At 54.6% G+C, this 57,671-nt stretch carries 20 protein-coding genes (1 of these 20 running past the window's edge); all 20 read left to right on the forward strand.

The window, feature by feature from the left end; genetic code table 11:
* The first annotated feature begins 196 nt into the window (after window positions 1-196).
* Window positions 197-955 (forward strand): LytR/AlgR family response regulator transcription factor, encoded by a 759-nt coding sequence (locus ALO_RS00835; RefSeq protein ID WP_004091826.1) that lies wholly within the window; start codon window positions 197-199, stop codon window positions 953-955.
* A gap of 375 nt (window positions 956-1,330) precedes the next feature.
* A complete protein-coding gene (locus ALO_RS00840; RefSeq protein ID WP_040292453.1) occupies window positions 1,331-1,834 on the forward strand; it encodes a transcription termination/antitermination NusG family protein in 504 nt (167 codons plus the stop codon).
* A 55-nt stretch (window positions 1,835-1,889) separates the two neighbouring features.
* Complete coding sequence (locus ALO_RS00845) at window positions 1,890-2,645, forward strand: thioesterase II family protein (RefSeq protein WP_004091832.1); 756 nt, start codon at window positions 1,890-1,892, stop codon at window positions 2,643-2,645.
* A gap of 88 nt (window positions 2,646-2,733) precedes the next feature.
* Window positions 2,734-4,434 (forward strand): methyl-accepting chemotaxis protein, encoded by a 1,701-nt coding sequence (locus tag ALO_RS00850; RefSeq protein WP_004091835.1) that lies wholly within the window; start codon window positions 2,734-2,736, stop codon window positions 4,432-4,434.
* A gap of 87 nt (window positions 4,435-4,521) precedes the next feature.
* Entirely contained in the window at window positions 4,522-6,297 is a 1,776-nt protein-coding gene (locus ALO_RS00855) for a fatty acyl-AMP ligase (RefSeq protein WP_004091838.1), read from the forward strand.
* The gene (locus ALO_RS00860) at window positions 6,290-8,005 is read left to right on the forward strand and encodes a type I polyketide synthase (protein ID WP_004091840.1); all 1,716 of its coding nucleotides are present in this window, start codon (window positions 6,290-6,292) and stop codon (window positions 8,003-8,005) included. The genes ALO_RS00855 and ALO_RS00860 overlap by 8 nt, the downstream gene beginning before the upstream one ends.
* The gene (locus ALO_RS21965) at window positions 7,969-8,289 is read left to right on the forward strand and encodes a CurL C-terminal domain-containing protein (protein WP_004091842.1); all 321 of its coding nucleotides are present in this window, start codon (window positions 7,969-7,971) and stop codon (window positions 8,287-8,289) included. The genes ALO_RS00860 and ALO_RS21965 overlap by 37 nt, the downstream gene beginning before the upstream one ends.
* Complete coding sequence (locus ALO_RS00870) at window positions 8,241-18,809, forward strand: non-ribosomal peptide synthetase (protein ID WP_072031794.1); 10,569 nt, start codon at window positions 8,241-8,243, stop codon at window positions 18,807-18,809. The genes ALO_RS21965 and ALO_RS00870 overlap by 49 nt, the downstream gene beginning before the upstream one ends.
* A gap of 32 nt (window positions 18,810-18,841) precedes the next feature.
* Window positions 18,842-23,359 carry a non-ribosomal peptide synthetase gene (locus tag ALO_RS00875; protein ID WP_004091848.1) on the forward strand — a complete coding sequence of 1,506 codons (4,518 nt, stop codon included), beginning with the start codon at window positions 18,842-18,844 and terminating at the stop codon, window positions 23,357-23,359.
* Window positions 23,360-23,406: 47 nt separating this feature from the next.
* Complete coding sequence (locus ALO_RS00880; RefSeq protein ID WP_004091850.1) at window positions 23,407-27,405, forward strand: non-ribosomal peptide synthetase; 3,999 nt, start codon at window positions 23,407-23,409, stop codon at window positions 27,403-27,405.
* A gap of 37 nt (window positions 27,406-27,442) precedes the next feature.
* Entirely contained in the window at window positions 27,443-40,660 is a 13,218-nt protein-coding gene (locus tag ALO_RS00885; RefSeq protein ID WP_004091854.1) for a non-ribosomal peptide synthetase, read from the forward strand.
* A gap of 20 nt (window positions 40,661-40,680) precedes the next feature.
* Window positions 40,681-41,370, forward strand: coding sequence for a 4'-phosphopantetheinyl transferase family protein (locus ALO_RS00890; RefSeq protein WP_413788489.1), 690 nt, complete (start codon window positions 40,681-40,683; stop codon window positions 41,368-41,370).
* Window positions 41,371-41,421: 51 nt separating this feature from the next.
* Complete coding sequence (locus tag ALO_RS00895; RefSeq protein ID WP_004091858.1) at window positions 41,422-42,174, forward strand: ABC transporter ATP-binding protein; 753 nt, start codon at window positions 41,422-41,424, stop codon at window positions 42,172-42,174.
* Complete coding sequence (locus ALO_RS00900; RefSeq protein ID WP_004091864.1) at window positions 42,171-44,603, forward strand: FtsX-like permease family protein; 2,433 nt, start codon at window positions 42,171-42,173, stop codon at window positions 44,601-44,603. Before ALO_RS00895 ends, ALO_RS00900 begins: the two co-directional genes overlap by 4 nt.
* Before the next feature lie 30 nt (window positions 44,604-44,633).
* On the forward strand, window positions 44,634-45,560 hold the full coding sequence (locus ALO_RS00905) for an efflux RND transporter periplasmic adaptor subunit (protein ID WP_004091866.1): 927 nt from the start codon (window positions 44,634-44,636) through the stop codon (window positions 45,558-45,560).
* A gap of 16 nt (window positions 45,561-45,576) precedes the next feature.
* On the forward strand, window positions 45,577-46,917 hold the full coding sequence (locus tag ALO_RS00910) for a TolC family protein (protein ID WP_004091868.1): 1,341 nt from the start codon (window positions 45,577-45,579) through the stop codon (window positions 46,915-46,917).
* 42 nt (window positions 46,918-46,959) lie between these two features.
* Window positions 46,960-47,958, forward strand: a complete 999-nt coding sequence (locus tag ALO_RS00915) for an ABC transporter ATP-binding protein (RefSeq protein ID WP_004091870.1) — start codon at window positions 46,960-46,962, stop codon at window positions 47,956-47,958.
* Window positions 47,934-48,719: an ABC transporter permease gene (locus ALO_RS00920; protein WP_139025285.1), complete on the forward strand. Its 786-nt coding sequence runs from the start codon at window positions 47,934-47,936 to the stop codon at window positions 48,717-48,719. Before ALO_RS00915 ends, ALO_RS00920 begins: the two co-directional genes overlap by 25 nt.
* Before the next feature lie 87 nt (window positions 48,720-48,806).
* Window positions 48,807-50,120 (forward strand): hypothetical protein, encoded by a 1,314-nt coding sequence (locus ALO_RS00925; protein WP_004091874.1) that lies wholly within the window; start codon window positions 48,807-48,809, stop codon window positions 50,118-50,120.
* A gap of 1 nt (window position 50,121) precedes the next feature.
* On the forward strand, window positions 50,122-57,671 hold the 5' portion of the coding sequence (locus tag ALO_RS00930; protein WP_004091880.1) for a non-ribosomal peptide synthetase. It continues 1,327 nt past the right edge of the window; the window shows 7,550 of its 8,877 coding nt (coding positions 1-7,550); its start codon is at window positions 50,122-50,124; its stop codon lies beyond the right edge, outside the window.

The following is a 57,671-nucleotide window of genomic DNA, read 5'->3' on the forward strand; positions in this document are numbered from 1 at the left end:
ATTTTGACAAATAGGAGGTAGAAGTATGTTACGGAATTTTAAACACAACATTTTGCTCTATGTGGTCAAAGGTTTGTCTTCTGTGACGCGACCTGCCCTTCCGCCAGCTTATTGGAATGCTGCTTATCAGTTCGCAAATGCTTGAGCATTTGCAGGACCGGAAATAACTGCATGAGGCAATGGAAGGGTAGTATAGATGCTAAAGGTCATTGTTGCTGATGATGACACCATGATGCGAACGATTGTAAAACGTACTTTGGCGGAAATTCCCGGCATAAAGGTCATTGGGGAGGCAGTCAACGGGCGGCAGCTTGTTTCGATGGTTGAGGAACTGGAGCCGGAAATTGTATTTTTGGATATTGATATGCCTGAAATGAATGGTATTGAAGCCTCGAAGGAAATTTTTGATATCAACCCCAAAATTTTTCTCATCTTTGCAACCGGCTATAGCTGCTACACGCATGAGGCTTTTGAAGTGTATGCCTTTGATTATCTGCTTAAGCCATTTAATTTGACACGGGTCCGGCAAACGGTAGAGCGGATCAAAGCATCGCAGAAAGAAAGAGAACAAGTCGGTTTATCCAGAAGCGGAGGAATGCTGCATTGCAGGAAACCTCTCAAACTTAGAGTGTCTTCCAATGAAAAAACGACCTTTATTGATATTCAGGACATCATTTTAATTACGCGCTATGAGCGCAAAACGATCATTCATCTTACGGGAGACAATGTTGTTCAAACCTATGAACCCTTGCAGCAGCTGGAAGAACGGTTGCGGGAATTTCATTTTTTTCGCTGCCACAAAGGCTTTATCGTCAATTCGGATATGGTGATGGAGATTTTACCCTGGGGGAATAAAACCTATTTGGTGAAGCTGGCCAATACGAAAGAAACTGCACTGATGACTTTGGAACACTCCAAAGAGTTTCAAAGGCGGTACTGCTTAGAGAATAATTAAATATATATTGTGCAGCCCTGCCGGCAGACATATCATTTTCCTATGTCTGCCGGCAGGGCTTTCATTATTTTTACTTCCATATCCATCGATGTATGTTGTTCAATTCAATAGGCTTTATAAGCAATGTATTTGCATTTTTCGACAATATCTCTATTAAAATGATAAAGTTTTTGCTAAAAATAAATAGTACTATAATAATTTAACCGGGTGATCGTCGAAGAAAATATCCGTTGAAAAACCAAAAATTCCTTTAAAATTTTATGCGGAGGCGCATGAAGAATAGAAGGAACGTTATAATCCGTATTTATTTGGAGTGCTTTTCAAGTCTCCGGTGCTTTAGCATGCTGTTTTTTATATCAACGGGGGTGATCAGTCATCGAATGGTATGTATTACGCACAATTTCCGGCAAAGAAGAGACGGCGCTGACAATCCTGCACAAACTGTTTTCCGATGTCAAGCTTATTTGCCCTAAAAGGAGAATTAGCTGGCGGAAACAAGGAAGCATTATCAGCATAGTAAGGCCATTATTTGAAGGATATTTGTTTGTTGCCTCCCCGGCGGAAAGACTTGAAGAATTTTATAACTTGCTGCGCATGTATAAATTGAATATCGCCTGGCCGGTATACAGCGCCGGAGCTTTGGTGCCCATATATACCGAGGAGCAGCTGCTGATTCAGAAATTGATCGGGAACGGCGGTATTGTCGAAGTGAGTACGTTGAAGAAACAGAATGAACAATTGCAGGTAGTAAATGGACCTTTATTAGGTTTAGACCATATTATCAAAAAGGTTTCTCCGAAAAATCGGCGCATCATGGTAGAAGTTACGGTTTTAGATGAGAAAAAGAAGATCGAACTGGAGGGTGTTTTCGTCACTTGATCCTGAAAAGGAAGAATCGATAGTTGGTACAATCTTTTCAGTGAAGGAGAATATTATGAAACAAACAAATCCATGGATTCCCTACCGCAGAACAAGCGCCCATACCCGTTTGCGCTTGTTTTGTTTTCCCTATGCAGGGGGAAGCGCCGCGGTGTTTCGCAACTGGCTGAATTGTTTCTCGCCGGAGATCGATGTTTGTCCGGTTCAATATCCCGGAAGAGAGAAACGGATCGTTGAACCGCCATTCAGCTCGATGTCTCCCTTGATCGATGCGTTAGCCGGGGCGCTGCTGCCGGAATTGGATGTGCCGTTTGCTTTTTTCGGTCATAGCTTAGGCGCTTTGATCAGTTTTGAATTGTCCCGCCGGTTGCAGGAGAAGGATCTGCATCCGGTTCATTTGTTTGTATCCGGTTACCGCGCTCCCACCCTCGCGAGAATAAAACCGCCGATGCATTTGTTGCCGGATGCCGAGTTTATCGAGCGTTTGCGCACCTATAACGGTACACCGGAGGAAGTATTGCAAAACAGCGATTTGATGAATGTGCTGTTGCCGATACTAAGAGCGGATTTTGCGCTGCATGAGACCTACACCTATGCGGCGCATATGCCGCTTGCCTGTCCCATTTCCGCTTTGGGCGGCACGGAAGATCCGGACGTGAAATATCAGGATTTAGCAGCATGGCAAGAACAGACCAGCGGCAATTTCAAAATACTGCTGTTTCCCGGCGACCATTTTTATATCCACAACAATGCCGCGGGATTAATGGAAGTGATATCCAGGGCCGTGAAGGGTTATCCGATAGCCATATAGGTTTTATATCGGGACTGTTTGCCGGTTGCTCAACCTGCAGGCTGGGCAATCGCGGTTATACAACGATGATTGAGGTGAGTGTGCTACAATGGTTCAAAGAAAAAGATTTTCGTTGCTGTTGCAAGTTCTGGGGATGTACCTACTGATTATTGTATTGTTTGTCTCATCAGCCATTTTTTCCATTTATAATTTTAAAGTCATATCCGCTGAGATAAAAGACGTATCCACCCATACGGTCCCGAGGATGATCATGGTGAAAGAGACGCACCGGCTGTTTAGTAATGCCTTGCTGAATATGAGAGGGCTTTTGCTGTATGGCGGAGGAAGCACCTATGAAGCCGGCTATCGCAAGGATATCGGCAGCGCCTTGAATGAAATAGAAAAACTGGTTGAAACCTCGACGCAAGAAAGCACGAGAAACCAAAGCGAAAAGCTGCTGCGCGAGATACGGGAGTATCAGGCATTCGGGGATAGGATCATACGCGCCCAAAAAGCAAACGCCGCTAATTTGGCTGAATTAACCGCGCAGGGACGATTTTTAGTGGATACTATTAATGCAGATTTTGATAAGATGTCTGAAATACAGGTACGGTTCTTTGACACGAAGACGGAAGGCATGAATCAGCATATAGCTGCAGCTGAAGGAATCGTTACCGTGGTTTCATTTGTTATTTCTGTTTTGAGCATGATACTGGCATTTATTTATAGCAAAAATTTAATAAAGCGTATTTCCGAGTTAAATAAGGTGATTGAACAGACTGGGCAGCTGGATTTGACGCCCAGCTCGTATAAGAGCTCAATGAACGATGAGATTAACGATATGCTGGTCTGCCTGGAAACCATGCGGATGCAGGTCCGTGAAACGGTCGCTCATGTTCAGTCCTCCTCTTCCACTTTAGCGGCTGCCTGTGAAGAATTAACCGTTATGACGGAGGAGTTTTCGCGGTCGATTGATTCGGTTGCGGGAAATGTAACCGATATGGCCGGCAGCGCCACTGCGTCGGCAGCCAGTATTACCGATATTTCCGCGACGATCCAGGAGGTTTCGGCCAGCGCGGAAGAAATGAGCGCGGGAGCGGCCCAAATAGACAAGACGGCGCAAACTGCGGTGACGGAATCGCAAACAGGCATGAATCTGTTGGAAGAAGTCGTCAATCAGAACGAAGTGATTGCCAATTCCATGGGAAAAATGCAAGATGCCACACTGGCTTTGAATACGTCGTCAGAACAAATTAAAAGGATTATCAGTGTTATTTCCAATATAGCAGGCCAGACAAATTTGCTGGCGCTGAATGCCGCTATCGAAGCTGCACGCGCCGGTGAAGCCGGCAGGGGGTTTGCCGTAGTTGCCGAGGAGGTTAGAAGGCTTGCCGAGCAATCGGAAGGTTCAACGAAAGAAATAGCCTCTATTATCCATAGTATCAGTACGGAAATCAATAATATAACAGCCATATCCAGCGCAACTTCGGTTGAAACAGGCAAGGGAAAAGAGGTTGCTTTTCATACGCAGAAAGGCTTTCAAAAGATTATTGATCAGTTGGAAAGAATAGGCCTCAGCATTAAGGAAATGTCCCGATCCGCCGAAGAAATTACCCAAGGCACGCAAGGCGTTGCCGGCAGCGTCCAGGCTGTCAGCGAAACCGCTTCAGCCACTTCCGGCAAAACGCAGAACGTTGCCGCCGTCACAGAAGAACAGGCAGCCACTATGACGGAAATTGCGCGGAATGTTGACCGGCTGGCCGAATTGGCCATTCAAATGAATGAAAAGGCCAGTCAATTTAGAGTGTAGGAAAATAACTAACGGATTGTAAGGTTTTATATAGCGCCGGAAGGCGTTTTTCTTTTGCGTTCAAAATGAAATCTGGAGGTGTATTTTATGAAACAAATGACTACGGACTCATTGCAAAATGTTTCTTCTTTGGTGGAAATTCTCCAATACCGGGCACAGCAGCACCCTGACAAGCGAATCTATACGTTTCTGGAAAATGGGGAAACAGAATACAATCATTTGACCTTTGCGGAATTCGACAAACGGGCCAAGGCCGTGGGGGCTTTTCTGCAAAGCGCTGAGCTGCAGGGGGAACGTGCTTTGCTCCTGTATCACTCGGGACTGGATTATATCATTGCTTTTATGGGCTGCCTGTATGCGGGAGTTGTCGCGGTGCCTGCCTATCCGCCGAAACTAAACCGCAATTTGCTAAGACTCCAAAATATCGTAAAAGATGCCCAGGCGCGGGTAGTGTTAACAACCTCGACTATTATCAGCAAGTTTGAGCCCGTCATCGCTCAAACTCCGGATTTGTCAGAACTGCACTGGTTAACGACTGATGTTATTAATACAGCGCTGGCCAAACGATGGCAAGATCCGGGGATAACGAAAGATACACTGGCTTTTCTCCAATATACTTCCGGTTCCGTGGGAATACCCAAGGGCGTGATGGTGAGTCATGGCAATCTTCTTCACAATGAAAAGCTGATGCAAACAGCTTTTGGTTTGAATGGAGATACCGTTGCGGTTGGCTGGTTACCTATTTATCATGATATGGGGTTAATGAGCAAGGTGCTGCAAGCCCTTTATATGGGAAGTACGTATGTTTTTATGTCTCCAGTGGATTTTTTGCAAAAACCCTATCGCTGGCTAAAAGCGATTTCCGATTACAAAGGGACTTTGGGCGGCGCTCCCAACTTTGCCTATGAGTTATGTGTAAATAAGGTAACTGAAGAACAAAAAGCAACCTTGGATTTGACCTCCTGGCGGACGGCTTTCAACGGGGCTGAACCTGTCCGCTATGAAACCATGGAAAGATTTGTCGCAGCTTTTGAAACGGCCGGCTTCCGGCGGGAGGCTTTTTATCCGTGCTACGGCATGGCGGAAGCGACGTTGATGCTGACCGGCGGAGCGGTAAGCGCGGCGCCGGTTTATAAGCAATTCAGCGCGCAAGCCCTGGAAAAGGATACTGTCGCTGCCGGTGATGCACATGGAAAGAGCCATGTTTTGGTAGGCTGCGGCCATTCATGGCCGGAGCATCAAATTGTCATCGCCGATCCGGAGACGCTCATGCGCTGCCCGGCCAACAAAGTAGGAGAAATCTGGGCTTTTGGCCCCAGTATTGCGCAAGGATATTGGAACAATCCGGAAGCTACACAAAAGACTTTCCGAGCCTACCTTGCGGACAGCGGAGAAGGGCCTTTTCTCAGAACCGGGGATCTTGGCTTTACCCATGACGGCGAGCTTTATGTCACCGGACGCCTGAAAGATCTCATCATCATCCGGGGGGCGAATCATTATCCGCAGGATATTGAGCAAACGGTTGAACAGTGCCATCAGGCAATTCGTCCCGGATGCTGCGCCGCTTTTGCCCTGGACATCGACGGGAACGAGTGTCTGGGTATTGTGGCCGAAGTCGAGCGGCAATACCGGCCGCGGGGGGCGCAAAATCAATCCAGTCAGGAAGACGGCGCCCTGGAAGAAATCTATACCGCCATCAGGGAAGCGGTTTTCCGCGATCATGAACTGCAGGTTCATGAAATCTTATTGCTCAAGCCCGCCAGTATTCCTAAAACCTCCAGCGGCAAAATTCAGCGTCATGCCTGCCGGAACGGCCTGTTGGACGGAACGCTGGCAGCCGAAAGGGGAATAGCAAATGGCTAAGAAAACGCCGGGTGCAGCAGGAGAGCCCCGGTCAGAGAAAACCAGCCGGGACATACAAAATTGGCTGATCGGTAAACTGGCCGAGCGGCTAAAGGTAGAGCAACAAAAAATTGATGTGCGTGAACCTTTATATAATTATGGCTTGGATTCAGTCGAATCAGTCACTATTACCGGGGAGTTGGGAGAGTGGCTGGGCCGGGATGTCTCGCCGACCCTGGTTTGGGATTATCCCACCATTGAAGGGATAACCCGCTTTTTAACCGGCAAACCGGATCAGCCTGTTGTGGGCGATACGGCAAGGAACAAGCCTTCCGTGGAGCCGATTGCCATCATCGGCATCGGCTGCCGGTTTCCCGGCGCGCAGGGACATAAGGCCTTCTGGCAACTGCTGCAAAATGGCGTGGACGCTATCCGCGAGGCTCCGCCGGGGTATCAGAGGGCAGGAAGAAGCACCGGCAACCGCAATGCTGACCGCGAACAAAACGGCTGGGGCGGATTTCTGGAGGCTATTGATGAATTTGACGCACCGTTTTTTGGCATTTCACCGCGGGAAGCCGTCAGTATGGACCCGCAGCAACGGTTGTTGCTGGAAGTTGCCTGGGAAGCCCTGGAGGATGCCGGGCAGGTGCCGGAGCGCCTGGCCGGGCAGCCGGTCGGCGTATTTGTCGGCGTCTCGGGTTACGAATACGGTACGCTGCTAAACCAGTTTACCACGCAGGACATTTACACAGCCACGGGCAACGCTTTAAGCATCGTGTCCAACCGTATTTCCTACTTATTTAATTTTCAGGGGCCGAGCCTGTCGGTTGATACGGCCTGCTCATCCTCGCTGGTAGCTGTGCATCTGGCATGCCAAAGCTTGCGGAACGGCGAATCGGCGATGGCTTTGGCAGGAGGCGTCAATCTGTTGCTGTCTCCCGAGCTTACAACCGCTTTTGCCAAAGCCGGCATGCTGGCATCTGACGGCCGGTGCAAAACCTTTGCTGCCGAAGCCAACGGCTATGTCAGGGGTGAAGGCGCGGGAGTGGTCGTATTAAAGCCGCTTTCCCGGGCGCTGGCGGACGGCGATATGATTTACGCGTTAATTGCCGGCAGCGCCGTGAATCAGGACGGACGCAGCAACGGATTAACGGCGCCAAACGGCCGGGCCCAGGAACAGGTGCTGCTGGACGCGTACCGCCAGGCCGGCGTTTCTCCCGGTCAAATCCAATATATAGAAGCCCATGGAACAGGAACATCCTTGGGGGACCCGATTGAGGCAAAAGCATTGGGAAAAGTGCTGGCGCTGGACCGTTCCCCGCAGCATCCCTGCCTGATTGGCTCCGCAAAGACGAACATCGGGCATTTGGAGGCGGCGGCCGGCATAGCGGGAATTATTAAAGTCGCTTTGGCGATAAAGCACCGGCAAATTCCGGCCAGTCTGCATTTTACCAATCCGAACCCTTATATTCCTTTTGCGGACTTACCCTTGCGCGTGCAAACCGAGCTGGGGTCGTGGCCGGATACGTCTGTTCCCGCGCTGGCCGGCGTAAGTTCCTTTGGTTTTGGCGGAACCAATGCCCATATAGTGTTAAAAGGCTTTCAGCCTGTTACGATAAAAAATACAGCATGGCGGCCCGTTTACCGAAAACGGACCATTTGCTGCCTATCTCCGCTGCCGGACAGCAAGCCTTGCAGGAGCTGGCCCGGTCTTACCGGAACTATCTGAGCGGTTCCGACGCCAATGTTGCCTTAAACGACATCTGCCGCACCGCTGGCGTGCGGCGCAGCCATCACGACTGCCGCCTGGCACTGACTGGCCGGTCCAAAAAAGAAATGGTCGAACGGATCGACAAGTTTCTGGCGGGAGAACTATCGCCCGGCCTGCATGTCGGCCAGAAAAAGCCGGCTTTTCGCCCAGGCTGGTTTTTGTTTTTTCCGGACAGGGACCGCAATGGTGGGCCATGGGACGGGAACTGTTCCGTGAGGAGCCTGTGTTCCGGAAAGCCATAGAAGAATGCGATATGCTGTTCCGCGGGCATGCCTACTGGTCACTGATAAGAGAATTAAACGCGGGAGAATCACAGAGCCGGTTGGACCAGACGCAGTTTGTCCAGCCGGCGCTTTTTGCTGTCCAGGTGGCATTGGCCAGGCTTTGGGAATCTTGGGGCATCCGGCCTGCGGCAGTAGTCGGCCATAGTATGGGCGAAGCGGCAGCGGCCCACATTGCCGGCGTTCTCACCCTTGCTGACGCCGTGCGCGTGATTTTTCACCGCAGCCGGCTGATGCAGCAGACTACCGGCCAGGGTAAAACAGTGGCTGTCGAGCTTTCCCGGGAGGAAGCGGCATCGCTGCTGCGGGGATATGAAAATAAAGTATCGGTCGCCTGCTATAACGGGCCAGCGTCATTGGTTTTATCCGGCGACCCGGCCAATATAAACGAAGTTATGGCAATCTTAGAGAAAAAGAAAGTATTTTGCAAGGCGCTGCCCGTAAGCTATGCGTTTCACAGCCATCAGATGGAGCCGCTTATGGCGGATCTGGCAAAATCCCTGCAAGGGCTGGAGCCGCAGGCAGCCGGCATGCCAATCTATTCTACGGTTACCGGCCAATGCATCGACGGACAGGAACTCGACGCTGACTATTGGGTGAAAAACCTCAGGAACCCGGTGCTGTTCGCCGATGCTGTGGAACGGCTGATCGAAGACGATTACAGCGTATTCCTGGAAATCAGCCCCCATCCTGTGCTTGCCGGCGCCATCCGGCAGAATTTCGGCAAGCGGGGACAGGACGTTAGCGTGCTGCCGTCTTTGCGCAGGCAGGAGCCTGAGCAGGCGACTCTGCTTAACTCGCTGGGGGCGCTTTATACCCTTGGTTATCCCGTCGAATGGGAGCAGCTCTATCCGGAGGGCCGGTGCGTTTCCCTGCCGGGGTATCCCTGGCAGCGGGAATCCTATTGGTTTGAGGCGGAACGCGGTCTGAATTATGAAGCTTTACAGCGCGCACAGCAGACTGCCGCCGGCAGCTGGGACCAGTGGCTGTATGAGCCGGTCTGGCGTCCTCAGGAAAACGGCCGGGAAAAATCTGCGGTGAACGGCCAGGGGATCTGGCTGATCTTCGCCCACCGGTCGGGTATCGGGGAAAGGGCTGCCAAACGCCTGGCGGAGCGGGGAGAACGGGCGGTCGTTGTATATCCCGGCGAATCCTTTGCCTGCCTGGAAAAAGACATATTTTGCAGCAGCCCGTCCCGGCAGGATATGAACAGGCTTTTCCAGGAAACGCTTCATTCCGGCCGGGATTGTTGCCGCGGCATCCTGCATACCTGGAGCGCCGGCGCGGGCCGTAAAGGCGAAATAAGCGCGGCTGACCTGGAGCAGGCGCAAGAACTGGGATGCCTGCATGTGCTGCAGCTTGTACAGGCCGTCCGGGAATGCAGCGGCATGTTTAACCGGGCCTGGCCGCGCCTTTGGCTTGTTACCAAAGGCAGCCAGCCGGTACTGCAGGAAGGGGAAGCCGTAGATGTTGCCCAGGCGCCGCTGTGGGGGCTGGGCAGGACCCTTGCCCTTGAGCAGCAGGAATTATGGGGCGGATTGGTGGATCTGGACGCCGCGGCGCCGGACGAACAAGCCGCAGACAGGCTAATTGCGGATCTATTGGTCCATGACGGCGAAGACCAGGTTGCTTACCGTCAAGGCAGACGCTATATAGCCCGATTGCAGCGCCATATCCCCTCCGGAAAACGGGATATTTCATTCCGTTGCGCTGCCAACGGCTCGTACCTGATTACCGGCGGGCTTGGCGACCTGGGTATGCAGGTTGCCCGCTGGCTGGTGCAGCAAGGAGCCAAATGGCTGATTTTAATGGCGAGGACTGAACTGCCGCCGCGATCGGCGTGGGGGCAGGCGCTGGCCAAAGGGGACCGTATAGCCGGCTATATTACCAACATTAAAGAATTGGAAGCGATGGGAGCCAGCGTATATCTGGCGGCCGTTGATGTAGGCGATGAACGGCAGTTTAAGGCATTCCTTACACGGTATCGGGAGGAATACTGGCCGCCTGTCAGAGGGGTAGTTCATGCGGCAGGCACAGTGGCCGACGCGCTGCTGACCGCGTGCGAACCCGCCGCCTTTCGTGCGGTTTTACGGCCCAAAGTCCAGGGAGCCTGGCATCTGCATCATCTGCTGCAGGATGATCCGCTGGACTTTTTCATTTTGTTCTCATCGATTTCCACCCTGGTGAGTTCGCCGCGGTTGGGAAGCTACGCGGCGGCAAACGCCTTTTTGGATGCCCTGGCGCATCAGCGGCGGCAGCTGGGCTTGCCGGCGCTAAGCATAAACTGGGGCCCCTGGGCGGACATCGGCATGGCGGCCCGTTCACAAAAGACAGCTTTGACTGCCGCCGGCACCGGCATGAACCCGATACCGCCCGCAGCGGGGCTGCAAATACTGGAAGCGCTGGCCGGCCGGGATTTGGAACAGGTTGCGGTCATGGATATGGACTGGGAACAATGGGGCGCGATTTTTCAACAGGCTGGGAAAGCTGGGCTGTTTGAAGACTTGCTGCAGCATACCGGCGAAATTGCCGCAACCGTCAGCTCCGCCGCTTCCGGAGAAGGCTCCGTCCGCGCCGGACTGCTGGGAGCCGGGCCGGAGGAACGCCGGCAATTGCTGGAACAGTATTTGTGCGGGCAGACGGCTCAGGTTTTGAAACTGCCCCAGGCCAGGCTTGATGTTAACGCCGCCTTAAACGGCATGGGACTTGATTCGATCATGGCCGTGGAGTTGAAGAACAAGCTGGAAAGGACGCTGGGCGTCGTTGTTCCCATGGTGAATTTTCTGCAGGGGCCCAGCATCGCGGAACTGGCCGCGCAGGTTCAGGAACTTTTAACGCTGGAACCGGCTGCCGCCGTTATCCCCAGTGTGCCGGAACAGGAGTATTATCCGGTATCATCGGCGCAAAAGCGCATGTTTATTCTGAATCAGTTTGAAGCAAACGATACTGCCTACAACAATTTTCTGGCCTTTCAAATAGAAGGGAAGCTGGACAAGCAACGGTTTGCGGCCGTATTGCGGCAACTGGCGGAGCGGCATGAAACCCTGCGGACTTCTTTCGAGGTGATTGATGGGGAGCCTGTGCAAAGAGTGCATGCGTCCATTGATTTTCAGATGGATGAACGCACGGCGGACGAGGCGGACCTGCCGGACCTGATCCAGGGGTTCATCCGTCCTTTTGACCTGAGCCAGGCGCCGCTGTTCCGGGTGAGCGTGATCGAACTGGCCTCGTCCAGCCATATGGTGTTATTTGATTTTCATCATATTATCTCCGATGGGGTCACAGCGGCGATTTTTACGCGGGAATTGGCCGGCTTGTATGAAGGAAAAGAACTGCCGGAACTGCGCATCCAATACAAGGATTTTGCCGTCTGGCAAAATAAGCTGTTCCAAACCGCGGAGTTCAAAAAGCAGGAAGCATACTGGCTGCAGGCATTTGCCGGGGAACCTCCCGTGCTCAATATGCCGACCGATTATCCGCGTCCGCCGGTCCGCAGCTTTAAGGGGGATCTGCTGCGCTTTACCCTGGATGAAACCCTGACCGCCGCCTTAAACAAACTGGCCGTGGATAGCGGGACGACCCTCTACATGGTGCTGCTGGCGGCCTACAATGTTTTATTATCCAAATACAGCGGCCAGGAAGATATTGTCATTGGCTCGCCGATTGAAGGAAGGCCCTATGCGGACCTGCATAATATTATCGGCGTATTTGTCAATACGCTGGCCATGCGCAATTATCCCGAAGGCGGGAAACGTTTCCGGGAATTTTTACAAGAGGTTAAAGACCACGCGCTGCAGGCTTATCAACATCAGGACTACCAGTTTGAGGAACTGGTGGAAAAACTGGACATCCCGCGCAATTTAAGCAGGAATCCGCTGTTTGACACCATGTTTGCCCTGCAGAACGTGAATCTGGCCGCGCTGGCCATCGGAGATTTGCGATTGACACGTTATGGCTTCGATAATAAGATCGCTAAATTTGATCTGATTCTGGAAGCCATCGAAAGAAACAGCCGGTTAGACTTTACCCTGGAATTTGACACGGCATTGTTTAAAAGTGAAACGGCCCGAAGACTGTGCGGGCATTTTATCAACCTGCTGGCAAGCATTGTGGAGGACCCTCAAGTCAAGCTGGGAGACATCGACATGATGTCCGGGGAAGAAAAAAGGCAAATCGTCGCAGACTTCAACAATACAACAACCGCCTATCCCAAGGACAAGACGATTCAGGAGCTCTTCGAAGAACAAGCGGCAGCGCACCCTGAACAGACGGCCGTCGTATTCAACGGGCAGCAGCTCAGCTACCGGGAACTGAACCGCAAAGCCAACCAGCTGGCCGGCGCACTGCGGGTCAAAGGAGTAACCGCCAACCGCATCGTCGGCATCATGGTGGAACGCTCCCCCGAAATGATCATCGGCATCCTGGGCATCTTAAAGGCCGGCGGCGCCTACCTGCCGATCGACCCGGAATACCCGGAGGAGCGCATCGGCTACATGCTCCAGGACAGCGGCGCCGGTATCCTGATCACCCAGCCGCGTTTGGCTGCGGCCAACCTCTTTAAGGGAGAAACGCTGGACATCGAAGACCCCGGCCTCTACCGAGGCGACTGCGCCAACCTGCCCCGTGTCAACACCGCGCAGGATTTAGCCTATGTCATCTATACCTCCGGCTCAACCGGCAAGCCCAAAGGCAACCTCACCATGCACCACAATGTCGTCCGGGTCGTCAAAAACACCAACTATATCGAAATTACCGGCCGGGACGTATTGCTGCAGTTATCCAACTACGCCTTTGACGGTTCCGTCTTCGACATCTACGGCGCTTTGCTCAACGGAGCCAAACTCGTCCTGGTAGACCGGAGCGGAGTATTGGACATTGCCCGGTTGCCTAAGATCATCGAACAGGAAAAAGTAACCGTCTTCTTCATCACCACCGCCCTGTTCAATACACTGGTAGACATCAATATTGACTGCTTCCGGCACATCCGGAAAGTACTCTTCGGCGGCGAAATGGTTTCGGTCAATCATGTGCGCAGAGCCTTCAACTACTTAGGCGGCGGCAAAATCATCCACGTCTACGGCCCTACCGAAACCACCGTATTCGCCACCGCTTACGCTGTCAACCAGCTGGCGGAAAATGAAGCCAGCATTCCCATCGGAGCCCCCATAGCCAACACTGCAATTTATATACTGGGGAAAGACGGTCAGACGCAGCCCGTCGGCGTGGCGGGAGAGCTGTGCATTGGCGGCGCCGGTCTGGCGCAAGGCTACCTGAACCGGCCGGAACTGACCGCGGAAAAATTTGTCTCTAACCCCTTCCAACCGGGAGAAAAGATGTACCGCACCGGCGACCTGGCCCGGTGGCTGCCCGACGGGAACATAGAATTCCTGGGACGCATCGACCACCAGGTGAAAATCCGGGGCTTCCGGATTGAACTGGGAGAAATCGAAACCGAACTCCTAAAACACCCGGCCATAAAAGAAGCCATTGTAATCGCCAAAGGCGACACCACCGCCGGAAAATACCTGTGCGCCTATTTTACCGCCGGACAGGAACTGGGCGCAGCCGAGCTGCGCGGGCACTTATCCCATGCGCTGCCCGACTACATGATTCCGGCCTTTTTAGTTCAGCTGGAGAAAATGCCACTGACGCCCAACGGCAAAATAGACCGGCGTGCGCTGCCCGAGCCCGACGGAGGCAGCGGCAGAGCCGAATATGCGGCTCCCCGGAATGAAGCGGAAGAAAAGATGGCGGCTCTGTGGCAGGATATTCTGGGCGTGGAAAAAGTCGGGATCGAAGACAACTTTTTCGAACTGGGCGGCCATTCGCTCAAGGCCATCACTCTCGTGGCCAGGATTCATAAGGAATTCGGGACAGCGGTGCCGCTGCAGGAAATCTTTAAAGCGCAGACCATCAGGAACCTGATGGAGATCGCCGAAGGTACGGCGCCCAACAGCTATGCGGCCATTGAACCGGTGCCGGAGCAAGAGTATTACCCGGTGTCGTCGGCGCAGAAGCGCATGTTTATTTTAAATCAATTCGAAGGCAGCGATACCGCTTATAACATGCCTGCGGCGCTGCGGATCGAAGGACGCCTGGACAAGAAGAAATTTGCGGCGGCGCTGCAACAGCTCGTTGCGCGGCACGAAACCTTACGGACTTCGTTTAGCGTGATAGCCGGGGAGCCTGTGCAAAGAGTCCGGCCGGCCATTGACTTTGCCATGGACTGCCGCCAGGCTTCCGAAGCAGCTCTGCCGGGCATCATTGAAGCCTTTGTCCGTCCCTTTGACCTGAGCCAGGCGCCGCTGCTCCGGGCCAGTCTGGTTGAACTAAATGAAACCAGCCATGTCTTACTGTTTGATATGCATCATATTATATCCGACGGCGCATCCATCGGTATTTTAATGCAGGAATGGGCCGCTTTATATCAAGGCCAGGGGCTGCCGGAGCTGCGCATCCAGTATAAGGATTTCTCCGCCTGGCAAAAGGCGATGCGGGAAACGGACGGCATGAAGCGGCATGAGGCGTACTGGCTCAAGGCGCTGGCGGGAGATCTGCCGGTGCTGAATGTGCCTGCGGATGATCCGAGGCCGGCTGTAAGAAGCTTTGAGGGAGACCGTTTGCAGTTCGAACTGGAGGAAGAGCTGACGGCAGCCTTAAACACGCTGGCCGGACAAGCCGGCGCTACGCCCTATATGGTGCTGCTGGCGGCCTATAACGTGCTTCTGGCAAAATATACCGGCCAGGAAGACATCATCGTGGGGTCGCCGATTACGGGAAGACCCCACGCGGATCTGGAGAATATCGTCGGCATGTTTGTCAACACGCTGGCGATGCGCAATTATCCGGCCGGGGACAAGAGCTTCCTGGAATTTTTAGCGGAAGTTAAGGAAAATGCGCTGGGAGCCTATGAACATCAGGAGTATCAGTTTGAAGCACTGGTGGATAAGCTGAACCTGCCGCGGGATCTAAGCCGCAATCCCCTGTTTGACACGGTATTCGCCCTGCAGGATTTGGACGTGGCAGCCTTGTCCATGGGCGAACTGAAGCTTTCTCCCGTTGCCTTCGCCAACAAAATTGCTAAATTCGATGTAACGCTGGAAGCTGTTGAAAGAAATAACCGTTTCGTGTTCACGCTGGAATACTATACCAGACTGTTCACGGAAGAAACGGCCTCCAGGCTGGCGGGGCATTTTGTCAACGTGCTGAGAAATGTCGCCGCCGCACCGCATAGCAAACTGGCGGACATCGCGATTTTGTCCGGGGATGAAAAGCGCCGGATTCTCTCGGAATTTAACAATACGGAACATGTGTATCCACGGCATAAGACGGCGGTGGAACGGTTTGAAGAGCAGGCGGCGAGGGTGCCCGCCAACACGGCGGTAGCATTTGAGGAACGGCGGCTGACCTACCGGGATCTCAATGAAAAAGCCAATCAACTGGCCCGGGTGTTGAAAGCGAAGGGGGTACAGGCCAACCGCATTGTCGGCATCCTGACGGAACGCTCGCCGGAGATGCTGATCGGCATTCTGGGAATCATGAAGGCCGGCGGGGCCTATCTGCCGATTGACCCGGAATATCCGGCGGACAGAATCGCCTATATGCTCGAAGACAGCGGAGCGGCTGTTTGCCTGACGCAGCGGCATCTCGCCGCTCTCCTGTCCTTTGGCGGGGAGAGCATCGATTTAAGCGACCGCAGCTTGTATGGCGGCGACAATTCGAATCCGCCCCGGGAAACTGCCGCCCAGGATCTGGCCTATGTCATTTATACATCGGGTTCAACCGGCAGGCCCAAAGGCGTGGAGATACAGCATGCCAGCCTGGCGAATCTGATCGGCTGGCACCAGCGGGTCTATGAAATCACTGAGGCCGACAGAGCGACGCAGCTGGCCGGGCAGGCCTTCGACGCCTCGGTATGGGAAATCTGGCCCTACCTGACCGCCGGCGCGGGCCTCTATATTCTCGATAATGAAACCCGGACCTCTCCGGCGGCGCTGATCCAATGGCTGAAAAGAAACCGGATTACCATCAGCTTTATGCCGACACCGCTGGCCGAGGTGCTGCTGAGTGAGCCGTGGCCGGCTGACACGCCGCTGCGGGCGCTGCTGACCGGCGGGGATAAGCTGCGGCGCCGACCTGCGGCCGATTTGCCTTTTACACTGCTGAACCATTACGGCCCCACGGAAAACACGGTCGTGGCAACCTGGACGCCTGTCGCCGCCGGCGCGGCGCAGGATGTTCTGCCGTCCATCGGCCAGCCTGTCGACAATTCACAAGTCTATATCGTGAACCGCTACAACCAGCTGCAGCCCGTCGGCATTCCCGGTGAATTGTGCATCGCCGGCGACAGCCTGGCCAGAGGCTATTTAAACAAGCCGGAGCTGACAGCGGAAAAATTTGCGCCCAATCCTTTCATGCCGGGAACGAGAATGTACCGGACGGGGGATTTGGCAAGATGGATGCCGGACGGTAATATTGAGTTCTTAGGCCGCATTGACTATCAGGTAAAGATCCGGGGTTTCCGGATCGAACTGGGAGAGATCGAAGCCGAGCTGCTGAAGCATCCGTCCGTCAAAGAAGCAGTGGTGATGACCCGGCCTGACGCCAACGGCAACCCCTATCTTTGCGCCTATTTCGCGGCGGAGCGGGAGCTTGACGGCGCGGCGTTGCGGCAGCATCTCGCCAGGGAACTGCCTGAATACATGATTCCGTCCTACTTTATCCAACTGGATACACTGCCGCTGACGCCTAACGGCAAAATTGACCGGAAAGCCCTGCCGGAACCGGACGCCGCCGTTAATGCCGGGGCTGACTATGCGGCCCCGGAAAATGAAACGGAAGAAATGCTGGTCCGGATATGGCAAGAGGTATTAAAGATCGAACGGATCGGCATAAAGGATAATTTCTTCAGTCTGGGCGGCGATTCGATCAAAGGCATACAGGTGCTTTCCCGCTTGAGCCACTGCGGCTATCATCTGGAAATGCGGGATTTGTTCAAGTACCCTGTGATTGAAGAATTGAGCCGCCGTGTAACAGCGGTCAGCCGGCAGATTGATCAGGGAGTGGTGGAAGGCGCCGTGGGACTTACGCCGATCCAGAGCTGGCTGTTTGCCCAGCCTTTTGCCGCTAAGCATCATTTCAACCAGGCGGTTATGCTGTATGCGGCGGCGGGCTTGGAAGAAGGCGCGCTGCGCCGCGTATTCGCCAAACTGGCGGAGCATCATGACGCTTTACGGATGGTAGTAAACGATGACAACGGGCAGCCCGTACAGTTTAACCGCGGTCTTGCGGGAGAATTGTACGCCCTGGAGCTTGTGGATCTGACCGGCCGCGATGATTACCGGGAAATGATCGTCCGGGAGGCTGAGCGGATACAAAGCGGCATCGACCTCCGCCGCGGCCCGCTGCTGAAGGCCGGGCTGTTCAAGACCCAGGCAGGGGATCACCTGCTGCTTGTCATCCATCATCTGGCGGTAGACGGAGTATCCTGGAGGGTCATCCTGCAGGATCTGGCCGCCGGGTATCAGCAGGCGCTGCAGGACGGGGACGTTTCGTTCCCGGACAAAACCCATTCGTTTCAGGCGTGGTCGGAGCAATTGGCCGCTTACGCCAACAGCCGGGAGCTGTTAGACGAAGCGGCATACTGGGCCGGCCTGGAAGCGGCGGATATACAGGCGCTGCCTAAGGATAAAGCGGTTGCGGCAAGGCTGTATCGCGACAATGAAAGCACCCGGCTGGAATTAACGGCGGAAGATACGGAAAAATTGCTGAAACAGGTGAATACCGCTTATAACACCGAGATCAACGATATTTTGCTCACGGTGCTGGGCATGGCCGTCAGGGAGTGGGCCGGCGTGGAAAAGGTGTTAATCAACCTGGAAGGCCACGGCCGGGAAGCCATTATCAAAGACCTGGATATCTCACGGACGGTTGGCTGGTTTACCGCCCAATACCCGGTAACGCTAGATATGGGAGACGACAGGGACCTGGCCTACCGCATAAAATCCGTCAAAGAAACGCTGCGGCAGATACCCGGCAAAGGGGTTGGCTACGGCCTGTTAAAATATCTGACGCGGCCGGAAAACAAGCCGGCTTTGCATTTTAACCTGCAGCCGGAAATCAGCTTTAACTATCTGGGGCAGTTTGACGGAGAAATGAATACGGAACGCTTCACTATGTCGGATATCCCGGCTGGGAACGCCATATCGCCGCAGATGGAAAATCCCTATGCCGTAGACATCAGCGGCATGGTTGTCAAGGGACGCCTGGCACTAAGTTTCACGTATAACCGGGCGGAATATGAACAAGCCACCATGGCCAAGCTGACGGATTGTTTCCGCAGAAACCTGCTGGCTGTGATCGCCCATTGCACCGCCGCAGGCTATACCGAGCTGACGCCCAGCGATATCAGCCGGGAGGAACTGAGCCTGGAGGATGTGGACAATATCTACGAGCTGCTGGGAAAAAATTTACCGGAATAAAACGAATGAGTCGCAAAGGGAGGTAATGTAAGATGGACCATCCGTCCAAGCCTGATAAACAGGGAGACATAAAGGCGAATATCAAAAAAATATTTGCCCTGTCCCCCATGCAGAAAGGCATGCTTTTCCACGCGCTGCTGGATAGCCAGTCCCCTGCGTATTTTGAACAGGTCGTCTTCTTTATTAACGGAAAGCTGGACCGGGAGCTGGTGCAGGCCAGCTTCCGGAAACTCATCGAACGGCATGATGTTTTCCGGACTGTTTTTGTCTACGAAAAAGTCAGCAGTCCGGTGCAGGTTGTTTTGAAAACACGGGATGGCAGCATTGCCTACCATGATGTAAGCGGCCTGAGTGAACCGGAGAAAGCAGCCTTTGTGGACACATACAAGTCCGGGGATAAGGCGAAGGGGTTTGATTTAACCAAAGACATCCCGCTACGGGTTGCCCTGATAAAAATCAATGAAGACGCCTATCAGTTAATATGGAGCTTCCACCATATTATTATGGACGGCTGGTGCATGGGAATTATCCTCAGAGAATTTTTTGCCATCTATGGGGCGTTAAAAGACGGCCGTTCGCCCGGTTTAAGCGAGGCCTACCCGTACAGCGGCTATATTAAATGGCTTGAGGACCAGGACCAGGGAGCGGCGGCGTCCTATTGGAAAGAATACACCGGCGGGTGCGAGGCCCATGCCCTGCCGGCGAAAAATGGCGGGCTGCGCAGGCAGGGAGAGTATCAGCCGGCGGAAGCCGTATTTCAGATCGGTGCTGGGACGCATAAGAACTTAGAGGATATCGCGGCAAAGAATCATGTAACATTAAATACCGTTCTCCAGACATTATGGGGGATTGTATTGCAGCGGTATGCCAATACGGACGACGTGGTGTTCGGCGCGGTCGTATCGGGAAGGCCGCATGAAATCGCCGGCGTGGAAAGCATCGTCGGCCTGTTTATCAACACGCTGCCGGTGAGGATAAAAGGCGGCGGGACCAAACTGTTTGCGGCATTGCTGGCCGAGGTGCAGCAGGCGGCGGTGGAATCGGAGCAATACAGCTATTACCCGCTGGCGGATATCCAGGCCGGGAGCGGTGTCAAAGGCGCCCTGTTTGACCATATCATGGCCTTTGAAAACTATCCCATGGAAGAAGTGCTGCATGCCGGGCCTGACGCGGCATTGGGCTTTGCCATCGATGGCGTGGAAGCCTTCGAGCAGACCAACTATGACTTGAATGTGGTCATTGCTCCCGGTAATGAATTAGGCGTTAAATTCAGCTACAATGCTCTCGCATTTCGGCGAGACTTCATTGAGCAGCTGGCGGGGCATTTTAAGGCGGCGCTGGCGGGAGTAACCGGAAATCCTGATCTCATGATCAAAGATATCGATATACTGACGGCGGAAGAACGCCGGCAGCTTTTAGATGATTTCAATCATACCCAGCGGGAATATCCGAAAAACAAGACCGTCCAGGAGCTGTTTGAAGAGCAGGCGGCGCGGACGCCTGACAACGCGGCGGCGGTGTATCAGGAGCGGCGGCTGACCTGCCGGGAACTGAACGAACGGGCCAATCAGCTGGCGCGGCTGCTGTGGAACAGGGGCGTTCAGGCCAACAGCATTGTGGGGATACTGGCGGAACGATCGCCCGAACTGCTCATCGGCATTCTGGCGATCGTAAAGGCCGGCGGGGCGTATCTGCCGATTGACCCGGAATATCCGCCGGAAAGAATCAGCTATATGCTGGCGGACAGCGGGGCAGGCATCTGCCTGACGCAGCGGCATCTCGCCGCTGCAATCGATTTCAGCGGCGAGGTCATCGCTTTAGATGACCCGGATTTGTACCAGGGTGATCCTTCCAATCTGCCCCGGCAAAATACCCCGCAGGATTTGGCTTATGTGATCTATACCTCAGGCTCAACCGGCAAACCCAAGGGCGTGGAAATACGGCACGCCAGCCTGGTGAATCTCATCTGCTGGCACCGGCGCGTATATGAGATCACGCCGGCGGACAGGGGCACATTGCTGGCCGGTCAGGCCTTTGACGCTTCGGTCTGGGAGATTTGGCCCTATCTGACCGCCGGCGCCGGCATTTATATTCCCGACAGCGAAACCCGGGCATCGGTGACCGGACTCATTCAGTGGCTGAAGGACAACCGGATCAGCGTAAGCTTTATGCCGACGCCGATGGCCGAAGTGCTGCTTGCCGAGGAGTGGCCTGAGGATATGTCCTTGCGGGCGCTGCTGACCGGCGGAGATAAGCTGCGCTGCCGGCCTGACAAAAAAATGCCGTTTACTCTGCTGAATCATTACGGCCCCACCGAAAACACCGTGGTTACGACCTGGGCCGCGGTTGATCCCGCTGCGCCGCAGGATGTTCTGCCGACCATCGGCCGCCCTGTGGACAACACAAAAATCTATATCCTGGATTCCTGCGACCGGCTGCAGCCTGTGGGCGCTCCGGGGGAACTGTGCATTTCCGGCGACGGCCTGGCCAGGGGCTACTTGAACCGGCCGGAGCTGACGGCGGAAAAGTTTGTGCCCAACCCTTTCCTGCCGGGGGAGAAAATGTACCGGACAGGCGATTTGGCAAGCTGGCTTCCTGACGGAGATATCGAGTTTTTAGGCCGCATCGACCATCAGGTAAAGATCCGCGGCTTCCGGATTGAACTGGGCGAGATAGAAGCCGAGCTGTTAAAGCATCCGTCCGTCAGGGAATCCGTTGTGAGCGCCAAGGGCGATCCGGCCGGCAATCAGTATCTATGCGCCTATCTTGTCCCGGCGGAACAGCTGCCGGTGGCGGACCTGCGCGCCTATTTAGCCAAAGCGCTGCCGGAATATATGATCCCGGCGGTCTTTATCCAGCTGGACAACATGCCGCTGACCCCCAATGGAAAGATAGACAGAAGAGCGCTGCCGGAGCCGGAAGGGGACTTTCATACGGGAACCGCGTATGTTGCTCCCCGGACTGAAACGGAACAAAGGATGGCCCGGATTTGGCAGGATGTGCTGGGCACAGCCAAAGCGGGCATAGGCATAGAAGACAACTTTTTTGAACTGGGCGGGCATTCGTTAAAGGCAGTGACCCTGGCCTCCAGGCTGCATAAGGAATTCGGCGTGGAGGTGCCGCTCCGGAAAGTGTTTGAAAGACCGACGATCAAAGAACTGGCCCGCTACTGCGAGGGTGCGGGACAAAGCGGCTACACGGCCATCAGCCCCGCGGCGGAGCAGGCATACTATCCGGCATCGTCGGCGCAAAGGAGGATGTTTATCCTGAACCAGCTGAACAGCGGCGATACGGCTTATAACATGCCCGCAGCCTTCCGGGTGGAGGGAGATTTGGACACGATACGCTTTACGGAAGCCTTGCAGGGACTGGTCCGCCGGCACGAGATCTTACGGACTTCCTTTGAACTGGCCGACGGGGAGCTGGTGCAAAAAATCCATGAAGAGGTTAACTTTACCGTGGAATTTCTGCGGTCAAAGGAAGAAGCAATACCGGCGGTTATCAAAAAATTCATCCGTCCCTTTGTGCTGCAGGCGGCTCCGCTGTTCCGGGTGGGCCTGGTTAAAATCAGCGACCATAAGCATGTGGTACTGTTTGACATGCATCATATTGCATCCGACGGCGTCACCATGGGCATTCTTGTGAGAGAATTAATGTGCCTGTACGACGATAAACCGCTGCCGGAGCTCAGAATCCAATACAAGGATTTCTCAGTTTGGCAAAACAATCTGCAGCAAACGGGAGGGTTTCGCAGACAGGAACAATACTGGCTGCAAACCTTTGACGGCGATCTTCCGGTACTCAATATGCCGCTTGATTACCCGAGGCCTTCGGCGCGGAGCCTGGCGGGAGAGCGGCTGAGACAGACCGTCGGGGAAGAAGTGACGGCAGCCTTGCACAACCTCGCGGGGCAAACCGGAACAACCCTCTATATGGTGCTGCTGGCGGCCTATACGATCCTCCTGTCAAAGCACAGCGGCCAGGAAGACATTATTGTGGGATCGCCGGTCGCGGGCAGGCCGCACGCCGATTTAGAGAATATAGCCGGCATGTTCGTCAACACCCTGGCGATGCGAAACTATCCGGCGGGGCACAAAAGCTTCCGGGAGTTTCTGGATGAAGTCGGCAAGAATGCGCTGGCAGCCTTTGAACACCAGGAGTATCCGTTTGAAGAACTGGTCAATAAACTGGCGATACCCCGGGACGCCGGCAGGAATCCTTTGTTTGACGCGCTGTTTTCACTGCAGAATATCGACATTGCAGAGCTGATGATAGGAGATTTAACCTTTATCCCCTATGAATTTGAGAATAAGACGGCTAAATTCGATCTCAATCTGCTGGTTATGAAAAAAGACAACCGGTTGGAGCTGATGCTGACCTATGACGCCAAGCTGTTTAAAGCGGCAACGGCCGTCAGGATTCTGCAGGACTTTGTGAAAATCCTGCAGGCCATTACGGAAGACAGCGGTATCGTGCTGAACAGGATCGCACTGGCGGAGCAATACAGCAAGCGCAAGGCAATCAAGCAGGACCTGAGCTTTAATCTATAAATATAGAAGCGGAACTGCAAGGAAAGACAGTGAGGGGGCAATCAGACATGTTACTGGACAAACATTCCCGGAATGTTATTCTCTCATGCGGCGATTTTACCGAAGAAAAAGAGTACTGGACCAATAAGCTGGGTGATGAGATCCATACCGACGGTTTTCCCGCCAACCGCTATCCGGATCACCGGCAATATGCACCGGCGACGGTAAAATGCATCATGCCCGGGGAAATATCCGATAAGATCGTTCATTTGGGCAACGGATCGGAACAGGCAATTTATATGATTTTATTATCCGGCATAAAATACCTGTTGCACAGATACACGGGCAGCAATGATCTTTTCGTGGGCATGCCTGTCTTTCAGCAAGAAGGCGAAGGCGGCGAGGCGGAATACTTTAATGCTGTTTTGCCGTTACGAAGCGGTTTCGATAGGGAGCAGACCTTTGGCGAGTGGTTATTGTCGATAAAAAACGTGATCCTGGAAGCCGACCGTTATCAGAACTACCCTCTGGACAAGATTTACGAGCAATTGGCTTTGTGCGCCGCCGACAGTGGAAATTCTTTATTTCAAACCGTCGTATTACTGGAAAATATTCATGAAAAGAAGCTGATTGACCCGCAGGAAATCGCCACGATGTTTTCTTTTTTGCTGACGGGCAGAGTGATAGCGGTTACGGTGGAGTATAATGCGAACCTATACACGCAGCAAATGATGGAACAGGTGGTCAGCCACCTGTTTCATTATTTTCAGGCCGTGACCGGCAACCCCCGCGTTAAACTGGCTGAAATAGATATACTGGCAGCCGGTGAGCGCAGCCGGATCCTGGGGGAATTCAACCGCACGGCGGCTGCCTATCCTCAGGATCAGACCATCCAGCAGCTCTTTGAGGAACAGGTCCATCAGACGCCTGATAATACGGCGGTGGTTTTTGAAAATCAGCGGTTAACCTACCGGGAATTAAACGAAAAAGCCGACCGGCTGGCGGGGCTGCTGAGAAATAAAGGGGTAACGGCCAACAGTGTCGTTGGCATCATGACCGAACGTTCCCTGGAAATGATCATCGCCATCATGGGAATCCTGAAGGCCGGCGGCGCCTACCTGCCGATTGACCCGACGTATGCCGCCGACCGAATCACTTATATGCTTGAGGACAGCCGGGCGAAGCTCCTGCTTACACAAAAACCCTTCCTGGCGAAGCTTGCCCTGCCGATTGAGAAAATAGATCTGGCGGACGGGATTCCGGATGGTGAAGCGGCTTTCCATCCGGAAGCGGTGAGCCAAGCCGGCGATTTGGCTTATGTAATCTATACGTCAGGCACAACCGGACAGCCGAAAGGCGTGATGATTGAACACCGCAATGTGGTGAATCTGGCCTGGGGCCTGAGGGATGCGGTGTACCGCAAGTATGGCGCGGCGCTGAATGTGGCGCTGCTATCGCCGTATGTGTTTGACGCATCGGTCAAACAGATTTTTCCCGCCCTCTTATTCGGTCATGCTTTATGCATTGTGCCGGAATCGCTGCGCTACGACCGGGCCGGATTGCTGGATTTTTACCGGAAAAACAGCATTGATCTTTCTGATGGGACGCCGGCGCATATCAGGATCCTGAATAGCGATTCACCGGGTGAGACAGAGCTGCGGGTGAAGGAATTCCTCATCGGCGGGGAGGCGCTTCCCGGCGGACTGGCGCGGGAATTCCTGCAGCGCTTTGGCAGCGGGCGCATGGCCATGACTAATGTTTACGGGCCGACGGAGTGTTGCGACGTGGCTGCCGTGCAGCCTGTTAATGAGCATGAAACCGGCGCGTTTCCCGTCATTCCCGTCGGCAAGCCGCTGGCTAATGTTCAGGTATATATCTTAGGCAAGGATTTGGCGGTGCTGCCGGTTCATGCCGTGGGAGAACTATATATCGGCGGGCGGGGAGTAGGCAGAGGCTATCTGAACCGGCCGGAGCTGACGGCCGAGAAGTTTGTGGACAATCCGTTCCTCGCCGGTGAACGGATGTACCGCACCGGTGATTTAGCCAGGTGGCTGCCCGACAGCGCGATTGAATTCCTTGGCCGCATCGACCATCAGGTAAAGATACGGGGCTTCCGCATCGAGCTGGGTGAGATCGAAGCGCAGCTGCTGAAGCATGCGGCCGTAAAAGAGGCGGCGGTCCTTGCCCGCGAGGACGGCGACGGCGTTAAATATCTCTGCGCCTACATCGTCGCAGGGCAGGCGGCCACTGTGGCCGAGCTGCGTTCGTATTTGGCGGGAACCTTGCCCGATTATATGATCCCGGCTTATTTTGGGCAGCTGGACAAGCTGCCGCTGACTGCCAACGGTAAACTGGACAGGAAGGCGCTGCCTGAACCGGACGGCAGCGTCGGGAGCGGGGTGGAGTATAAAAGCGCCGCGAATGAGACGGAAGAAATCCTGGTCAAAGTATGGCAGGAGGTCTTAAAAACAGAAAGAGTAGGGGTCGGCGATAACTTCTTCAGCCTCGGGGGCGATTCGATCAAGGGCATCCAGGTATTGTCGCGCCTGAAGCATTACGGCTTAAGCCTGGAGATGCGCGATTTATTCTCCTATCCGGTCATTGAAGAACTGAGCGGTCACGTAAAAACAGCAATCCGGCAGGTTGACCAGGGAATCGTCGAGGGGCCTGTGGGACTTACGCCGATCCAGTGCAAGCTGTTTGAGCAAAGCTTCAGCGACAAACACCATTATAACCAGGCGGTCATGCTCTATCATCAGGACGGATTTGACGCCGCCGCTGTCGGAAAGGTACTGGCAAAGCTGACGGAGCATCATGACGCGCTGCGCTTGGTCGTTTCGGAGGAGAAAGGCCGGACCGGCCTGTTTAACCGCGGACTGACGGGAGACTTGTACAGCTTGGAAGTGGCGGATTTACGGTGCCATGAGCATTACCGGGAAATCATCGCCCAAAAAGCGGATGAGATTCAGGCCGGCATCGATCTTTGCCATGGCCCTCTGGTTAAAGCGGGACTGTTCCAGACAAAGGACGGGGACCATCTGCTGCTGGTGATCCATCATCTGGCGGTGGACGGGGTATCCTGGCGAATTATCCTGCAGGATTTTGCCGACGGGTACACACAGGCTCTCCGCCATGAAGCCATCCAATTGCCGGATAAAACCAATTCATTCCGGGAATGGTCGGAAAAATTAGCCGCTTATGCCAACAGCCCGCAATTGCTGAGCGAGGCGGAGTATTGGGCGGAGCTGGAAGCGGCGGAGGTGAAACCGCTGCCGAAAGACCGGCGGATTGCCCAAAGAAGCGGCAAAGACAGCGGGCAGGTTGTGATGGAATTAACCGAGGCGGAAACGGAAACATTGCTAAAACAGGTAAATATTGCCTATAACACCGAAATCAATGATATCCTGCTTACGGCGCTGGGGCTTGCGATCAGCCAATGGGCCGGGGACGGCCTGGTGCTGATCCATCTGGAAGGACACGGCCGGGAAGGAATTATCAAGGATATTGACATATCGCGGACGGTCGGGTGGTTCACCGCCCAATACCCGGTAATGCTGGACATGCGTGGCGACAGGGATCTGGCCTACCGGATAAAATCCGTAAAGGAAAGCCTGCGGCAGATTCCCCATAAAGGTATCGGCTACGGCATTCTGAAGTACCTGACCTCGCCCGGGCATAAAGCGGCGCTGCACTTTAGCCTGGCGCCCGAGATCAGCTTCAATTATCTCGGACAGTTTGATGCGGAGGCTGCCGACGGGGGCTTCGGCCTGTCGGAGCTTTCGGCGGGAAAATCCGTGTCCGATCAGCTGGAGAGTCCCCATGCGATTGATATCAACGGCATGGTGGCCAGGGGCAGGCTGCAGTTAACCCTTATCTATAATAAGCAGGAATACCGGCAGGAAACGATGCTGGCCGTGGCCGAAAAGCTGCGGCAAAACCTGACGGACGTGATCGATCACTGCGCGGAGGCTGACTTTACTGAGCTGACGCCAAGCGATTTTACCTTAAAGGGGATCAGCATCGAGGGGCTGGAAGATCTAGAGGAGCAATTCAGTGATATCGACTGACCGGTGAAGCAAATAATGGTTGGGAGGTTGTGCATGAATGAGTATGAGTAATGGCAAAAAGCAAAATGAAAAGAAAATAAAAGATATATACTTATTGTCTCCCATGCAGGAAGGAATGCTGTACCATTCATTGCTGCATGATGAAGCCAGCGCGTACTTTGAACAGCATGTGCTGTCCATCAAAGGCGTCCTGGATATACCGCTGCTGGAAGAGAGCCTTAACCGGCTTATTGCCCGCTATGATGTATTGCGGACGGTTTTTGCCTACGAAAAAGTGGAAAAGCCGGTCCAGGTTGTGCTGAGGGAGCGCAAGACGTCCATCCAGGTTGAGGATATTGGGCATTTGCCGGCGGAAGCGCAGCAGGAGTTTATCCAGGCCTTTACCAGGAACGACAAAAAGAAAGGCTTTGATTTACGCAAAGACCTTCTGATGCGAATCAGCGTGATTAAGCAGGACAGCGAACGGTACAAGCTGGTATGGAGCTTCCATCATATAGTTACGGACGGCTGGTGCCTGGGCATTATCCTGCATGATTTTCTGTCGATTTATACCGCCCTGAGGGAAAACAGGGAACCGGATTTAAAAAGGGTATATCCCTACAGCGATTATATCAAATGGCTGGCGGAACAGGATCCCAGCGAGGCCGCCGCGTACTGGGGAAAATACGTAGGCGATTATGAGGAGCAGGCAACGCTTCCCAAAAGGAACGGACTGTCCGCCGGCGGCCAATACGAGCTGGCCGAGCTTTCTTTCCGGGTCGACGCGGCGACGACCCAAGGCATTGAGAATATTGCACGGCAAAACAATGTAACGCTGAATACGGTTATGCAGGCCATCTGGGGGATCCTGCTGCAGCGGTACAACAATACGGACGACGTCGTGTTCGGCGCGGTCGTATCCGGCAGGCCGCATGAGATACCGGGCATCGAAAGCATGGTCGGCTTGTTTATCAATACGCTGCCGGTACGGATCAAAGGCGGCGGGAGAAAGCGGTTTACCGAATTATTGCGCGAAGTGCAGCAGGCGGTCGTGGAATCGGAGCGGCACAGCTATTATCCGCTGGCGGACATACAGGCGAAAACGGATTTAAAAGGCGCCCTGCTGGATCATATCCTCGTTTTCGAGAACTATCCGATGGAGGAAGTACTGAACACGCAGCAGGAGGAGAAATTCGGCTTCCGGATTGAAGCCACGGAGGCGTTTGAACAGACCAGCTATGATTTTAATATTCTGGTTGGTCCCGGCAAAGAACTGACCATCAAATTCAGCTATAATGCCCTGGTGTATGACGCCGGTTTTATCAGCCGGCTGGCGCAGCATATAAACTCGGCCATACGGGCGGTGCTCCGCCAGGCCGATATACCGGTCGGGGATATCGACATACTGACCGAGGCGGAAAAGCGGCAGATTCTCTATGACTTTAATGACACGCAGATGGCCTGCCCGCAGGACAAGACCATCAAGGACCTCTTTGAGGCGCAGGTGGAGAAAAGCCCGGATGACGCCGCCGTGCTGTTTGCCGAGCAGGCGCTTAGCTTTCGGGAGCTTAACCGGAAAGCAAACCAGCTGGCCAGGGCGCTGCGGGAAAAAGGGGTGGCCGCCAACCGGACCGTGGGCATCATGGCGGAACGCTCGCTGGAAATGATCATCGGGATTATGGGAGTTTTGAAAGCCGGCGGGGCGTACCTGCCGCTGGATCCGCAGTATCCGTGGGACCGCATCAGCTATATGCTGGAGGACAGCGGCACGGAGATTGTATTAACCCAGCTGCGGTGGCTGCATGAAATCGCCTTTAACGGGCATACCCTCGATTTGGAGGACCCGGGCCTCTACCAGGGAGACGGGGCAAACCTGGCTACCGAACACACTTCCCGGGACTTAGCCTATGTCATCTATACCTCCGGATCGACCGGCAGGCCCAAGGGGGTCATGATCGAGCAGCAATCGGTGATCAATTTGCTGCTGTGGATGCAGCAGAAATATCCGCTGACGAAAGACGATGTGATCCTGCAAAAAACGCCCTTTACCTTCGACGTATCGGTATGGGAGCTGTTTGCCTGGGCGTTCACCGGCGCCAAGGTGTATATGCTGAAACCGGGCGGGGAAAAAGATGTGCCGGAGATGATCCGGACGATTGAACGGCACAGGATCACAGCCGTTGATTTTGTGCCTTCCTTACTAAGCGCCTTCCTGGATTATATGGAAGGAAAGGACAATCTCGCGGCATTAGCCAGTTTGCGCAGGGTATTCGCCGCCGGGGAAGCGCTGCAGCTCTATCAGGTGGAACGGTTCAACAGGCTGCGGAACAAGGATTTCCAGGCCGAGCTCATTAATTTATACGGCCCGACCGAGACAACCGTATATGCGTCCTATTTTGACTGCCCCCCGGATCAAGCGCTTGCCGTCGTTCCGATAGGCAAGCCCCTCGGCAATCTGCAGCTTTATGTCCTAGACAAGAACAATCAGCTGCAGCCGGCCGGAGTCGCCGGCGAACTGTGCATTGCCGGCGGCGGTTTGGCCAGGGGCTATTTAAACCGGCCGGAACTGACGGCGGAGAAATTTGCGCCGCATCCTTTCCGGTCCGGGGAGCGGATGTACCGGACGGGCGATCTGGCACGATGGCTGCCGGACGGCAATGTTGAATATCTGGGCCGAATCGATCACCAGGTAAAAATCCGGGGCTTCCGCATTGAACTGGGCGAAATCGAAACCGAGCTGTTAAAGCATCCGGCTGTCAAAGAGGCCGTCGTCGTTGCCAGAGAAGAGGCAGCCACCGGCAAGTATTTGTGCGCCTATTTCGCAGCCGGGCAGCCGCTGGCCGTGATCCAGCTGAGGGAACTGCTGGCGAAAGAACTGCCTGACTACATGATTCCCGCGTACTTTGTGCAGCTTGACAGGATGCCGTTAACCGCCAGCGGGAAAATAGACCGCAAAGCCTTGCCGGAGCCGGAAGGAAGAAGTAATACCGGGGCGGCGTACATCGCCCCGCGGAACGAGGCGGAAGAAAAGCTGGCCCGGATATGGCGGCAGGTTTTAGGCATCGGGCAGGTGGGGATTCACGATAACTTCTTTGATTTGGGCGGGCATTCGTTAAAAATGATCACCCTTGTCGCCAAAATCCATAAAGAATTCGGGGTGGAAGTGCCGCTGCAGGCGGTGTTCAGCGCTCCCACCATCAGCGAGCTGGCGAAACTGGCTGGCGGGGCCGCGCAGCATGACTTTACGGCTATCGAGCCGGCGCCGGAACAGGAATACTACCCGCTGTCGGCGGCTCAAAAGCGATTGTATGTACTGAGCCGGTTCGACAATAATGAAACGGCCTATAACATGCCGTCCGCCCTGCAGGCCGAGGGTTCCCTGGATAAAAAACGGCTGGAGGAAGCATGCCGAAAACTGATGGCCAGGCATGAAACCCTGCGGACTTCTTTTGCATTGGCCGCCGGGGAACCGGTGCAAACAGTGCATAAAGAAATAGATTTCACGATTGATTATTGCCAGGCTGCGCCGGAAATGGTGCCGGCTATGATCCAGGCGTTTATCCGCCCCTTTGATTTAGGCCAGGCCCCGCTGTTCCGGGTAAGCGTGATCGAAACAGGCGAAACCAGCCATGTGCTGTTATTTGACATGCACCATATCATATCCGACGGGGTATCTGCCGGCATCCTGGTAAAAGAACTGGCCGCCCTGTATGAGGGTAAGAATCTGCCGGCACTTAGGATTCAATATAAGGATTTTTCGGTTTGGCAAAACCATGTGCAACAGGAAAAAGGCATGGAACAGCAGGAAAAATACTGGCTGGATACCTTTGCGGGAGAGCTTCCCGCGCTGGACCTGCCCACTGATTATCCGCGGCCGCCGGTGCGCAGCTTTGAAGGAGACCGCCTGCAGTTTACCGTCGGGGAGGAATTGACGGAGGCGTTAAACAGGCTGGCCGGACAAAGCGGCGCGACGCTTTACATGGTGCTGCTGGCGGCCTATAACGTCCTGCTGTTGAAATATACCGGCCAGGAAGACATCGTTGTCGGTTCGCCTATTGCGGGAAGGCCGCACGCCGATTTGGAAAATATTGTAGGCATGTTTGTCAATACGCTGGCCATGCGCAATTATCCGGCAGCGGATAAAAGCTTCCGGGAGTTTCTGGCGGAGGTCAAAGCCAATGCCCTGCAGGCTTATCAGCATCAGGAATATCAATTCGAAGAACTGGTGGACAAGCTGAACATTCCGCGGGATATGAGCCGGAATCCGCTGTTTGACACTATGTTCGCGTTACAGAACATGGACGCGGCGGAGTTGGCGATGGGCGGCCTGCAGTTTTCGCCCTATGAATTGACTAATAAAATCGCCAAATTCGATCTGATTTTCCAAATATTAGAAAGAAACAACCGCCTGGAATTTACGCTGGAATACTACACTAAAATATTGAAACGGGAAACGGTCCAAAGACTGGCCGGTCATTTTGTCAATGTACTGGCAGGTATCGCTGCCAATCCGTTGGGCAGGCTGGCGGAATTTGAAATGATGACGGCAGAGGAAAAAAGGCAGATACTCGATGGCTTTAACAATACGAAAACCCTCTATCCCCAGACGCGGACGGCTTCCCGTTTCTTTGAGATCCAGGCGGTGCGGCAGCCTGACAATATCGCCGTGGCCTTTGAAGAGCGGCGTCTCACCTATCGGGAGCTGAACAGCAAGGCCAATCAGCTGGCGCGCGTACTGCGTAAAAAAGGCGTAAAAGCCAACCATATTGTCGGCGTCCTGGCGGAACAGTCGCCGGAAATGATCATCGGCATTATGGGAATCGCCAAGGCCGGCGGGGCGTATCTGCCCATCGATCCGGTATATCCGGGAGACCGGATCAGCTACATGCTGGAAGACAGCGACGCGGCTATCCTGTTAGCGCAGCGGCATCTTGCCAGCAAAGTGTCCTTTTCGGGAGAGACCCTCGAGTTGGAAGATCCGGCGCTGTTTCAGGGCGATGATCTGAATCTTCCCCGTGAAAATACGGCGGCGGATTTAGCCTATGTCATTTATACCTCCGGTTCGACCGGGAAACCCAAGGGGGTCGAGATACAGCACGCCAGCCTGAACAATTTCATTCACTGGCACTGCCACGCCTATGGCATAACCCCTGCGGACAGGACTACCAAACTGGCCGGGCCGGCTTTCGACGCTTCGGTCTGGGAGATATGGCCCTACCTTTCCGCCGGCGCCGGGATCTACATTCCCAATCAGGAAGCCCGGTCGTCAACCGTCGGCCTGATCCAGTGGCTGAAAGAAAACGCGATTACCGTCAGTTTTCTGCCGACACCCTGGGCGGAGGCTTTGCTGGCGGAACCGTGGCCGGCCGACATTCCGCTGCGGGTAATGCTGACAGGCGGGGACAAGCTGCATTGCCGGCCTGCTCCGGGGCTGCCCTTCGTACTGATGAATCACTATGGCCCGACCGAAACCACAGTGGTTGTGACCGGCACGGCCGTTTGCCCCGATGCGCCCCGGGACGTGCTGCCGACCATCGGCAAGCCCCTGGACAACACAACCATTTATATCCTGGACAGAAACAATCAGCTGCAGCCGGTTGGCGTGGCCGGCGAAATTTGCGTGGCCGGCGACTGCCTGGCCAAAGGGTATTTAAACCGGCCGGAACTGACGGCGGAAAAATTTGTCGCCAACCCGTTCCAACCGGGGGCGCGGATGTACCGGACAGGCGATTTGGCAAGGTGGCTGCCGGACGGTAATATTGAGTTTCTGGGACGCATCGACCAGCAGGTGAAGATCCGCGGTTTCCGCATCGAACTGGGAGAGATTGAAGCTGAGCTGTTAAAATACCCTTCGGTGAAGGAAGCGGCGGTCATTATTAAAGAGGACACCTCCGCCGGCAAATATTTATGCGCCTATTATGCGGCGGAGCAGGAGCTGGCCGTGGACGGGCTGCGGCAGCATTTGGCCCGGACGCTGCCCGACTATATGATTCCGGCTTACTTTATGCAGCTGGACAAAATACCGCTGACGCCAAACGGCAAGGTGGACAGAGGTTCGCTGCCCCAGCCGGAAGGCAGGGCCGGCGCGGGCGCGGCGTACGCGGCGCCCGTGAGCGAAGCCGAGGTAAAGCTGGCCGGATTGTGGCGGCAGGTATTAAAGGTGGAACAGGTGGGGCTGGAAGACAATTTCTTTGATCTGGGCGGCCATTCCCTCAAGGCGATTACCCTGGTCTCCAGGATCCAGAAGGAATTCGGCGTAGAAGTGCCCCTGCAGGAAATCTTCCGGACCCAGACCGTGAAAGAACTGCTCAAATTCATGGAAAGCGCGGGGCAGTCCGGTTATGCGGACATCAAGCCCGTAGAGGAACAGGCAGCCTATCCGGTATCGTCGGCGCAAAAGAGAATGTTTATCCTGAATCAATTTGAAAATGACACGGCCTATAATATGCCGGCGGTATTCCAGGCGGAAGGCCGGCTGGACCGGCAACGGCTGACGGAGGCGCTGCAGAAGCTCATTGCGCGGCATGAGACCTTGCGGACCTCCTTTGCGGTGGTGGAAGGGGAGCCGGTACAACGGGTCCATAAAGAGATCGATTTTGCCGTCGGCTATCGCCAGGCGTCTGAAGCAGAAATACCGGGGATCATCAAGGCCTTCATCCGTCCCTTTGATCTGGGCGCGGCGCCGCTTTTCCGGGTCAGCCTGGTAGAAATAAGCAAAGACAATCACGTCGTCTTGTTTGATATGCACCATATTATATCCGACGGGGTGTCTGTGGGCATTCTGGTCAAAGAACTGGCCCAATTATACGCAGGCGAAGCCTTGCCGACGCTCAGAATCCAATACAAGGATTTTTCCGCATGGCAGCGCCAGGCGCAGCAGACCGAAGGGTTTAAACGGCAGGAACAATACTGGCTGAGCACCTTTGCAGGAGAACTGCCGGTGCTGAATCTGCCCGCCGATTATCCGCGGCCGCCGGTCAGAAGCTTCGAGGGAGACAGCCTGCGGTTTGAACTGGGGGAAGAATTGACCGGGGCCTTAAAGAGCCTGGCCGGTCAGCATGGCGCGACTCCCTACATGGTGCTGCTGGCGGTTTATAACGTTTTACTGTCGAAATACACCGGGCAGGAAGACATCATCGTAGGGTCGCCGATTACGGGAAGACCCCACGCGGATATGGAAAACATCGTCGGCATGTTTGTCAATACGCTGGCCATGCGCAATTATCCGGCGGGGAACAAAAGCTTCCTGGAATATCTGGCGGAAGTCAGGGCCAGTGCGCTGCAGGCCTTTGAACACCAGGATTATCCCTTCGAAGAACTGGTGGACAAGCTGGATATCACACGGGATTTAAGCCGAAATTCGCTGTTTGACACCATGTTTTCCCTGCAGAATCTTGATATGGCGGCCCTGGCGCTGGAGGACCTGAAACTCTGCCCCTACGAATTTGAAAACAAAGCCGCCAAATTCGATCTCAGCCTGCAAGCGACGGAAACAGAGCGCGGGTTGGTCTTCCGGCTGGAATACTATACCAGGTTATTCCACAAGGACACGGCGGCCCGGCTGGCCCGGCATTTTGTCAATATCGTAAAAAGCATCGTCGCCGCGCCGCAGGCCAAACTGGCTGATATCGAGCTTTTGTCCGCGGATGAGAAACAACAGATTCTCATCGATTTTAACAGTACGGAAGCCCCTTATCCGCAGGATAAGACGATTCAGGAGCTGTTTGAAGCGCAAGCGGCCCGGCATCCGGATCGCATAGCCGTCATACTGGAAGAACAGCAGCTCAGCTATCAAACGCTGAACCAAAAAGCCAACCAGCTGGCAAGGGTATTGAAGGATAAAGGAGTCAAAGCCAACAGCATCGTCGGCATTATGACCGACCGCTCGTTGGAAATGGTCGTTGGGATCATGGCAATCCTGAAGGCCGGCGGGGCCTATCTGCCGGTCAATCCGGATTACCCGCAGGAAAGAGTCGCCTATATGCTGGAGAACAGCGGGGCCGGTATTTTATTAACGCAGAACCGTTTCCTGGATACACCGGCCTTTAAAGGCGAAACGCTGGATTTGGATCATCAGGGGCTATATCAGGGTGAGGCTGCCAATTTAGACAGGGTAAATAGCGCGCAGGATTTGGCTTATGTGATCTATACCTCAGGCTCGACGGGCAATCCCAAGGGAGTGATGATTAAGCACCACTCGGCGGTCAATTTATTCAACTGGCTGCAGAAACAATATCCCCTGGCGGAAAGCGATATCATCCTGCAAAGAACGTCCTTTGCGTTTGACGCATCGGTATGGGAATTGCTGTGGTGGGCGACAGCCGGCGCCAAAGTCTGCCTGTTGAAGCCGGAAGGTGAAAAGGACCCCGGGGAAATAATCAGGACGATTCATGAACAGAAGGTAACAACGATACAGTTTGTGCCTTCTTTACTGCATGTGTTTTTGGACTATGCGGCAGAGCGGGCCATGCAAGCCAAGTTATCCGGATTGCGCAGGGTATTCGTGGGCGGAGAAGCATTGACCCGGGCACAGGTGGATCAGGTTTACCAGGTATTGGGTAACGAGGTGCGGCTGATCAATCAATACGGCCCGACGGAAGCAACGGTGGATGCGTCCTATTTTGAGTGCTCACCGGAAAAAGCGGGTGAAATGATTCCGATCGGCAGGCCCCTTGACAATACGCGTATGTATATTGTGGACCGCCATAATAAGCTGCAGCCCGTCGGCGTGGCCGGAGAGCTTTGCATCGCCGGCGACGGCCTGGCCGCAGGGTATCTGAACAGGCCGGAGCTGACGGCGGAGAAATTTGTCGACAATCCGTTCCTGCCCGGGGAAAGGATGTACCGGACGGGGGATTTGGCAAGATGGCTGTCGGACGGCAATATTGAGTTTCTGGGTCGTATCGACCACCAGGTCAAAATCCGCGGCTTCCGCATCGAACTGGGAGAAATCGAGGCCGAGCTGCTGCAGCATCCGGCCGTCAAAGAAACGGTAGTCACGGCGCAGGAGGACGGCAGCGGCCACAAATATCTCTGCGCCTACTTCACCGCCGAGCAGGAGCTTACCCCGGCGGATTTGCGGCAGCAGGCGGCGAAGACATTGCCGGATTACATGATTCCGGCCTATTTCCTGCAGCTGCCCAACATGCCGTTAACGCCAAACGGCAAAGTGGACAGAAAGGCGCTGCCTAAGCCGGAAGGGCGTATCAGCACCGGCGCCGGGTACATAGCGCCGGCGAATGAAACGGAAAGCAAACTGGCCGAAATTTGGCAAGCGGTTTTGGGCATCGAACAGATTGGAACCGAAGACAGCTTCTTTGACCTGGGCGGCCATTCCCTGAAGGCGATCACCCTTGTCGCCCGGATTCACAAGGAATTGGGAGCGGAAGTGCCGCTGCGGGAAGTATTTAAATCCCCCACCATCAAAGAATTGGCCAAAACGATCGGAACGACGGGACAAAAAGGCTTTGCAGACATCGAACCGGTCATGGAGCAAGCCTATTATCCGGTATCCTCCGCGCAAAAGCGCATGTTTGTCCTGAACCGGTTTGATCAGAGCGATACGGCCTACAACATGCCGGCGGTCCTGAAAGTAGAAGGCGGCTTGGACCGGAACCGGCTGGCGGCGGCCGTGCAAAAGCTCATTCAGCGCCATGAAACCTTGCGGACCTCCTTTGAAGTAGCAGCCGGGGAACCGGTGCAAAGGGTTCACAAGGAAATTGATTTTGCCGTCGATTATCGCCGGGCGTCTGCCAAAGCCATACCGGAAATCATCCGCGCCTTTGTGCGCCCCTTTGACCTGGGCCAGGCGCCGCTGCTCAGGGTCGGTCTGGTAGAAACGGCGGAAAACAGCCATGTGCTGTTGTTTGATATGCATCATATCATCTCCGACGGCGTGTCCATGGGCATCTTGGTCAAGGAACTGGCCGGCTTCTATGAAGGGCAGGAACTGCCGGGACTCAGGGTCCAGTACAAGGATTTCTCGGCCTGGCAGCACAAGCTGCGGCAAGGGGGAGCCTTTAAACAGCGGGAGCAATACTGGCTGGACACACTGGGAGGAGAACTGCCGGTACTGGATCTGCCCGCCGATTATCCGCGGCCGCCGGTGAGAAGCTTTACCGGGGATCATCTGCAGTTCGAAATCGGAGAGCAGTTAACCGCAGCGGTAAACAAACTGGCCGGCCAAACCGGTACGACCCCTTACATGGTGCTGTTGGCGGCCTACAATATCTTATTGTCGAAATACACCGGCCAGGAGGACATCATTGTCGGTTCGCCCATTGCGGGAAGACCGCACGCGGATTTGGAGCAGGTTGTCGGTATGTTTGTCAACACCCTGGCGATGCGCAATTATCCGGCACAGGACAAAAGCTTCCTGGAATTTTTAGGCGAGCTGAGGGAAAATGTGCTGCAGGCCTTTGAACACCAGGATTATCAGTTTGAAGAACTGGTGGAAACACTGGATATTCCCCGCAATGTAAGCAGGAATCCCCTGTTTGACACTATGTTTGCCCTGCAGAACATGGATATGGCCGCACTGGCGGTGAATGACCTGCACTTCTCCCCGTATCCGTTTGAAAACAAAATCGCTAAATTTGATCTTACCCTGCTGGCCGTAGAAAGAGACAACAAGCTGCAGTTTACGCTGGAATACTATACCAGGCTGTTCAGCCGGGAGACGATGCGGCGGTTGGGAGAGCACTTTGCCAATATCCTCGGCAGTGTACTCAGGCAGCCCCAAATCAGGCTGGGAGACATTGACATGATGTCCGGGGAAGAAAAAAGGCAGATCCTCGTGGATTTTAACAATACAGCGACGGCTTACCCCAAAGACAAGACCCTCCAGGAACTGTTCGAGGAACAGGCGGCAGCACATCCAAAACAGACGGCCGTCGTATTCAACGGGCAGCAGCTCAGTTACCAGGAGCTGAACCACAAAGCCAACCAGCTGGCCGGCGCATTGCGGGCCAAAGGAGTAACCCCCAACCGCATCGTCGGCATCATGGTGGAACGCTCCCCCGAGATGATCATCGGCATCCTGGGCATCTTAAAGGCTGGCGGCGCCTACTTGCCGATCGACCCGGAATACCCGGAGGAACGCATCGGCTACATGCTCCAGGACAGCAGCGCCGCCCTCCTGATCACCCAGCCGCGTCTGGCTGCCGCCAACCTTTTTAAGGGAGAAATCCTGGACATCGATGATCCCGCCCTCTATCGGGGCAGCTGCGCCAATTTGCCCCGTGTCAACACCGCGCAGGATTTAGCCTATGTCATCTACACCTCCGGCTCAACCGGCAAGCCCAAAGGCAATCTCACCATGCATTATAACGTCGTCCGCGTCGTCAAAAATACAAACTATATCGAAATTACCGGCCGGGACGTATTGCTGCAGCTATCCAACTACGCTTTTGACGGCTCGGTCTTCGACATCTACGGCGCTCTGCTCAACGGAGCCAAACTCGTCCTGGTGGACCGGATCGGCGTACTGGACATCGCCCGGCTGCCCCGGATCATCGAGCAGGAAAGGGTAACCGTCTTCTTTATCACCACCGCCCTGTTCAATACACTGGTCGACATTGATATTGACTGCTTCCGAAATATCCGAAAAGTGCTGTTCGGGGGCGAAATGGTCTCGGTCAGCCATGTGCGCAAAGCCTTCAACTACTTAGGCGGCGGCAAAATCATCCACGTCTACGGCCCCACCGAAACCACCGTATTCGCCACCGCTTACGCCGTCAATCAGCTGGCGGAAAGCGAAATTAGCATACCGATCGGAGCTCCCATCGCCAACACTTCTATTTATATCCTGGGGAAAGCCGGCCAGCTGCAGCCCGTCGGCATCCCGGGAGAGCTGTGCATTGCGGGCGACGGCCTAGCCTGGGGCTATCTGTATCGGCCGGAACTGACCGCAGAAAAATTTGTACCCAACCCCTTCCTGCCGGGAGAAAAAATGTACCGCACCGGCGATCTGGCCCGATGGCTGCCCGACGGGAACATAGAATTCCTGGGACGCATCGACCACCAGGTAAAAATCCGGGGCTTCCGGATCGAACTGGGAGAAATCGAAGCCGAACTCCTAAAACACCCGGCCATAAAAGAAGCCACCGTAATCGCCAAAGGCGACACCACCGCCGAAAAATACCTGTGCGCCTATTTTACCGCCGGACAGGAACTGGGCGCAGCCGAGCTGCGCGGGCACTTATCCCATGCGCTGCCCGATTATATGATTCCGGCCTTTTTAGTTCAGCTGGAGAAAATGCCACTGACGCCCAACGGCAAAATAGACCGGCGTGCGCTGCCCGAGCCCGACGGAGGCAGCGGCAGAGCCGAATATGCAGCTCCCCGGAATGAAGCGGAAGAGAAGATGGCGGTCCTGTGGCAGGATATTCTGGGTATGGAAAAGGTCGGAATCGAAGACAGCTTTTTCGAGCTCGGCGGTCATTCTATTAAGGCCATCACTCTCGTGGCCAGGATTCATAAGGAATTCGGCATAGAAATACCCTACGGTCAATTCTTTAAAACTCCGACGATCAGAGAGCTTGCGGCCTATACCGCGCTGCCGGACGCCGCCGGACAGATGCGCCGCAGCTATATCGAATTTAACGTGCATCAAGACAATACGGATAAGCTGTTCTTCTTTCCGCCGGCCGTGCCCCTGGGATTGATATACGGTCATCTTGCCGGCAAGCTGGAGGACTATGCATTATATTGCTTCAACCTCATCGACGGCGACGGCAAAGCTAAGGAATACGCCGACACGATCATCCGCATACAGCCCCAGGGGCCCTATAAACTGGCCGGCTTCTCCGCCGGCGGGGTATTGACCCTGGAGGTGGCGAGAACCTTGGAAAAGCTGGGCCGCGAGGTGGAGATCATCCTGATCGACAGCCGGTATATCAAGGTGCAGGAAGACGGTGTGCTGGAAATGCTGCTGGAGCGCGCCGATGCCTTTACGGCAAATATGGATATGCCGCCGGAAGCAAGAAGCGATATGAAAAGCTTCATTCAAGGCAAGACCATGCAGTATCTAACCTATTTGAATAGCCTGGTTCTGCTTCATGGAGATAAAATTACAGCCGACATACACCATATATGCTCTACCGATACGTATAACCACCAACAGGATATTGCGGAAGAATGGGCGCGGCAAACCAGCGGGAAATTTACGCAGCATAACGGATTTGGGCCGCACAGCGCCATGCTTGAGCCTGGTTTCGCAGGCGATAATGCGCAAATCATCAAACGCATACTGCATGGATCGGAAAAACGCTGCTAGAGAAGGAATCATGAAAGGAGGTGTTGGCAATTGACAGTATCAGTTCACCATTCGGAGACGGTTTTGGCTTTGCCGTAAAAACAGCGTGTGATTATGACGAGGCGGCGCTATATCCGGAAGAAATGGCACTGCTTAGCGCCAAAGCCGTAAAAAAGCGCAGAATCGAATTTTGCATCGGCAGGATTGCCGCCCATAGTGCATTGCGTGACATCAACATAGATGCTGCGGCCGTCCTTAAAGGACCGCAGCATGAACCTGTGTGGCCAGGCGGCGTAGCGGGGGCGATCAGTCATTCGGACGGTTTAGCGCTGGCAGCAGTGGCGCCGAAGGAAAGAGCAGCCGGGATAGGTATAGATATTGAAATCATCGACGCGAACGTGTCGCGGGACATCGTAAAGGAGGTGTGCACACCAGGGGAGACTGCCTGGGTAAAGCAACGGGATAACCGGGAGATTGAGCGGTTGTTTATGGTTTTTTCGGCCAAGGAGAGTATTTTTAAAGCGTTCTTTCCGATCGAACATATATTTCTTGATTATCAGGATGCCGAACTGGTTTGGCAGGAAAACACCGGTAATTTTGGGGGCAAGCTGCTGGCAAGAGCCGGGACAGGCTATGAGGCAGGATATCCGTTTGAAGTTGGGTGCAGAAAGATAGGCAGGTATATATTTACGTTTATGAGTCTGCCTCCTGTTCGTGAGCCCGCGCCGTAAAAGATGCGCCGGGCTTGCTTTTTGGGGAGCTGTAAGGGAAGGGGTTATAGAATGCTCGACAAATTACTCCCCTGGCTGGCGGCTGTGGATTTGCCGCAGCCCCGGCCGGGTACGGCTGCGGTGGCTCTGAGAGCGGTACGCAAGGTTTATGTAACCGGCGCCGGTGAGTTTACGGCTTTGAAAGGTGTGGAGTTTCACGTGGCTGCCGGTGAATTTGTGGCGGTGGTGGGCAAGTCGGGCAGCGGCAAGTCCACGCTGATCAATATGATTACCGGCATCGACCGGCCCACGGCCGGGGAGGTGTGGGTGGCAGGCACGCCGGTGCACATGCTGACGGAAAATCAAATCGCGGTATGGCGGGGCCGCACGATCGGGGTTGTGTTTCAGTTTTTCCAGCTGCTGCCGACGCTGACCGCACTGGAAAATGTGATGCTGCCCATGGATTTTTGCAATGTCTACACGCCGGCGGAACGGCCCAAACGGGCAATGCAGCTGCTGGACCTGGTAGGGGTGGGGGCGCAGGCGGGCAAGCTGCCGACTCATCTGTCCGGGGGACAGCAGCAGCGTGTGGCCATTGCCCGCTGCCTGGCCAATGACCCGCCGCTGTTAGTGGCGGACGAACCCACCGGCAATCTGGACCCCCGCACCGCCGAGTCGGTGATTGAACTGTTCCGCGAACTGGCTGCCGGCGGCAAAACCATCTTGATGGTAACCCACGACGATGATTTGGCCAGCCGGGGCAACCGGATCGTAACGGTAGCCGAGGGCCAGGTCGTTGCGGCAACCGCGGGAGGGGGAGCATGATCCGCTATATTCTGTTGGCGCCGCGCTGGCGCAAGGTGTGGGCCGACCTGTGGGGAAACAAGCTGCGGACGGCCCTGGTTGTGCTGTCTATTTCCGTCGGGGTGTTCGCGGTGGGCATGGTGTACAGCTCGTATCTGATGTTTCAGCGGGATCTGGCGATCAGCTGGGCGGCGGCGTCGCCGGCCAGCGCCAGCCTGTATGCGGACCCGTTTGATGAGGAACTGGCCGAGAGCGTCCGCAGCCTGCGCGGGGTCAAGGAGGCCGAGGGAAGGCGCAATGTCAACCTGCGGGTGCGCACGGCGGGGGATCAGTGGCGGCAGATGATGCTGATCGCCATTCCGGATTACGCCAAACAGAAGGTGAATATTGTGCGGCCCCAGTCCGGCGCCTGGCCGCCGGGAGACGGGGATGCGCTGCTGGAACGCTCGTCTTTAGCCGAACTGGGGGTGGCCCAGGGGGAACCCATTCTCGTGGAGACTGCTGCCGGGCGCAAACGCTGGCTGAAGGTCACCGGGACTGTATATGATCCCAGCCAGTTCCCCAGCAAATTCAGCGGCAGCGCCTACGGCTACATCAACATGGATACCCTGGAGAAGCTGGATGAAACGCGGCAGCTGGATCAGGTCAATCTGGTGGTCCAGCCCGGCATACTGCAGGGAAAGGACACCGCGCCGATCAAGGCGGTGGGCCGGAAGGCCTGGAGCAAACTGGAACAGGGGGATACCACGGTATCCTGGCTGCAGGTGAATACGCCCGGCGAACATCTGATGCAGGGCGTTATCAATGCCCTGCTGCTGCTGCTGGCGGTGCTGGGGGCGCTGTCGCTGCTGCTGGGGGCATTGCTGCTGGTGAATACGATATCCTCCATTTTGACGCAGCAGGTGCGTCAGCTGGGGATTATGAAATCCATCGGGGCGCGCCGGGATCAGATTCTGCGGATGTACCTGACACTGGTGGGGGCCTACGGCATTCTGGCGCTGGTGGTGGCAGCCCCGCTGGGAGCGCTGGCGGCCAGTGGGGTGACCGGTTTTATGTCCGAAATGTTTAACTTTGAGTCCGGTGGGCTGGAATTGCCGCTGCGGGTCATATTGGTTGAAATGGCAGTGGCCCTCCTGGTGCCGCTGGCAGCGGCTCTGTGGCCGGTATGGTGCGGCACCGGCATCACGGTGCGGGAGGCGTTAAATGACTATGGCATCAGTGGTGTGGAAGCCAGGGGCCGGGTGGACATCTGGGTGGATGCCGCGCTGGAACGGCTGAAGGGGCTGCCCCGGCCTGTGCTGCTGTCGCTGCGGAACACCTTCCGGCGCAAGGGGCGGCTCGCGCTGACCCTACTGACTTTGACCGTGGCCGGGACGGTATTTATGGCGGTATTTTCGGTGCGGGCGTCCCTGTATTCCACTCTGGACCAGGCGATGGAATATTTTCATTATGACATGGCGGTGGAATTTGCCCAAAGCTACCGGGTGAACCGCATTGAGCAGGAGGTGTTCCGTGTGCCCGGTATTAAAGCCGCGGAACCCTGGGGGAGATCCGCCGGCCGGGTGCTGCAGGACGTACGCAAGGAATCCGAGGCCGAGGCCAGCCAAAATGTGTTTATTCTTGCGCCCCCGGCTGATACCGGGATGATCCATCCGCAGATGCTTCAGGGGCGCTGGCTGCTGCCTGAAGATGAAAGCGCCCTGGTCATCAATACGGAGGTGCTGAAAGACAATCCGCATTTACAGGTGGGCGGCCCGGCGGTGGTCATGGTGGGCCCCCGCAAGCTGCAGTTTACGGTGGTGGGGATTGCTCAGGGCATACTGGCCGGGCCGATTGTATACGCCCCTTACGAATGGATGGCCGGAGCGGTGCAGGAGACCGGCCGGGCCCGGACCGTACAGATCATTACCAATTCCGCCGATCCTCAGACGCAAAGCGTGGTGGGCAGAGCGCTGGAAGAGCATATGAAGCAAAACAGCCTGCGGGTGAAGAATGTGACGATTACCTGGCAGCAAAAAGAGCGGATTCGCTCGCAGTTTGCCATAATCACCATTTTTCTGCTGATTATGGCGGTGCTGCTGGCGGTAGTGGGAGCGCTGGGACTGACGGGGACGATGGGGATTAACGTCCTGGAGCGGACCCGGGAGATTGGCGTGATGCGGGCGGTTGGCGCTTCCAGCCTGGACATCGGCAAAGTATTCGTGGTGGAAGCGCTGTGCATCGGCGTACTGAGCTGGCTGGCGGGAGCGTTGCTGGCGCTGCCGGTGGCGGCGCTGCTGAGCCATCAGGTAGGGGTGCTGTTTATGCAAAACCCCCTGGCATTTTCCTTCAGTTTTCTGGGCGTAGGGATTTGGCTGGGGCTGTCGACGGCGCTGTCGGCGCTGGCAAGCCTGCTGCCGGCCTGGAACGCGGCCAGACTGAGCGTACGGGATGTATTAAGTTATCAATAATAATACGAATAAGGGCAAGGAGAGAAGTGAATGGCAATGAACAAAGGATTGCGGAGCCAGGAGAGCTGGATGAAACGTCATCTGCCGTCGGCGCTGCTGGCAGCAGTCATCATTGTAGCTTTGGCGGGCGGTTTCTGGCTGTTGAACCTTGGCCGGCAAAACAAGCCGCAGGATCTGCCGGCAATAAAGGCGGATGAGCGCGTATTGGCCGAAGGGATTGTGTATCCGGTGCATTATTCCCAGATGGTAATGCCTGTGAACGGAATGGTGGGTGAGGTACTGGCCAAAGAAGGGGACAGGGTGCAGGCCGGGCAGCCGATTATCCGGCTGGTTCGGGCGGATTACCAGGCCCGGGTGGACAGCGCCGGTTCGGCGGTAAAACGGGCGGAGGCCGCCGTGAAGCAGGCCGGGGTGAAGCTTGCGGAGGCGGAACGGGAATGGCAGCGGCAGCAGCGGATGGACGCGGCCGGGGCCACGTCCCGTCAGCAGCTTGAGCAGGCCGAGACAGCGGTTGAACGGGACAGGGCCGGGCTGGCGCAGGCGGAGGCGGAGCTGGCGGCCCAAAAGGATAAATTGTCCGAGTCCGAAGGTGAACTGGAAAAGACAGAGCTGCGGGCAACGATCGACGGTACGGTGGCTTTCCTGGATGTGAAACCGGGCGAGCATGCGCCAGCCGGTGAGATATTGGTGCGGCTTGCGGACGAAACCGCCTGGGAGGTGCGCAGCGACGACCTCACCGAATTGGCGGTCGTCAAGGTCCGGGCCGGCGACACGGCGATTTTGACGTTTGACGGCATACCCGGGCTGGAGATTCCCGGACGGGTCCAATTTATCCGGCCTTACGGGGAGAAGAAACGGGGGGATATTACCTATACCGTGTTTATTGCTCCGGATTACTGGGATGAGCGTCTGCGCTGGATGATGACCGCCCAGATTGCCATTGCGGCCTCAAAGTGAAAAGGAGAATAATTACATGCTAAGACAGAAGGTATGGAAAACGTGCTGGGTCGCAATACCTGTCGGGATCATATTTCTGGCCAACAGTATGAATACCTGGGCGGCTCCGGTTGAGCTTTCGCTGCATGAGAGCATCGCTCTGGCGCTGCGGAATAATCCCGCGGTAAAAATAGCCGAGGCGGACCAGTCGCAGGCGGTTTGGGCCGTTGCTGAAATCAGAGGGGAGTTCGGCCCCGGTCTAAAGTATGACCATACATATTCCCGGGCGGAAATCGCCGCTTCTACGCTGAACGATGATCTGCTGGGCTATTTGTCCGGTTCCGCCCTTAAAAGCAATGGATTCAGGAACAGGATCACGCTGAACCTGCCCCTTTATACCGGAGGAAGAAGGGCTGGATTGCTGGGGCAGGCCGAAGACAATCTTTATGCTGCCCGTCTGGAAGTGAAAAAAGCCAAACAGCAGCTTGCCTTTGACACAACAACCGCCTATTTCAACGCACTGCAGGCGCGCAGCCTGCTGGAAATCAGCCAGGAGTCCATGGAGAATCTTACGGCGCATTTGAAAAATGTGCAGGTGAAATATGAAGAAGGGCTGGTAACCAAAGCCGAGGTACTGCGCGCCGAAGTGGAACTGGCCAATGCCGGACAGGATCTCATGACGGCGCAGAACGACTATAACCTGGCGATTGACAGCCTGAACAATGTGATGGGACTGCCGTTGGATCATGAAATCACGATAACGGCGACAGGCAATGGAGCAATAGCCTATGAAAGCGATACTCGTACCCTTGAGGAGTGCATACAATACGCCCGGCGGAATCACCCTGCGGTCATACAGAGCCAAATCAGGGTTAATGCCGCCAAACAAGGCGTAAAAGCCGAAAAGAGCGGAAATTTGCCGCAAATCAGCTTGAATGGCAGCAATGACTGGTATGACGAGGATTTTCCCGGGGCGAAGGAAAGCTACTGGATGGTGAGCCTTACCGCTTCTCTGAATGTATTTGACGCCGGCGTTGTAAAGTCCAAGGTGAAGCAGGCCGAAAGTAAAATGGACAAAGCGCGGCAACAAGCCCGACAGGCGGAAGAAGCGGCCGCTCTTGACGTAAGCAAGGCCTACCATGACCTAAGGGCGGCGGAAAACCGCATCGCCACAACAAAAGGTGTGGTGGATAAGGCGCGGGAGATTTTCCGGATTACCGAAATCCGCTACCGCGAGGGCGCCGGTACAAACCTGGATGTGATTGACGCCCAGCTGACGCTGGCTCAGGCTAAGACGAAACATAACCAGGCGCGGTATGATTATTGCAGAAGCAAAGCCAAATTGATGCAGGCCATGGGAATGGATCAAGATACATGAAGCGGCGCGGCGGCGAATTTTTGAAAAGGTGGAGGGGCAATTTTGCGTGAACAGAATGTGACAGGCATGACAGTGGAAATTAAAGCCCTCAGCAAGACCTATCGTAAAAATAACGGAACTGTTTTTACAGCCGTTGACAACGTGAATCTGGCGATACACAGGGGCGAAGTCTTTGGTTTTCTGGGCGCAAACGGCGCAGGCAAAACCACAACCATCAAAATGATGTGCGGCCTGGTCGCCCCGACCTCCGGCCGCATATTGCTCAACGGCTGCGACACCGGTCCGGAGCGCGGCAATGCCATGCGGCAGATCGGGGTGGTTTTGGAAGGAACGAGAAATATCTACTGGCCTTTATCGGCCTGGCAGAATTTAATGTATTTCGGCAGGCTGAAGGGTTGTTCCGGCAGAGCGTTAAACGAACGCAGCGAACAGCTTCTGCGGGAGCTGGAGCTGTGGGACCGGCGCAATGATATTGTCCGGAATTTTTCCCGGGGGATGCAGCAAAGAATTGCCATTGCCTGCGCTCTGATTGCCGATCCTCCTATTCTTATCCTGGATGAGCCGACGCTGGGCCTGGATGTTGAGGCGACTCAGATCATGAAGGCGCTGCTGCAGCGGCTGGCCCGGGAGTATCAGAAAACGGTCATCATTACTTCCCATCAGCTGGATGTGGTGCAGGAGCTGTGCGACCGTGTGGCCATCATCCATAAAGGTCGGATCATTGCCGACAGGAGTCTGGCTGAATTATTGGCGCTTTTTGGACAGGGCTGCTATCAGATTAAGGCAAAAGGAAATTTCGCCAATCTGGAAAAGAATCTGCCCGGGGATTTCAGCGTAACCGAGGAAAACGGCACGGTATTGTTGACCGGGCCAATCAGCAGTCAGGCTGAATTATACGGTTTGCTTTTAAAAATAAGAGAACAGGGCATGACGCTGATTGCCGCATCGCCGATAGAACCGGATTTGGAAGAAGTGTTTTTAAAGCTGGTGAAAAACAAGGGGGGGGAAGGTCAACGATGGAGACATGCAAAGTTATGCTGAATGAGACCTACAAAGGGCTGCTTATTTCCTGGAACTATAAATTCGAAACCTTTTTACAGCTTTTAGTGATGGGCATGGTCTTCCTTGGCATCGGCTTTATCATGGGAGGGGGGCAGGTCACTCCGGACCGCCTTGCTTTTATCTTAGTGGGTTATTTAATGTGGCTGTATTCCACCATTGTGATTTCCAATATGTGCTATGACCTGCTGGGAGAGGCGCAGGCTGGCACGCTGGAACAAGTTTTTATGAGTCCTGTGCCCGTGCCTTTGATATTAATGGGCCGGTCTTTTTCCACATTGATTACGGCTACGATTCATATTTTACTGTTGACGCTGGTGATGCTCTGGGGGTTTGGGGTCAGTATTCCGCTCCGCTGGTCGGGCTTGCCCGTATTCATTGTTACGATCGCCGGATTGTTTGGCTTTGGTTTCATGATTGCCGGGGCGACGCTGCTATTTAAACGGATCGGCCAGCTGGCCAGTTTAACGGCCAATGCGCTGCTGTTTCTCAATGGCTCCATGGTTCCCGTTGAGCAGTTCCCCCAATGGCTGGCCATCTTTGCGAAAACCCTGCCGACAACGCAGGGGGTCATCTTGCTGCGGCAGACTTTACTGGAGACCTATTCGCTGCATGATTTATGGCGGGATGGCAGTTTACTGCTGCTTCTTTCCCAGTCAGCCGTTTATTTTGGCGGCGGGTTGCTGTTTCTCATCTGGTGCGTGAAAAAAGCCAAACGCGCCGGAACTCTGGGATCTTATTAAAGCCTGCTTAAAAAGCGCACATCCGCATCTTTTTAAGCAGGCTTTGCTGCGAAGTTCAATAGATTAAGTGTAATGAGGTGTAGGCATATGAAGGTGGTTCAACTGGCCGGCTTATATTTTCTGGGGACTGAGGAGTACAATTCATCCAATAATATGATGGCTACCGTTGTTTTTAAAGAAAAAATTGACGGTGAAAAACTGTTTCCCAGCTATCGGAAACTGATCCTGCAGAATCCGCTGCTGCAAACCAGAATCGCGGAACGGCCGGAACAAAATATGTTTGCGTGGGAACGGTTTTCACCGGATGAAATAGAGTATTTCCTGCGCTTTGAGCAGGAGGAGTTTGACCGGCGCTATGACAAGGCGGCTGTTTTACGCCAGTATTATCCTACCAATTCACGCCTGCCCTTTTACATCACTATTGTCGATGACCGTACAGCGGTCATTTGCATGAATCATGTTCTGGCCAATGGCCGGTCTTTTATTTTCTGGATTGAAAGATGGCTGCAGTATTACGCCGGCGGAGAGGCCGCCGGCAGCGTTGAGCCAAAGGCCAAAGCAGCTTTCAGGCAGAAACTGGCGGGCAGGTTGAAAAGAGCCAAGGCCTTTGTGTGGCTGCCGGTTTTCCTGGTTGAATATATGTGCAAAGCCGGCAAAAAGGCCGCGCACAATACGGTAGATCTCAGTTACGGCAAGCAGCCCGGACCCAACAACAGCTACGCGCTCAAGGCATACAGCTTCAGCCGGGAGGATACCCAGGACATATTGCGCCTTTGCAAGCGCAATAATACGACCTTAACAGAACATATGTGCTCCATTTTGGCTGAAAGCTTCTTGCAATACAGCCATCAATGCGGCCATGATAAAAAACGCGTGCTGATTTCGATGCCGATGGACATGCAGCCGATTAGGCCCTATACGCCGGAAAATACGTACGGAAATCTGATAGCCAGCCTGCCGGCGCAGTTTTTTGGCGGCAAAGCAATGGAACCGCAAATCAAGGCCGTATTCAAGTGGTTTCGGCGAGGCATCCCCTACAGTTTGTCCTGCCTGGCTGCGGCAGCAGCCTTTTCCTATGAAAAAACAAAAAGACAGTGCCTGACGCTGTGCCAAAAAACAATGCCGAAGAGGTCCCCCCTGGGGGACTTTTCACTGACCTATTCCAACCTGGGCGTTATCACATCGCCGGTAATGGAAAAATTAGTGGATGCCGCCTATTTTTATTTTAAACCGCAGACAATTCTTGTGGTGTCATCCACCCTTGCCGGCAGGCTGCACATCAAAGTGAGCCTGACCAAGGATCTTTATGACGCGGAGGAAGTGTTTGCATTGTTCGATCAAATGCTATCGCTTGAATCTTTGTTGCAGGCGGAGCAAAAATCCGGGGAGGAGCAGCATTAACATGGGAAAAGAGGAACTCACCGCTACAGAGTATGCACTGACTGCTTACCAAAGGGATATTTGGCTTGAACAATGCCTATATCCCGGCAAGCCGATCTACAACTTAGGCGGATACATGGAGATTAAAGGCGAGATGGACGTCCCGGCGCTAAGCAGGTCAATCGCCGCCGTAATCAGACATAATGACAGCTTTCGCAGCAATATTGCGAAAAAAAACGGCGAACCCTGTCTGAAAATATTGCCGGAATTGGCCTATGAAGTCCCGTTCCACGATTTTTCCCAGCAGGAAAACGCCTATGAATATTGCCTCGACTGGCTGAACCGGGAATTCCTGACTCCCATGGCATTTGGCGAGAATTTATTTCAGTTTGCGTTGGTTAAGTGTGACGCGGGCACGTATTTCTGGCTGATGAAAGTGCATCACATCATTATTGACGGCATGGGCTTATCGATTATGTACAGGCAGGTCATTGAAAATTATAATCAGTTGCTTGCAGGCGCTTCAGAGCTGGACCGGATCACCTACTCCTATACTGATTTTGTCGCGGAGCATCAGCGTTATCTCGCTTCCGCCGCGTTTTTAAATGACAAGGCCTTTTGGCAGGAAAAGTACCGGACGATTCCCGAACCGCTGTTTAGCAGGAATGCGGAGAGCGATGACGCCGCCGCCGGCGTGACCAGCGATCGGATCAGCTTCGCCGTTAAAAGGTCTTTGTACAATCAAATCATTGCCTTCAGCGAGGCGCAGGGCTGCTCGGTGTTCCATTTCCTGCTGGCGGTGCTGTTTCTTTATTTCAGCAGGTTATGCGGCAAAGACGAGGTAGTCATCGGCGTTCCCATTCTGAACCGAAGCAAGGCCAAATACAAGCAGACGCTGGGGCTTTTCGCCAATGTGATGCCGTTAAAGCTCCAGCCGGGCAAGGATTTAACCTTTATTCAGCTGATGCTGTATATCAGGAATGAACTGATGGAATGCTACCGGCACCAGAAACTGCCCTTCGGAGAGATCTACCGGACGGTGTTTAACGGCGCCGTAGAGAAAAGCAATATTTACGACCTGTCGCTTTCCTATATCAACCGTGATTTTAGTGAAAATTATCATACGGCCAGCGATTATCAGATCGTCAGCCTGTCGCACCGGCATGAGCGGACGGCGTTGACGATCTTTGTCAGGGACTATAATGAGGAAAGAGACGTTGTCTTTGATTTTGACTATCAGACCGCTCTCTTTGCCAAATTTGTCCCGATTGAAAATGTGATCAGTCATTTTAGCCATTTGCTGGCGGCCGTCCTGGCAAACAGCGGGGAAAGCTTCGCTGAGATCGAAATGATGCCGGAGGAAGAACGGCGGAAGGTGTTAAGGGCGTTTAACAATACGCAGGCCGGGTATGACAGGGACAAGACAATCCACGCATTGCTTGAGGATCAGGCGGAACAGAGGCCCGAAAGGCCGGCGGCAGTGTTTGAAGGCCGTCAGCTGACCTATCGGGCGCTAAACGCCAGGGCGAATCAGCTGGCAAGAGTGTTGCGCCATAAAGGGGTCAAACCTGACAGCATCGTGGGTATCATGACCGAACGTTCCCTGGAAATGGTGATCGGTGTGATGGCGGTGCTCAAGGCGGGCGGGGCGTACCTGCCGATCGATCCGAACTATCCTGCGGACAGGATCCAATATATGCTGCAAGACAGCGCCGCGGCGATCCTGCTGACCGGCAGGAACCTGATGCAGCCGCCGGATTATCAGGGTGAAGTTTTGGACCTGGAAGACGGCAGACTGTATCAGGGGGAGGAGACAAACCTGGACAGCGTAAATACGCCGGAGGATTTGGCATACATCATTTATACGTCGGGTTCAACGGGCAATCCGAAAGGGGTTATGATTGCGCATCAGGGAATCGCCAACCTGAAAACCTTCTTTCAGCAAACCTACCAGGTCGGCGGGCAGGACAGAATGCTGCAATTCGCCAGCAGTTCCTTTGACGCTTCGGTATGGGAAATGTTTACCAGCCTGCTGGCCGGAGCAACGCTGTATATCGTTTCACGGGATACGATCCATAACTATGGCGAGTTTACCCGTTTTATCGCTGCAAACGGGATTACCATCGCGCTTTTGCCGCCACCGTATCTGACCGGTATTGAGCCGGGGGATGTGCCCGGCTTGAAGCGGCTGATCACCGGCGGGTCCGCCATCACCAAGGGCCTGATGGAAAAATGGAAGGATAGGCGGGTCTATATCAACGCGTATGGACCTACCGAAGCAACCGTCATTGCAACCACCTGGAAGTACAGTCCGGAAGCAAGCGGGTATGGCTCGGTGCCGATCGGCGTTCCGATCAGCAACACGCAAATTTATATTCTCGACGGCAACAACCGGCTGCTGCCTGTGGGCGCCGCCGGTGAACTGTGCATAGCGGGCGACGGATTGGCCCGGGGGTATCTGAACCGGCCGGAGCTGACCGCGGAGAAGTTTGTGCCCAATCCCTTTAGCCCCGGGGCAAAAATGTATAAGACGGGCGATCTGGCGCGCTGGCTGCCTGACGGCAATATAGAGTTTCTCGGCAGGATTGACCATCAGGTAAAGATCAGAGGCTTCCGCATCGAACTGGGAGAAATTGAAGCCCGGCTGCTGGAGCATGGAGCGGTAAAGGAAGCGGTGGTCATTGCCAGGCAAGACCGGGCAGGGGAGGCATACCTGGCGGCGTATTTTACGACGAGCCGTGCGGTGGAGACGGGTGAACTGAGGGAAGCTCTGTTAAAGGAACTGCCTGAATATATGGTCCCGTCCTATTTTATCCAGCTTGACAAGATGCCCCTGACCGGCAGCGACAAGATCGACAGGAAGGCGCTGCCCGAGCCTGACCTGAGCCTGGCTGCTGCTGTGGAATATATGGCGCCGCGGGATGAAACGGAAGAAATACTGGCGCGGATATGGCAGGAAGTACTGAAAGTCGAAAGAGTGGGCCTGAAGGATCATTTCTTCGCGCTGGGCGGGGATTCGATCAAGGCGATACAAGTGCTGTCGCGGCTGAATCAATACGGGTTAAAGCTGGAAATGAAGGATTTGTTCAAACATCCTGCCATTGGCGAACTGAGCGGCTATGTAAAGGCGACGAGCCGGAAAGCAGTTCAGGCTGTTGTCGAAGGCGATATCGGACTGACTCCGATCCAGCACTGGCTGTTTGAGCAAAGCTTTACGGACAAGCACCACTTTAACCAGGCGGTAATGCTGTATCGCCGGGAGGGGTTTGATGAAGCCGCTTTGCGCAGCGTGTTTGTCAGGCTGGCGGAGCATCACGACGCGTTGCGAATCGTAGCGAAAGAGGGACGGCTGTTTAACCGGGGGACAGAGGCCGGACTGTACACCCTGGAGACGCTGGATTTACGCGAGGCTGAGAATTTCCGGGAAATTATGGCGGCGGAGTCCGGCCGGCTGCAAAGGAGCATGGACTTATATAACGGCCCGCTGGTTAAGGCAAAATTGTACCAGGCCAGGGACGGGGACCATCTGTTCCTTGTTATCCATCATCTGGTAGTGGACGGGATATCCTGGAGAATCCTTCTGCAGGATCTTTTCCAGGGGTACACGCAGGCCTTGTCGCAGGAAGCAATAACCTTCGCGGACAAGACCGATTCTTTCAAAGAGTGGTCGGAGCGACTGGCCGCTTACGCCGACAGCCGGGAATTATTGCAGGAGGTGCCCTACTGGGCCGGGCTGGAGGCAATCGAGGTGAAACCGCTTATTAAGGATCAATCGGTTGCCGTGAGAAGCTATCGGGAGCATAACACCGTACAGGTGAAATTGACGGAGGAAGAGACGGCAACCCTGCTCAAGAGGGCAAACGCCGCTTATCATACCGAGATCAACGATCTTCTGCTTACGGCGTTGGGGCTTGCGGTCAGGGAATGGACCGGGGATGCCCGGATATTGATCAATCTGGAAGGACACGGCAGGGAAGAAATCATCAGGGGTGTGGACGTCAGCAGGACCGTCGGCTGGTTTACCGCCCAATATCCTGTGATCCTTGACATGAGCGGCGAACGGGAACTGGCCTGCCGGATAAAATCCGTGAAGGAAAGCCTGCGGCAAATCCCAAACAAAGGTATTGGCTATGGCATTCTCAAATATCTGACCTCGCCCGGATACAAGGCGGCGCTGCAGTTTAACCTGCAGCCTGAAATCAGCTTTAATTACCTGGGGCAATTCGACGGGGGCAATGACGGGTTTGCAATAGAAGAGCTTACTGCCGGGGACTGCGTGTCTCCTGACATGGAAAGCCCCTATGCCATCGATATAAACGGCATGGTGGCGCAGGGACGGCTGACCTTGAATTTTACCTATAGCCGGGACGAGTATGGAGCGGCAACCATTGAAGCTGTGGCGGCAGGCTTCAGAAAGCATCTCATCCGGGTGGCGGAGCATTGCGCCGCTAGGGACTACAGCGAAATGACCCCCAGCGATTTTACGTTCAAGCATTTAACACTTGATGCGCTGGCCAACGCGTTAAGCGGCATTGATGCGAGAAATGTAAAAGACGTATATCCGTTGTCGCCTATGCAGGAAGGGATGTTATACCATGCGCTGCTGGACAATGAATCCGCCGCGTATTTTGAGCAAACCATCCTGTCAGTGGAAGGCAGCCTGGATATGCGGCATATTCAGGAAAGCTTCAACCAGCTGGTCGCACGCTACGACATTCTCCGCACCGTTTTTGTCTCTGAGAAGGTAGCCAGGCCGCTGCAGGTTGTGCTGCGGGAACGGCGGGCCGATATTGCCCTTGAGGATGCCGCCGGTTTAACCGGCGCGGCGCAAATGTCATTCATTGAAAAATATAAAACGCAGGATAAAATGCGCGGCTTTGACCTGCGTAAAGATATGCCGATTCGTTTAAGCGTCATCCGGACGGCTGCGAAATCTTACAAGTTGATATGGAGCTTCCACCATATCATTATGGACGGCTGGTGCCTGGGCATTATCCTGAAGGACTTTTTGGACATTTATGCCTCTTTGCAAGAGGGCCGGCCGGCGGATTTAGGCGAAGTGTATCCGTACAGCGGCTACATCAAATGGCTTGCCGGACAGGACAATGAGGCGGCCGCGTCGTATTGGAGAGGATATGTAAGCGATTATGAAGTGCAGGCATCCCTTCCCCGAAACAACGGCACGCCGGAAATAGGAAAATATGAGCCGGAAGAGTTTGGCTTCACGCTGGATGCGGCGGCGCGAAAAGGCCTGGAGGATATCGCAAGGAACAACAACGTAACTCTGAGCACGCTTATGCAGGCCCTATGGGGTGTCATGCTGCTGCGGTATAACAATGCCGAGGATGTGGTTTTCGGTGCGGTTGTATCCGGCAGGCCCCACGAAATAGAGGGCGTGGAGAAAATGGTGGGGTTATTTATTAATACGCTGCCTGTACGCATAAAGTGTGACGGGCAAAAGAGCTTTGCCCGGCTGTTGCAGGAGGTTCAGCAGGCTGCGGTGGATTCGGAGCGGTACAGCTATTATCCGCTGGCGGAAATACAGGCGACCACGGCGTTGAAAAGCGCCCTTATCGACCACATCGTGGCTTTTGAGAATTACCCGGCGACAGAGATCAGAGATGCTAAGTCGGGGATTGCCATTGGCGGCATTGAGGCTTTCGAACAAACGAGCTACGATTTTAATCTGGTTATTATTCCCGGTAAAGAACTCCACATCAAATTTAGTTATAATGCGCAGGTATACAGCAGATCCTTTGTCGCCAGGCTGGAAGCGCATATGAAAGCAATGATAGCGAGCGTAATCGGCAATCCCGCCGCGGCGGTGAAAGACCTGAAGCTGCTTACGGCGGCAGAAGAAGAAGCACTCCTCTATCGCTTCAACGATACGGCGGCGGCATATCCCAAAAACAGGACGATTGCCGCCCTCTTTGCGGAACAGGCGCGGAAAACGCCTGACAATATTGCGGTGGCCTATGAGGATCAACAGCTGACGTACAGAGCTTTAAACGAAAAAGCAGCCTGCGTGGCGAGGGTGTTAAGAAATAAGGGCGTCAAAGCCAACAGCATTGTCGGCGTCATGGCGGAGCGCTCGCCGGAATTGATCATCGGACTGGTGGGGATCTTGCAGTCAGGCGGGGCGTATCTGCCAATCGACCCGGCATACCCGGCTGAGCGAATCAGCTATATGCTGGAAGACAGCGGGGCAGGCATCCTGCTAACGCAAAAACACCTGCTTGATAAAGCAGTATTCCCGGGTGAGACGATGGATCTGGAAGATCCGGAACTGTACTGGGGAGACGCTGCCGGGTTTGCCACGGAAAATACTTCACAGGATTTGGCGTATGTTATCTATACCTCCGGTTCAACCGGCAACCCGAAAGGGGTTGAAGTGCAGCACGCCAGCCTGGCCAATCTCGTCTACTGGCACCGGCGAGAATATGACATAACCCCTGCGGACAGAGCCACGCTGATAGCGGGGCAGGCCTTTGACGCCTCCGTCTGGGAAATATGGCCGTATTTAACGGCCGGCGCCGGCCTGTATATTCCGGATAACGCAACGCGATCTTCCCTGTCAGGCCTGATTCAATGGTTCAAGGACAATGCGATTACCGTCAGCTTTCTGCCGACGCCGCTGGCGGAAGCCTTACTGGCCGAAGCCTGGCCCGGCGGCATAGCGTTAAGGGCCATGCTGACAGGCGGCGATAAGCTGCATCGCAGACCCGCGCCGGACCTGCCCTTTGCGCTGTTCAATCATTACGGCCCCACGGAAAACACGGTAGTCGCGACCTGGGCCCGGGTTTTCCCTGATGCGCCCAAGGACATGCTGCCGCCGATCGGACGCCCTATTGACAATACAAAAGTCTATATTCTGGATCGGAACAACAATCTGCAGCCGGTCGGCGCGGCCGGCGAACTGTGCCTTTCAGGCGACAGCCTGGCCAGAGGGTATCTGAACCGGCCGGAGCTGACCGCGGAGAAGTTTGTGCCCAATCCCTTTATCCCCGGGGCAAGAATGTACAGGACGGGCGATCTGGCGCGCTGGCTGCCCCACGGCAACATTGAGTTTCTCGGCAGAATTGACCACCAGGTAAAGATCAGGGGCTTCCGGATCGAGCTGGGCGAAATAGAAAACCGGATTTTACAGCATGCCGCCGTGAAGGAAGCGGTGGTAATCGCCCGGGAAGATCAGCGGGGGGATAAATATCTGGCCGCATATATGGTGGCAAATCCTGCGCCGGAGACAGATGAGCTTAGGGAATACCTGTTAAAAGAGCTGCCTGAGTATATGGTGCCGCCGTATTTTGTCCAGCTTGACAATATGCCGTTAACGCCGAACGGCAAGATTGACCGGAAGGCGTTGCCCGAACCGGCCGGCCGGGGGATCGCGGGAGAAAGCTATACGGCGCCGAGAAATGACACCGACCGGAGGATTCAGGCGGTCTGGCAGGAAATACTGGGGATAGAGACGATAGGCATCGAAGATAACTTCTTTATGCTGGGGGGAAATTCGATCAAGGCTATCCAGGTTGTAGCCAAGCTGGCGCTGGATTTTGAGATAGGGATCAACGA

This window comes from Acetonema longum DSM 6540 (assembly GCF_000219125.1).
GTDB classification, from domain to species: domain Bacteria; phylum Bacillota; class Negativicutes; order Sporomusales; family Acetonemataceae; genus Acetonema; species Acetonema longum.

Excerpts from the sequence above, each read along its gene's own strand:
- ALO_RS00905 (WP_004091866.1), top strand. The coding sequence starts at position 44,634 with ATGGCAATGAACAAAGGATTGCGGAGCCAGGAGAGCTGGATGAAACGT.
- ALO_RS00880 (WP_004091850.1), top strand. The coding sequence starts at position 23,407 with ATGTTACTGGACAAACATTCCCGGAATGTTATTCTCTCATGCGGCGAT.
- ALO_RS00870 (WP_072031794.1), top strand. The coding sequence starts at position 8,241 with ATGGGACGGGAACTGTTCCGTGAGGAGCCTGTGTTCCGGAAAGCCATA.
- ALO_RS00835 (WP_004091826.1), top strand. The coding sequence starts at position 197 with ATGCTAAAGGTCATTGTTGCTGATGATGACACCATGATGCGAACGATT.
- ALO_RS00845 (WP_004091832.1), top strand. The coding sequence starts at position 1,890 with ATGAAACAAACAAATCCATGGATTCCCTACCGCAGAACAAGCGCCCAT.
- ALO_RS00910 (WP_004091868.1), top strand. The coding sequence starts at position 45,577 with ATGCTAAGACAGAAGGTATGGAAAACGTGCTGGGTCGCAATACCTGTC.
- ALO_RS00885 (WP_004091854.1), top strand. The coding sequence starts at position 27,443 with ATGAGTATGAGTAATGGCAAAAAGCAAAATGAAAAGAAAATAAAAGAT.
- ALO_RS00850 (WP_004091835.1), top strand. The coding sequence starts at position 2,734 with ATGGTTCAAAGAAAAAGATTTTCGTTGCTGTTGCAAGTTCTGGGGATG.
- ALO_RS00925 (WP_004091874.1), top strand. The coding sequence starts at position 48,807 with ATGAAGGTGGTTCAACTGGCCGGCTTATATTTTCTGGGGACTGAGGAG.
- ALO_RS00855 (WP_004091838.1), top strand. The coding sequence starts at position 4,522 with ATGAAACAAATGACTACGGACTCATTGCAAAATGTTTCTTCTTTGGTG.
- ALO_RS00895 (WP_004091858.1), top strand. The coding sequence starts at position 41,422 with ATGCTCGACAAATTACTCCCCTGGCTGGCGGCTGTGGATTTGCCGCAG.
- ALO_RS00875 (WP_004091848.1), top strand. The coding sequence starts at position 18,842 with ATGGACCATCCGTCCAAGCCTGATAAACAGGGAGACATAAAGGCGAAT.
- ALO_RS00900 (WP_004091864.1), top strand. The coding sequence starts at position 42,171 with ATGATCCGCTATATTCTGTTGGCGCCGCGCTGGCGCAAGGTGTGGGCC.
- ALO_RS00860 (WP_004091840.1), top strand. The coding sequence starts at position 6,290 with ATGGCTAAGAAAACGCCGGGTGCAGCAGGAGAGCCCCGGTCAGAGAAA.
- ALO_RS00920 (WP_139025285.1), top strand. The coding sequence starts at position 47,934 with ATGGAGACATGCAAAGTTATGCTGAATGAGACCTACAAAGGGCTGCTT.